This is a genomic window from Caballeronia sp. LZ029, from assembly GCF_031451275.1.
Lineage (GTDB): Bacteria > Pseudomonadota > Gammaproteobacteria > Burkholderiales > Burkholderiaceae > Caballeronia > Caballeronia jiangsuensis.
In genome coordinates this window covers 1-56874 of sequence record NZ_JARUXO010000004.1, presented here as the reverse complement: position 1 = coordinate 56874, position 56874 = coordinate 1, and the positions used below count along the sequence as shown (strand labels likewise).

General features: G+C 63.8%; 54 protein-coding genes (1 of these 54 only partly in view). 27 read left to right on the top strand and 27 right to left on the bottom strand.

Annotation, left to right across the window (positions count from 1 at the left end; all coding sequences use genetic code 11):
- From tkt to QCE73_RS26220, 6 genes are all read right to left on the bottom strand, one after another.
- On the bottom strand, positions 1-1232 hold the 5' portion of the coding sequence (gene tkt / locus QCE73_RS26245; protein ID WP_309884245.1) for a transketolase. It extends 811 nt beyond the left edge of the window; the window shows 1232 of its 2043 coding nt (coding positions 1-1232); it begins with the start codon at positions 1230-1232; the stop codon falls past the left edge of the window.
- A gap of 35 nt (positions 1233-1267) precedes the next feature.
- Positions 1268-2140 carry a phosphoribulokinase gene (locus QCE73_RS26240; protein WP_029672365.1) on the bottom strand — a complete coding sequence of 291 codons (873 nt, stop codon included), beginning with the start codon at positions 2138-2140 and terminating at the stop codon, positions 1268-1270.
- 49 nt (positions 2141-2189) lie between these two features.
- The gene (locus QCE73_RS26235) at positions 2190-3284 is read right to left on the bottom strand and encodes a class 1 fructose-bisphosphatase (RefSeq protein ID WP_238217315.1); all 1095 of its coding nucleotides are present in this window, start codon (positions 3282-3284) and stop codon (positions 2190-2192) included.
- Between the two features lie 17 nt (positions 3285-3301).
- On the bottom strand, positions 3302-4219 hold the full coding sequence (gene cbbX / locus QCE73_RS26230) for a CbbX protein (protein ID WP_238294028.1): 918 nt from the start codon (positions 4217-4219) through the stop codon (positions 3302-3304).
- A gap of 15 nt (positions 4220-4234) precedes the next feature.
- Positions 4235-4651 carry a ribulose bisphosphate carboxylase small subunit gene (locus tag QCE73_RS26225; protein WP_029672368.1) on the bottom strand — a complete coding sequence of 139 codons (417 nt, stop codon included), beginning with the start codon at positions 4649-4651 and terminating at the stop codon, positions 4235-4237.
- A gap of 647 nt (positions 4652-5298) precedes the next feature.
- Positions 5299-6789 (bottom strand): form I ribulose bisphosphate carboxylase large subunit, encoded by a 1491-nt coding sequence (locus tag QCE73_RS26220; RefSeq protein WP_309884244.1) that lies wholly within the window; start codon positions 6787-6789, stop codon positions 5299-5301.
- A gap of 391 nt (positions 6790-7180) precedes the next feature.
- Here QCE73_RS26220 and pqqA point away from each other — a divergent pair, with 391 nt between their 5' ends.
- From pqqA to QCE73_RS26205, 3 genes are all read left to right on the top strand, one after another.
- Complete coding sequence (pqqA, locus tag QCE73_RS26215) at positions 7181-7255, top strand: pyrroloquinoline quinone precursor peptide PqqA (RefSeq protein WP_008354335.1); 75 nt, start codon at positions 7181-7183, stop codon at positions 7253-7255.
- A gap of 81 nt (positions 7256-7336) precedes the next feature.
- Positions 7337-7903, top strand: a complete 567-nt coding sequence (locus QCE73_RS26210; RefSeq protein WP_035510836.1) for a DUF447 domain-containing protein — start codon at positions 7337-7339, stop codon at positions 7901-7903.
- A 36-nt stretch (positions 7904-7939) separates the two neighbouring features.
- Entirely contained in the window at positions 7940-8632 is a 693-nt protein-coding gene (locus QCE73_RS26205) for a (5-formylfuran-3-yl)methyl phosphate synthase (RefSeq protein WP_309884241.1), read from the top strand.
- Positions 8633-9273: 641 nt separating this feature from the next.
- On the opposite strand, the gene QCE73_RS26200 is transcribed toward QCE73_RS26205, so the two are convergent.
- From QCE73_RS26200 to QCE73_RS26190, 3 genes are all read right to left on the bottom strand, one after another.
- Positions 9274-9861, bottom strand: a complete 588-nt coding sequence (locus QCE73_RS26200) for an aspartate kinase (RefSeq protein ID WP_035511892.1) — start codon at positions 9859-9861, stop codon at positions 9274-9276.
- Positions 9862-9945: 84 nt separating this feature from the next.
- Positions 9946-11076 carry a hydantoinase/oxoprolinase family protein gene (locus QCE73_RS26195; RefSeq protein WP_309884240.1) on the bottom strand — a complete coding sequence of 377 codons (1131 nt, stop codon included), beginning with the start codon at positions 11074-11076 and terminating at the stop codon, positions 9946-9948.
- Positions 11073-12113, bottom strand: a complete 1041-nt coding sequence (locus tag QCE73_RS26190; protein ID WP_309884238.1) for an ATP-grasp domain-containing protein — start codon at positions 12111-12113, stop codon at positions 11073-11075. Before QCE73_RS26190 ends, QCE73_RS26195 begins: the two co-directional genes overlap by 4 nt.
- A gap of 13 nt (positions 12114-12126) precedes the next feature.
- On the opposite strand from QCE73_RS26190, the gene QCE73_RS26185 reads away from it, so the two are divergent.
- The 11 genes from QCE73_RS26185 (at position 12127) to QCE73_RS26135 (ending at position 22882) form a co-directional block, all read left to right on the top strand.
- Positions 12127-12861: a HisA/HisF-related TIM barrel protein gene (locus QCE73_RS26185; protein ID WP_309884237.1), complete on the top strand. Its 735-nt coding sequence runs from the start codon at positions 12127-12129 to the stop codon at positions 12859-12861.
- Positions 12862-13649: 788 nt separating this feature from the next.
- Positions 13650-14912 carry a formylmethanofuran dehydrogenase gene (locus QCE73_RS26180; RefSeq protein ID WP_309884236.1) on the top strand — a complete coding sequence of 421 codons (1263 nt, stop codon included), beginning with the start codon at positions 13650-13652 and terminating at the stop codon, positions 14910-14912.
- Positions 14909-16603 (top strand): formylmethanofuran dehydrogenase subunit A, encoded by a 1695-nt coding sequence (locus QCE73_RS26175; protein WP_309884235.1) that lies wholly within the window; start codon positions 14909-14911, stop codon positions 16601-16603. Before QCE73_RS26180 ends, QCE73_RS26175 begins: the two co-directional genes overlap by 4 nt.
- Before the next feature lie 3 nt (positions 16604-16606).
- Entirely contained in the window at positions 16607-17548 is a 942-nt protein-coding gene (fhcD, locus tag QCE73_RS26170; protein ID WP_309884234.1) for a formylmethanofuran--tetrahydromethanopterin N-formyltransferase, read from the top strand.
- On the top strand, positions 17545-18366 hold the full coding sequence (locus QCE73_RS26165) for a formylmethanofuran dehydrogenase subunit C (protein WP_309884233.1): 822 nt from the start codon (positions 17545-17547) through the stop codon (positions 18364-18366). The genes fhcD and QCE73_RS26165 overlap by 4 nt, the downstream gene beginning before the upstream one ends.
- A 46-nt stretch (positions 18367-18412) precedes the next feature.
- On the top strand, positions 18413-18985 hold the full coding sequence (locus QCE73_RS26160; protein ID WP_309884232.1) for a cytochrome b: 573 nt from the start codon (positions 18413-18415) through the stop codon (positions 18983-18985).
- Positions 18982-19902, top strand: a complete 921-nt coding sequence (gene pqqB, locus QCE73_RS26155; protein ID WP_309884231.1) for a pyrroloquinoline quinone biosynthesis protein PqqB — start codon at positions 18982-18984, stop codon at positions 19900-19902. Before QCE73_RS26160 ends, pqqB begins: the two co-directional genes overlap by 4 nt.
- Positions 19903-19931: 29 nt before the next feature.
- Positions 19932-20678, top strand: coding sequence for a pyrroloquinoline-quinone synthase PqqC (gene pqqC / locus QCE73_RS26150; protein ID WP_309884230.1), 747 nt, complete (start codon positions 19932-19934; stop codon positions 20676-20678).
- Positions 20675-20983: a pyrroloquinoline quinone biosynthesis peptide chaperone PqqD gene (gene pqqD, locus QCE73_RS26145; RefSeq protein WP_238293435.1), complete on the top strand. Its 309-nt coding sequence runs from the start codon at positions 20675-20677 to the stop codon at positions 20981-20983. Before pqqC ends, pqqD begins: the two co-directional genes overlap by 4 nt.
- A gap of 4 nt (positions 20984-20987) precedes the next feature.
- On the top strand, positions 20988-22184 hold the full coding sequence (gene pqqE / locus QCE73_RS26140; RefSeq protein ID WP_309884229.1) for a pyrroloquinoline quinone biosynthesis protein PqqE: 1197 nt from the start codon (positions 20988-20990) through the stop codon (positions 22182-22184).
- Positions 22181-22882 carry a response regulator transcription factor gene (locus tag QCE73_RS26135; RefSeq protein WP_035506831.1) on the top strand — a complete coding sequence of 234 codons (702 nt, stop codon included), beginning with the start codon at positions 22181-22183 and terminating at the stop codon, positions 22880-22882. Before pqqE ends, QCE73_RS26135 begins: the two co-directional genes overlap by 4 nt.
- Here the strand turns inward: QCE73_RS26135 and QCE73_RS26130 are convergent.
- Entirely contained in the window at positions 22810-23832 is a 1023-nt protein-coding gene (locus tag QCE73_RS26130; RefSeq protein WP_035506972.1) for an ATP-binding protein, read from the bottom strand. The genes QCE73_RS26135 and QCE73_RS26130 overlap by 73 nt on opposite strands.
- Before the next feature lie 175 nt (positions 23833-24007).
- Here QCE73_RS26130 and QCE73_RS26125 point away from each other — a divergent pair, with 175 nt between their 5' ends.
- On the top strand, positions 24008-26356 hold the full coding sequence (locus QCE73_RS26125; protein WP_309884228.1) for a TonB-dependent receptor: 2349 nt from the start codon (positions 24008-24010) through the stop codon (positions 26354-26356).
- 53 nt (positions 26357-26409) lie between these two features.
- Here the strand turns inward: QCE73_RS26125 and QCE73_RS26120 are convergent, their stop codons facing one another.
- The 3 genes from QCE73_RS26120 to QCE73_RS26110 form a co-directional block, all read right to left on the bottom strand.
- Positions 26410-27471 carry a beta-propeller fold lactonase family protein gene (locus QCE73_RS26120; RefSeq protein WP_035506835.1) on the bottom strand — a complete coding sequence of 354 codons (1062 nt, stop codon included), beginning with the start codon at positions 27469-27471 and terminating at the stop codon, positions 26410-26412.
- A 172-nt stretch (positions 27472-27643) separates the two neighbouring features.
- Complete coding sequence (locus tag QCE73_RS26115; protein ID WP_051627096.1) at positions 27644-28171, bottom strand: DUF3280 domain-containing protein; 528 nt, start codon at positions 28169-28171, stop codon at positions 27644-27646.
- A gap of 52 nt (positions 28172-28223) precedes the next feature.
- On the bottom strand, positions 28224-30419 hold the full coding sequence (locus QCE73_RS26110; RefSeq protein WP_309885261.1) for a SulP family inorganic anion transporter: 2196 nt from the start codon (positions 30417-30419) through the stop codon (positions 28224-28226).
- Between the two features lie 244 nt (positions 30420-30663).
- Here QCE73_RS26110 and QCE73_RS26105 point away from each other — a divergent pair, with 244 nt between their 5' ends.
- The 3 genes from QCE73_RS26105 to QCE73_RS26095 all read left to right on the top strand — a co-directional run bounded on the left by QCE73_RS26105 (position 30664) and on the right by QCE73_RS26095 (position 31962).
- Positions 30664-30987 carry a hypothetical protein gene (locus tag QCE73_RS26105; RefSeq protein WP_187605335.1) on the top strand — a complete coding sequence of 108 codons (324 nt, stop codon included), beginning with the start codon at positions 30664-30666 and terminating at the stop codon, positions 30985-30987.
- Entirely contained in the window at positions 30984-31370 is a 387-nt protein-coding gene (locus QCE73_RS26100) for a VOC family protein (protein ID WP_309884227.1), read from the top strand. Before QCE73_RS26105 ends, QCE73_RS26100 begins: the two co-directional genes overlap by 4 nt.
- Positions 31371-31713: 343 nt before the next feature.
- Positions 31714-31962, top strand: a complete 249-nt coding sequence (locus tag QCE73_RS26095; RefSeq protein ID WP_035506842.1) for a hypothetical protein — start codon at positions 31714-31716, stop codon at positions 31960-31962.
- 17 nt (positions 31963-31979) lie between these two features.
- Here the strand turns inward: QCE73_RS26095 and QCE73_RS26090 are convergent, their stop codons facing one another.
- Together QCE73_RS26090 and QCE73_RS26085 are read right to left on the bottom strand one after the other, a co-directional pair.
- On the bottom strand, positions 31980-32567 hold the full coding sequence (locus QCE73_RS26090) for a DnaJ domain-containing protein (RefSeq protein WP_309884225.1): 588 nt from the start codon (positions 32565-32567) through the stop codon (positions 31980-31982).
- Between the two features lie 88 nt (positions 32568-32655).
- The gene (locus QCE73_RS26085) at positions 32656-32964 is read right to left on the bottom strand and encodes a hypothetical protein (RefSeq protein ID WP_309884224.1); all 309 of its coding nucleotides are present in this window, start codon (positions 32962-32964) and stop codon (positions 32656-32658) included.
- Positions 32965-33064: 100 nt separating this feature from the next.
- Here QCE73_RS26085 and QCE73_RS26080 point away from each other — a divergent pair, with 100 nt between their 5' ends.
- The 3 genes from QCE73_RS26080 to QCE73_RS26070 all read left to right on the top strand — a co-directional run bounded on the left by QCE73_RS26080 (position 33065) and on the right by QCE73_RS26070 (position 35796).
- On the top strand, positions 33065-33613 hold the full coding sequence (locus QCE73_RS26080; protein WP_309885260.1) for a phosphonate degradation HD-domain oxygenase: 549 nt from the start codon (positions 33065-33067) through the stop codon (positions 33611-33613).
- A gap of 92 nt (positions 33614-33705) precedes the next feature.
- Positions 33706-35115, top strand: a complete 1410-nt coding sequence (locus QCE73_RS26075; RefSeq protein WP_238293453.1) for a DHA2 family efflux MFS transporter permease subunit — start codon at positions 33706-33708, stop codon at positions 35113-35115.
- A 105-nt stretch (positions 35116-35220) separates the two neighbouring features.
- Positions 35221-35796, top strand: a complete 576-nt coding sequence (locus QCE73_RS26070; RefSeq protein ID WP_309884223.1) for a transglycosylase SLT domain-containing protein — start codon at positions 35221-35223, stop codon at positions 35794-35796.
- A gap of 103 nt (positions 35797-35899) precedes the next feature.
- Here the strand turns inward: QCE73_RS26070 and QCE73_RS26065 are convergent, their stop codons facing one another.
- Positions 35900-36265 carry a hypothetical protein gene (locus QCE73_RS26065; RefSeq protein WP_035506860.1) on the bottom strand — a complete coding sequence of 122 codons (366 nt, stop codon included), beginning with the start codon at positions 36263-36265 and terminating at the stop codon, positions 35900-35902.
- A 95-nt stretch (positions 36266-36360) separates the two neighbouring features.
- Positions 36361-36666 (bottom strand): hypothetical protein, encoded by a 306-nt coding sequence (locus QCE73_RS26060; protein ID WP_309884222.1) that lies wholly within the window; start codon positions 36664-36666, stop codon positions 36361-36363.
- Positions 36667-37076: 410 nt separating this feature from the next.
- On the opposite strand from QCE73_RS26060, the gene QCE73_RS26055 reads away from it, so the two are divergent.
- Together QCE73_RS26055 and QCE73_RS26050 are read left to right on the top strand one after the other, a co-directional pair.
- Positions 37077-37550: a hypothetical protein gene (locus QCE73_RS26055; protein WP_035506862.1), complete on the top strand. Its 474-nt coding sequence runs from the start codon at positions 37077-37079 to the stop codon at positions 37548-37550.
- A 205-nt stretch (positions 37551-37755) separates the two neighbouring features.
- Positions 37756-38259: an Mpo1-like protein gene (locus tag QCE73_RS26050; protein WP_309884221.1), complete on the top strand. Its 504-nt coding sequence runs from the start codon at positions 37756-37758 to the stop codon at positions 38257-38259.
- Here QCE73_RS26050 and rarD read toward each other — a convergent pair whose 3' ends face one another.
- Positions 38260-39237 carry an EamA family transporter RarD gene (gene rarD, locus QCE73_RS26045; RefSeq protein ID WP_035506867.1) on the bottom strand — a complete coding sequence of 326 codons (978 nt, stop codon included), beginning with the start codon at positions 39235-39237 and terminating at the stop codon, positions 38260-38262.
- 373 nt (positions 39238-39610) lie between these two features.
- Between rarD and egtD the strand changes: the two genes are divergently transcribed.
- Positions 39611-40579 carry an L-histidine N(alpha)-methyltransferase gene (egtD, locus tag QCE73_RS26040; RefSeq protein WP_035506987.1) on the top strand — a complete coding sequence of 323 codons (969 nt, stop codon included), beginning with the start codon at positions 39611-39613 and terminating at the stop codon, positions 40577-40579.
- Position 40580: 1 nt separating this feature from the next.
- On the opposite strand, the gene QCE73_RS26035 is transcribed toward egtD, so the two are convergent.
- Genes QCE73_RS26035 through QCE73_RS26015 form a run of 5 tightly spaced genes read right to left on the bottom strand, consistent with a single transcriptional unit; the run spans position 40581 to position 46679 of the window.
- On the bottom strand, positions 40581-40877 hold the full coding sequence (locus QCE73_RS26035; protein ID WP_035506870.1) for an acylphosphatase: 297 nt from the start codon (positions 40875-40877) through the stop codon (positions 40581-40583).
- Positions 40878-40926: 49 nt separating this feature from the next.
- Positions 40927-42066, bottom strand: coding sequence for a hybrid sensor histidine kinase/response regulator (locus QCE73_RS26030; RefSeq protein ID WP_309884220.1), 1140 nt, complete (start codon positions 42064-42066; stop codon positions 40927-40929).
- A 25-nt stretch (positions 42067-42091) separates the two neighbouring features.
- A complete protein-coding gene (locus QCE73_RS26025) occupies positions 42092-42688 on the bottom strand; it encodes a chemotaxis protein CheB (RefSeq protein WP_035506876.1) in 597 nt (198 codons plus the stop codon).
- A 2-nt stretch (positions 42689-42690) separates the two neighbouring features.
- The gene (locus tag QCE73_RS26020) at positions 42691-43527 is read right to left on the bottom strand and encodes a CheR family methyltransferase (protein ID WP_309884219.1); all 837 of its coding nucleotides are present in this window, start codon (positions 43525-43527) and stop codon (positions 42691-42693) included.
- Positions 43528-43544: 17 nt separating this feature from the next.
- Complete coding sequence (locus QCE73_RS26015; protein WP_309884218.1) at positions 43545-46679, bottom strand: response regulator; 3135 nt, start codon at positions 46677-46679, stop codon at positions 43545-43547.
- Between the two features lie 173 nt (positions 46680-46852).
- Between QCE73_RS26015 and hpnA the strand changes: the two genes are divergently transcribed.
- The 3 genes from hpnA to QCE73_RS26000 all read left to right on the top strand — a co-directional run bounded on the left by hpnA (position 46853) and on the right by QCE73_RS26000 (position 51088).
- Positions 46853-47863, top strand: coding sequence for a hopanoid-associated sugar epimerase (gene hpnA / locus QCE73_RS26010; protein ID WP_309884217.1), 1011 nt, complete (start codon positions 46853-46855; stop codon positions 47861-47863).
- Between the two features lie 244 nt (positions 47864-48107).
- Positions 48108-50354, top strand: a complete 2247-nt coding sequence (locus tag QCE73_RS26005) for an NADP-dependent isocitrate dehydrogenase (protein WP_035506992.1) — start codon at positions 48108-48110, stop codon at positions 50352-50354.
- A 203-nt stretch (positions 50355-50557) separates the two neighbouring features.
- The gene (locus tag QCE73_RS26000; protein WP_309884216.1) at positions 50558-51088 is read left to right on the top strand and encodes a hypothetical protein; all 531 of its coding nucleotides are present in this window, start codon (positions 50558-50560) and stop codon (positions 51086-51088) included.
- Between the two features lie 643 nt (positions 51089-51731).
- On the opposite strand, the gene QCE73_RS25995 is transcribed toward QCE73_RS26000, so the two are convergent.
- The 4 genes from QCE73_RS25995 to otnI form a co-directional block, all read right to left on the bottom strand.
- Positions 51732-53531 (bottom strand): FAD-dependent oxidoreductase, encoded by a 1800-nt coding sequence (locus QCE73_RS25995; protein ID WP_309884215.1) that lies wholly within the window; start codon positions 53529-53531, stop codon positions 51732-51734.
- On the bottom strand, positions 53528-54622 hold the full coding sequence (locus QCE73_RS25990) for a DedA family protein/thiosulfate sulfurtransferase GlpE (protein ID WP_404989836.1): 1095 nt from the start codon (positions 54620-54622) through the stop codon (positions 53528-53530). The genes QCE73_RS25995 and QCE73_RS25990 overlap by 4 nt, the downstream gene beginning before the upstream one ends.
- A gap of 304 nt (positions 54623-54926) precedes the next feature.
- Positions 54927-55892 (bottom strand): D-erythronate dehydrogenase, encoded by a 966-nt coding sequence (denD, locus tag QCE73_RS25985; RefSeq protein ID WP_309884214.1) that lies wholly within the window; start codon positions 55890-55892, stop codon positions 54927-54929.
- Positions 55893-55906: 14 nt separating this feature from the next.
- Positions 55907-56695, bottom strand: a complete 789-nt coding sequence (otnI, locus tag QCE73_RS25980; RefSeq protein WP_309884213.1) for a 2-oxo-tetronate isomerase — start codon at positions 56693-56695, stop codon at positions 55907-55909.
- Positions 56696-56874 lie beyond the last annotated feature (179 nt).

Below are 56874 nucleotides of genomic sequence, written 5' to 3'. Positions count from 1 at the left end.
GCTGCGCTCACATCCACCGCATCCTTCCAGCGGGTGAGATTCGATCCGGTCAGATCGGCCGAGCCGCCCAGCAGTTCGGGCAACGCGCGCGCAAGGCCTTCGATTGCGAGTTGCGATGCCTTGCGCGTCGCGATTGTTTGCCGCGCGCGATCCGCATCGCGCACGAGCGCATGCGCCATATCACGCCAGTTCGCGGGCAGCGCGCCGCGCACACGACGCTCGAACTCGGCGGCCTCATCCGGAGACACACGACGATACGCGTCCATGCGGCGATTCCACGCTTCCTGCGCGGTCGCGCCCGCCTCGCGGGCGTCCCAAAGCGCGCGAACCGATGACGGAATCTCGAAGGGCGCATGCGTCAAGTCGAGCGCGCGGCGCGTCGCTTCGACTTCGTCGGCGGGAAGCGGCGCGCCGTGCACGTCGTGCGTGCCGGCCATGCTGGGCGCGCCCAGGCCGATCACCGTCTTGCAGCAGATCAAGGTCGGACGATCCGACTCGCGCGCTTCCTGCAACGCGCGCGACACGTCTTCGACATCGTGGCCATCGACCGCGCGCACGACTTGCCAGCCGTACGATTCGAAGCGCTTCGGGGTGTCGTCGGTGAACCAGCCATCGACATGGCCATCGATCGAAATGCCGTTGTCGTCATAGAGCACGGTGAGCTTGCCGAGCCGCAACGTGCCCGCGAGCGACGCCGCTTCATGCGACACGCCTTCCATCAGACAGCCATCGCCCACGAAAACATACGTGCGATGATCGACGATCTCATGCCCCGGCCGATTGAATTCGCGCGCGAGCAGAGCCTCGGCGAGCGCCATGCCGACCGCATTCGTCAGGCCCTGACCGAGCGGCCCGGTCGTCGTTTCGACGCCGGGCGTCACGCCCACTTCAGGATGCCCCGGCGTCTTGCTGCCCATCTGGCGAAAGCGCCTGATCTCGTCGATGGACAAGTCATAGCCGCTCAGATGCAGCAGCGCATAGAGCAGCATCGAGCCATGACCGTTCGACAGCACGAAGCGGTCGCGATCCGGCCAGTCCGGATCGGCGGGATTGTGCTTCAGATGACGCGCCCACAGCGCGACCGCGATCTCCGCCATGCCCATCGGCATGCCGGGATGCCCGGAGTTCGCCTGGCTCACGGCATCGACGGCGAGCATGCGCAGCGCATTCGCCATCTGTCGCGTATCGGGTGAGCGATGAAGTCTGGGCAAAGCTTCAGCGACGGCATTCATGAGATGCCTCCTTTGATACAAGATGAGAAATCTTTCTAGGCGCGCGCGCGTCGGTCGCGTAGTTGCAGAATCATCGGCGTGAAGATGAGCTGCATCGCGAGACCCATCTTGCCGCCGGGCACGACGATCACATTCGGCCGCGACATGAACGAGTCGTGCAGCATCGTCAGCAGATAGGGAAAGTCGATGCCCTTCGGCTTCGCGAAGCGGATCACGACGAAGCTCTCGTCAGGCTGCGGAATCTCGCGCGCGGTGAACGGGTTCGACGTATCCACGGTCGGCACGCGCTGAAAATTCACATGCGTGCGCGAGAACTGCGGACAGATGTAGTTCACGTAATCGGGCATGCGGCGCAGGATCGTATCGACTACGGCCTCGTGCGAATAACCGCGCATCGTCTGGTCGCGATGCAGCTTCTGAATCCATTCGAGATTGATGATCGGCACGACGCCGACGAGCAGATCCGCATGGCGCGCGATATCGACCTTGTCGGTGACGGCGCCGCCGTGCAGGCCCTCGTAGAACATCATGTCGGTGCCTGGCGTGACGTCCTCCCACGGCGTGAAGGTGCCCGCGTCCTGTTTGTACTGCGCGCCTTCGCCTTCATCGTGCACGTAGTGGCGAAACTGGCCGCCGCCCGTGCGGCCGTAGGTATCGAACAAGGATTCGAGTTCTTCGAGCAGATTCGCTTCCGGCCCGAAGTGGCTGAAATTGACGCGGCCGTCGCGCTCGCTCTGCTTCATCGCTTCGCGCATGCCGAGACGATCGTAACGATGAAACGCATCGCCTTCGACGATCTGCGCATTGATTTTTTCGCGCCTGAAGATATGCGTGAAGCTCTTCATGACGGTGGTGGTGCCGGCGCCGCTGGAGCCGGTCACCGCGACGATCGGATGCTTGACTGACATGCGCTGCCTCCCTGGTGTTTATGTAATGAGCGCTGTTTCAGATGCGTTTCTACGCTTCCGTCTCCGGCAGGAACAATGAACGTTCCTTGAACAGCGGCGACGTGAACGGCTTGTCCTCGCCGCGATCGTATTCGCCGTGATAGCGCTGAATGCGTTCGACTTCATTGCGCGAGCCGAGAATCACCGGCACGCGCTGATGCAATGCTTCGGGTTCGACATCGAGAATGCGCTCGCGTCCCGTGATCGACAGCCCGCCCGCCTGCTCGACGATGAAGCTCATCGGGCTCGCTTCGTAGAGCAGACGCAGGCGTCCTTCCATCTCGGGCGTCTTGAAGTCGCGCGGGTACATGAACACGCCGCCGCGCATGAGGATGCGATGCACTTCCGCGACCATCGACGCGATCCATCGCATGTTGAAGTCCTGCGCGCGGCAACCCGTGCGGCCATCCTTGCATTCCTGCACGTAGCGGCGCACGGGCGGTTCCCAGAAGCGCTCGTTCGAAGCGTTGATCGCGAACTCGCACGAATCCTCGGGAATGCGGATATCGGAATGCGTGAGCACGAAATTGCCGACATCGCGTTCCAGCGTGAAACCGTGCGTGCCGTTGCCGACGGAGAGCACGAGCATCGTCGATGGTCCGTAGATCGCATAGCCCGCCGCGACCTGTTCGCGTCCGGGGCGCAGAAACGATGCGTCGTCCGGCGGGCCGCTTTCATCGCCGACGCGTCTGAGCACGGAGAAGATCGAGCCGACCACGCCGTTGATATCGATGTTCGACGAGCCATCGAGCGGATCGAACGCGAGCAGATACTCGCCGCGCGGATACGGCTCGGGAATCGCATAGACGCGCTCCATCTCTTCCGACACCATGCCCGCGAGCAGACCGTCCCACTCGCAGTGTTGCAGGAAGATATCGTTGGTCACGAGGTCGAGCTTCTTCTGTTCCTCGCCATGCGTGTTGACCGATTGCGCCGAGCCGTGCTGTCCGCCCAGCGCGCCGCGCGTCAATGCGGCGGCGATCGTCTTGATCGATGCGGCCACGTCGATGAGAAGCGCGGACAGGCCGCTCGCGGCTTCCGGACCCGGCTTGCGGTCCAGCGTGTCGATCAGGAACTTCGATAAGGTCGTGCGTCCATCCTGCATCGCGCTCTCCTTTTGCGTCATGAATCGGTGAACACACGGCTCGCGCGGATATCGCTCGCGTCGAGTTGCATCAATGCATCGGCGTCGGCGATGGCGCTGCCGTTTTCGGCGGCGGCGAACAGACGATTCGCCTGACGCAGGCGGGCGCGATCCAGCGCATTGCGCACCGAGCGCGCGTTGGCGAAGTTCGGCTGTCTGATGCGATGCGCGAGATACGCTTCGAAGGCGCGGCGCGCGTCTTCGTCGAAGCGATAGTGCATGTCGGTCAGCATGTGCTCGGCGATTTGCAGGAGTTCGTCGGGCGCATAGTCCGGAAATACGAGGTGATGCGCGATGCGCGAGCGGAAGCCCGGATTGCTGTGAAAGAACGTTTCCATGCGCGACTCGTATCCCGCGAGAATCACGACGAGATCGTCGCGCTGGTTCTCCATCGTCTGCAGCAGTATTTCAATGGCTTCCTGCCCGTAATCGCGCTCGTTCTCCGGGCGATACAGGTAGTAGGCCTCGTCGATGAAGAGCACGCCGCCCATCGCACGCTTGAGCACTTCGCGGGTTTTGGGCGCGGTATGGCCGATGTACTGGCCGACCAGATCGTCGCGCGTCACCGAAACGAGATGATTGCGCCGGATATAGCCGAGCCGATGCAGCACCTGTGCCATGCGCAGCGCAACCGTGGTTTTGCCGGTGCCGGGATTGCCCGAGAAGCACATGTGCAGCGTGGGCGCACCCGATGCGATACCGAGCGTCTTGCGGGCGCGCTCGACGAGCAGATGCGCGGCGATCTCGCGGATGCGCGTCTTGACGGGCGCGAGGCCGATGAGATCGCGATCCAGTTCCGCCAGCACTTCGCCGATGCGCGATTCGCGGTAGAGCGCCATCAGGTCGGCTGTGGTTTGAAGCGGCGCTTCTTCTTCGAGCGTGGCTGCGGCGCTCATGATGTCTTCTCCTCATCAATAGCGCTCGCCGCTCGGGCGATCGGTTGCGTAGGTGCGGATTGCGTAGCGCTGGACGCGGTTTTTGTCGTCCTGGCGTTCGAGGCGGAAGCCTCGTTCTTGCTCGGGGCGGTTCACCATGAACGACAGACGCATCGTTTCGAAACCGCGCACCGAGTCGAAGGCATTCACCTTGATGTAGTGGTTCGGATACGTTTTGCGGCATTCGTTTACTTCCATCAGCACGCCGGCGGCATCGCGGAGGTCGAACATCGGTAAGCCCCACATTTCCCAATACGTGTTGCGGGGATGGGGATCGTCGGTGTATTCCACTGAGCATGACCAGCCCTGGTCTAGGGCGTAGTTGATTTGTTTGGAGATTTCCTCGTCCGTAAGCGGGGGCAGGAAGGAGAATGTTCCTTGGGTTATGTTCATTTCGGCATCCTTATCGTTTGCTTATGCGTTTGTAGAATCCTGATTTCGTGTCGGTCTATTAGCACTTCCCCTCCCCGGGGCGGGGGTCACTTTCTTTGCTGCTGCAAAGAAAGTAACCAAAGAAACAGCTATCCCCAGCCTAAGCACTTCACACCGGCCGCGGCACAGACGATTGGCTGAATGGCCCGGCAGTAGCGAGTGCCCTCGTAGGTCTCGCGGGGCTTGGACCGCGCACGGTCTGACTCATCGCGCCGCCTGCTTCACTGGTTCAGCACCAAATAGCTCCGGCCCGCTTCGCGGCCGATGGGTCAATCGGGTTTGCACATGCTCCTTCTTCGTCGGTTTCCTTCGCATACCCCACGGCAGCGCGAAGCGCTGTGCCGAAGCTATTTAGTGCTGAACCAGCGCGCTAAAACTTCTAGCGCGTCAGACCGTGCGCGATCCAAGCCCGAGCGGGCCTGTGAGGGCGACACTTAGGCGAGTGCCGCCTGCGGCTGGCAAGCATGGCCAACGTGCGTGTGACCGCGGGCTTAAACGAGCTGCTTTCTTTGGTTACTTTCTTTGCAGCAGCAAAGAAAGTGACTGCCGCCCCGCACAGGGGCAGTGCTAATAGACCGACACGAACACGGGATCCAGCGACAAAAAACCTAAGCCACCGAAGCAGTAACAGCAAAATCCGGCGTATCCGTCGAAGCATAGTTGAAGGTCACATCGCGCCAGGTATCGAGCGCCTGCTTCAACGGTGTACACCCCCGCGCCGCGGCCTCAAGAATCTCCGGCCCTTCATTAGCAATATCGCGCCCTTCATTCCGCGCCTTCACCATCGCTTCGAGCGCAACGCGATTGGCCGTCGCACCGGCCTGAATACCCTGCGGATGCCCGATCGTGCCGCCGCCGAATTGCAGAATGCAGTCATCGCCGAAGAGATCGAGCAGTTGATGCATCTGTCCAGCGTGAATACCCCCCGATGCAACCGGCATCACCTTGCGCAAACCCGCCCACGGTTGATCGAAGAAAATCCCGCGCGACAGATCCGGCTCGTTGCGCGCGTCGCGGCACACGTTGTAATAGCCCTGCACCGACAATGGATCGCCTTCCAGCTTGCCCACCGCCGTGCCCGCATGCGCATGATCCACGCCGGCCATGCGCAGCCACTTCGCGATCACGCGAAACGAAATGCCGTGATTGCGCTGCCGCGTGTACGTGCCATGCCCCGCGCGATGCAGATGCAGGATCATGTCGTTGCGACGCGCCCATTTCGACATCGACTGAATCGCGGTCCAGCCGATCACCAGATCGATCATCACGATGCACGAGCCCAGTTCCTTGGCGAATTCGGCGCGCTCGTACATGTCTTCCATCGTGCCGGCCGTCACATTCAGGTAATGGCCCTTCACCTCACCGGTTTCGGCCTGCGCGCGATTCACGGCTTCGATCGCAAAGAGATAGCGGTCGCGCCAGTGCATGAAGGCCTGCGAGTTGATGTTCTCGTCGTCCTTCAGAAAGTCGAGACCGCCTTTCAGTCCTTCATACACGACACGTCCATAGTTCTTGCCGGATAAGCCGAGCTTCGGCTTCACGGTCGCGCCGAGCAGCGGCCGCCCGTATTTATCGAGCCGCTCACGTTCGACGATGATGCCCGTCGGCGGCCCCTGGAACGTCTTCAGATACGCAACCGGAATGCGCATGTCCTCCAGACGCAGCGCCTTCAGCGGCTTGAAGCCGAACACATTGCCGATGATGGACGCCGTCAGGTTCGCAACCGATCCTTCCTCGAAGAGATCCAGCTCGTAGGCGATGTACGCGAAGTACTGCGGCTCGTCGGCGCGTGCGTTCGGCACGGGTTCGACGCGATACGCCTTCGCGCGATACATGTCGCACGCGGTGAGGCGATCGGTCCACACGACGGTCCACGTCGCCGTCGACGATTCCCCCGCGACGGCGGCGGCCGCTTCCTCCGGCTCGACGCCCGCTTGCGGCGTGATGCGAAAGAGCGCGATCACGTCCGTCTCCTTCGGCGTGTAGTCGGGCTGCCAGTAGCCCATCTCGCGATACTTCATGACGCCGGCCGCATAGCGCGAGCGCGGATCGGACGGATTGCGCGCCGCCTCGACGGCGGCCTTGCTGAAGTCGTTCATTCCGTTTCCTCGACAGTGAGATGAGAGTGACGTGCGCCCCGATGTCTGAAGCGACCGTCGCGCTTGTGTTGCCCGCTGTGATTCCAGACTACGCACTGACCGAGAGGAAAGGAAGTCACGAATAACTTGCCGGACCATAAGCGATGCCTTAGTCGGGATTAGCCCTGATGCGTTTGTGGCTGCGCGAGTGGGACACTTTGTTCTGATTTCGTCACAGTCGGCGCTCACGATGAGCGAGCCGCGTTCTTCGGCATCCGCTTCATGCCATTGGCATGACGCTTGCATCGTCGAAGTGCCGGCCCCCTCCCGGCCGCCTGGCGGATTCGTCCGCATCGGCAAATCATTGAAGCGGTAACCGAGGCATCCACTCGACTCACATGGAGGAACGCGCATGCAATGGACCACGCCAAGCTTCACCGATATGCGTTTTGGTTTTGAAATCACGATGTATATCGCCACCCGCTAAACGCGGATCAAACCCGCACGAAGCCGCGCCGAAGCGTTTCGCGGTCATTTCGTGCGGCTTCGAAGACTTTCGCCGACCATCATGATTTACGAGACCATCGTCACGACCGCGGATCGCGATGGCCGGCCCCACATCGCGCCGATGGGCGTGCGCTTCGAGGACGGTTTCGCGATCCTCGCGCCGTTCCGACCATCGACGACGCTCGACAACGTCATCGCGACGCAGAGCGCCGTCATCAACTTCACGACGGACGTGCGTGTGTTCGCGGGCTGCGTGACGGGCTATGCGCGCGACTGGCCGACGCTCGCCGCGGACACGGTGCCGAGCGTGCGGCTCGCATCCACGCTTGCGCATACCGAGCTGCGTCTCGCTGAACTTGTCGAAGATGAAACACGTCCGACGCTGCGCATGGCATGCGTGCATCGCGCGACGCACGCACCGTTTGCGGGCTTCAATCGCGCGCAGGCCGCTGTCGTCGAAGGCGCGATTCTGGTGAGCCGGCTCTTCATGCTGCCATCGGAGAAAGTGGACAGCGAGATTGCATATCTGAAGATCGCGATCGACAAGACCGCCGGCGATGTCGAGCGTGAAGCATGGCAATGGCTCTTGCGGGCAATCGAGGCGCATCGCGCCAAAGCGCTGACCTGAAGCGTCTTCCGTGGCATTTCCCTTGGAGTTTTGACGATGACCGCATTGCTCGCGAGCGTCCGCTCGGCCGACGAAGCATTCGATGCCGCCGACGCCGGCGCGGAACTGATCGACCTGAAGGAACCGGACGCGGGCGCGCTGGGCGGCGTGGTGATCGACGATATTGCGCATATCGTGCGGGCGTTGCGCGCGCGCTATGCGGTGCGGCCGATCAGCGCGACGATCGGCGACTTGCCCAACGATGCGCTCGACGAGATGACCGCCCGCGTGCTCGATGTCGCGGCGGCGGGTGTCGATTATGTGAAGGTCGGGGTGACGCCCGGTGCTGGGGCTTCCGCCTGCTTGCGGCATCTGGCGAGCCTGCCGGCGGCGGTGGTGCCGGTGTTGCTGTCCGATGACGGCGTGGATCGTGAGCTGGCCGCGCTGGCGGTTCAATTGGGCTTCGTCGGTATCGTGTTCGATACGGCGAGCAAGAACGGACGCACGTTGTTCGATTGCGTCGATGTGGGCGTGCTGGCTTCATGCATCGTCGATGCGCGCGCTCGCGGGACGATGATTGCGGTCGCTGGTTCTCTTGGCTGGGGCGATCTCGACAGGATTCGTAGGCTTGCGCCGGATATCGCCGGGTTTCGCGGGGCGCTGTGTGATGAGCGTCATGGGAGGGGGGGGCGGCTTGATCCCAGCCGCGTGGGGATGTGGGTTCGGGCTTTGCATGGTTTTGGGGGTTAGTTTTGGGGCGGGTTGTTTGGTTTGTCGCCGGATCCCGTTTTCTTTTTGGTCTATTAGCGTTGCCCCTGTGCGGGGCGGCAGTCACTTTCTTTGCTGCTGCAAAGAAAGTAACCAAAGAAACAGCTCGTTTAGGCCCGCGGTCACACGCACGTTGGCCACGCTTGCCAGCCGCAGGCGGCACTCGCCTAAGTGTCGCCCTCGAAGGACATACCGGGCTTGGATCGCGCACGGTCTGACGCGTCGCGCCACTTGCGTTACTGGTTCAGCACCAAATAGCTCCAGCCCGCTTCGCGGCCGAGGGGTCAATCGGGTGCGCGTGCGCTTCTTCCTCGACGGTTTCCCTCGCATACCCAACGGCAGCGCGCAGCGCTGTGCCGAAGCTATTTGGTGCTGAACCAGCGCGCTCAAACATTTGGGGCGGCAGACCGTGCGCGATCCAAGCCCGATTGGGCCTTCGAGGGCGACACTTAGGCGAGTGCCGCCTGCGCCTGGCAAGCATGGCCAAACTGCGTGTGACCGCGGGCGATGAGAAGCTGCTTTCTTTGGTTACTTTCTTTGCAGCAGCAAAGAAAGTGACCCCCGCCCCGGGGAGGGGCAGTGCTAATAGACCGACGTGATAACGGGATCCGGCGAAGAAAACCTCAAACCGCCACATTCAACAACCGATCCCTCATAACCGCCGCATCAGCCTTACTAAAAATCTCGACAATATAATTCGCATCCCGCACATAAGCAGGAAACCGCCGATCCACGATGCCCTTCGCGGCGAGCGACTCCAGCGGCGCATCCGCATCGACATCACACGACTTCACGATCATCAGCCGCTCGGCATTGAGCAACGTCGAAAGCCACGCGGCAAGACTATCCGAAGTGGTATCCCAGTTGGTCATCGAATCGGGCGTCGCGCGCATCAGATCGGTCGGTACCCACACCGCGACGCGCCCATCGCGCAATGCCCGCCGGATGCGATCCTCGTTCGACGCCAGTACCAGCTCCGGCACCACGCCCTGCATCAGAATCGCGTACTGCGCCATCGCGAGCAGGCACATGTTGTGGGCGGCGAGATCGTCGAACTGCCATTCGTGCTGATACTGCCGCACCGCGTCCGCAAAATCGCCGCCGCCCGGCACGATCACGACGCGCCCTCCGCCCACTTCCCAGAGCCGCGTCAGCCACTCGCGCAGCGCCGGGTCGTGGCTGAGGCTACCCCCGATCTTCACCACCCACATGTTCCTGTCCTCGTTCGATGATGCCGCCGGGCCACGCACCCGGTTTCGATACGCCGTCTTCGCTACGCTATATTTCGCACGCTATCACGCCGCGCGCGGCGATGCATCGTCGCGGGGACGGGCTTCGTTGCCTGCCGCGCCCTTCGCCGCCATCGACGCCAGCAGCGCGACCGCCACGCTCGGCGCGCACGTCGATACCCACTCGGCGCGCGTCGCGTCGTCATCCGCGACGCCCGCGAGCCGCGCGAAATCGATATAGCCGCGCGCCTCCTGCCGCGCCAGCGACGCCGCCAGAAAGCGCCCGCAGCCCGCACCGACAATCGGCGCAGCGGCCAGCGCCGCATCCCGCGCGATCACGCGCGCGAGATTCGTCTCCAGCGCGCGCAACTGCTCGTGCCGCCAGTTCTGCGCAAAGCGCCGCCATTCGGCATCGCTCGCATCGGCGGCGTCGCGGCCGATCATCCGCGCGATACGCGCACGGCTCGCGGCCTCCGTCTTCGGCCCATTGTCGGCGCTCGGATGCTGGTCGTGCTCGGGCCACAATTCGCCCGTCAGTCGATACACATCGGCCGTCGTCGCGAACCACTCGTTCATCACGCCGCTCGTCTCGCCGCGAAACGCAATGCGATGCGCGACCCCGCACAGCGGCGTGCGCACGATGCCCTGATAGACCAGTTCGCCGCTGATGAGCCGCTCGGCGTCGTTCGCGCCGCGCGCCACGACACGGCCGCCGACGATCGGGATGATGTCCGTCGTCGTGCTGCCGATATCGATGAGCACCGCGTCCGGCACGCACGTCGCGACCCATTGCGCGGTCGCGAGCCAGTTCGCCGACGCGACCTTGCGCCAGCCGTCCGCGCATGCCGAGCGCGCGAGCCAGCCGCCGTCGCCGGCGAAGAACATCGTGCGCGGGCCGAGCCGCTGCGCGAGCGTGCGCGTCAACGTGCGCACGCCCTCGGCGCGATCGGCGAAGAGATCGACCATTTCGCCCGTCATCGTGACGGCGTGACGCGCGGACGCATCGGCGGCGGCGGGCCAGCGCTCGAACATCGCGTCGATCACGCGTTCCAGATGCGGGATGCCCTGCCACAGCGGACACGCCCATTGCGCGACATCGGCGAGCACGCCCGCGCGAGTCGCCATCGACACCTTGACGTGCGCGCCGCCCACGTCCCAGCCGAACACCGGCGCATCCGCTGAAGTCGATGCCGTCATGACGCCGCTCCGCCGCACGCGCGCAGCAAACCGGCATCGCCGTCGAAACCGGGCACGCGATGCGCCGCGAGCAGTTCCGCCGCGAGATTCCGGCCGCCGCGCCGGCTCAACTCGGCATACGCGACCGTCAGACGCGGATTCACCTCGATCACGACCGGCCCGCGCTCCGGATGCCACACGACATCGATGCCCACGAAGCCGCGCAAACCCGGAAACGCTTCTGCGACGCGCAACGCGAGCCGTTCGAGCGCGCGCCCTTGCGGACCATGCCGGTCGATGCGATCGACATCGACGCCATCGAACTGCACGATGCGCGCGCGCCGTTCCGATCCCGCCGCATCCGACATACCGATGCGCTGACGATTGATGCTCACGAGCCGCGACAGCCGTTCGCGGCAAATCAGCGAAAGACTCAGCGGCTCGCCGTCGATCCATTCCTGCAGCACGGGATTGCGGCCCGCTTCCGCGCGTGCCGCGTATTCGTTGCGCGCGGCGGCGAGGTCGTCGTAGACGTAGGTGTCGAGGCCGCCCGCGCCGTCGTCGGGCTTGACGACCCAGCGCCGCCCGATTCCGGCGGACGCGTTCTCCGGTTCGAGCGCGGGCGTCGCCGGAATGCTGCGCGCGGCTAGACACGCGGCCGTCGCGCTCTTGCTCGATGCCGCTCGGATCGCTTCCTTCGCGCAGCCGAGCCAGCGCGCCTGGCCGACGGCGTCGTAAAGCTTGAGCAGCAAGCCGTCGCACTCCGGCGCGACGATGCAGGCATAGTCGTGCTCGCGCGCCACGCGGGCGACGAAGCGTATGACCGGCTCGCCGGGCTGCGCGCGCACGTAGCCTTGCGCGTCGTCGAACTGCTCGAAGCGCGAACTGGCGACGGTCACTTCGATGTCCGGCAGCGCGCGCAGATCGGCGGCGATGGCGTCGCGCATCACGCGGCCCTCGACGATCAGCGCGGAGAGATCGGCGAGGCTGCCTGCGCCCGCCGCGTCCGGATCGATGCCGCCGCCGGTGAGATACTCGAATACAAAGATCTTGGTCAAAGGAAAGCCATCCATGCAGGTGATACCCGTTCTCGATCTGCTCGACGGCCACGCGGTGCGCGCAGTGCGCGGCGAGCGTTCGCGTTATCGGCCGATCCAGTCCTCGTTGTGCGCCACGAGCGATCCGGTTGCGATCGCCCGTGCGCTCGTCGCCGCGACCGGCGCACGCACGTTGTACGTCGCCGATCTGGGCGCGATCCTGCAGCGCGGCTCGCACGACCATGCGCTCGCCGCGATTTGCGATGCCCTCGGCGAGGGCTTTCGCATCTGGCTCGACGCGGGCTTCACCGCGTTCGCGCCGATGCGTGCGCTCGTCGAACGTATCGCGCGGCTTGCGCGGTCCGCGTCGTCCGCCGCGATCGTGCCCGTGTTCGGCACTGAGACGCTCGTCGACATCGGCGCGGTCGCGGAGGCATCGGCTTGCGGTTTCGAGCCTATCCTTTCGCTCGACTATCGCGGCGGGCTCGCGCTCGGTTCGCTCCATGCCGAGAGTTCGTGGTGGCCGCCGCGTGTGATCGTGATGACGCTCGATCACGTCGGTGCTTATGCCGGGCCCGATCTCGATACCTTCGCCTCAGTGCGGGCGCTCTCCGGTGCGCGTGAACTGATCGGCGCAGGCGGTATCCGCAATGACGATGATCTCGCTCGGGCCGATGACAGCGGCGCACATGCGTGGCTCGTGGCCTCCGCGATTCACGATGGCACCGTGGGTCGGCGCGATGTGCATCGCGGAGCTTTCGGGCTATGAACTCAATATCTATGCCAAGGGGGTTGGGCTTTGATTGCGCTTGTAATCCTTTGGCAAGCACGTGTTGCATTCAGTGATGCATAGGTGACAGTGTGTTGCATTGCGGAGCAGTTTTTTTTGGGGCTTTTTTTTGGCTTCTCGCCGGATCCCGGTTTCGTGTCGGTCTATTAGCACTGCCCCTATGCGGGGCGGCAGTCACTTTCTTTGCTGCTGCAAAGAAAGTAACCAAAGAAACAGCTTTCCCCAGCCTAAGCACTTCACACCGGCCGCGGCACAGACGATTGGCTGAATGGCCCGGCACTAGCGAGTGCCCCCGCAAGCAGACAAGGGCTTGGACCGCGCACGGTCTGACTCATCGCACCACACAACAAACTGGTTCAGCACCAAATAGCTCCAGCCCGCTTCGCGGCCGAGGGGTCAATCGGGTGCGCGTGCGCTTCTTCCTCGATGGTTTCCCTCGCATACCCAACGGCAGCGCGTAGCGCTGTGCCGAAACTATTTGGTGCTGAACCAGCGCCCTAAAACAACTAGCGCGTCAGACCGTGCGCGAGCCAAGCCCGGTTGGTCCTTTGGGGGCGACACTTAGGCGAGGGCCACGGCGGGCTGGCAAGCATGGCCAAACTGCGTGTGACCGCGGGCGGTGAGAAGCTGCTTTCTTTGGTTACTTTCTTTGCAGCAGCAAAGAAAGTGACCCCCGCCCCGGGGAGGGGCAGTGCTAATAGACCGACACGAAACCGGGACCCAGCGAAAACCCAAAAACGGCATAGACCTTGCTTAGAAGCACGACCATGCCCGAGTCCTCAACAACACCGAACCCACAGGCCACAGCAAGAAACCCCTGGACCTGTCCGTTCTGCCCCATGCTATGCGACGACATAACGCTCGCACCAACCGCCGATCGACGGCTCGAAGCACCGTCCACCGCCTGCCCGCGGCTAAAAGCATCCCTTGCCAGCTACGGTCCGCAAGATGCAAACCGCAAACCCGCGCTCAACGGGCAAGACACCGACCTCGCGTCGGCGCTCGCTCATGCCACAGCGATCCTGTCGAACGCACATCGGCCGCTCTTCGGCGGCCTCACAACCGACGTGGCCGGCGCCCGCGCGCTCTATGAACTCGCCGCGCACTGCGGCGCGATCCTCGATCACCTCCACGGCGACACGCTCGCCGACAGCAACCGCGCGCTGCAAGATCGCGGTTCCTTCTTCACGACGCTCTCCGAAGTGCGCTCGCGCGCCGATCTCGTCATCGTGTTCGCGTGCGAGCCCTCGCGGCGCTATCCGCGCTTCTACGAACGCGCCATCCGCGAAGGCCGCGACGTAAGCGTCGTATTCGTCGGATGTGACATCGATAAAGCAGCAAACGCGCGCGCCGAATCGATCACGCCGAACACCGATCCCTTCGATACGCTCGCGCTCTGGTCCGCGCATGTCGAAGGCGCCCGCCCGATTCCAGTCGCGGAACTCGTCGCACTGACAGAGCGCATCGCAAAAGCGCAATACACCGCGTTCATCTACGAGCCTGCGACCCTGCCGACCAAACACGCCGCACTCGCGATCGAGGCGCTGCAACGCATCGTGAAGGCGATCAACCGCACCGCGCGCGCAGGCGCACTCGCGCTGACCGGCGACGACGGCGCCACATCCGTCAATCAGACGATCGCATGGCTCTCGGGCTTCCCGCCGCGCACGCGCGTCGCATACGGCCTGCCGCTCGATCACGACGCGCATCGCTATCGCACCGAAACGCTGCTGAACCGCGGCGAAATCGATGCGCTGCTCTGGGTATCGAGCTTCGCGCCCGAGCCGCTGCCCGCATCGCTCGACGACGACGTGCCCGCCATCATCCTCGGCCATCCCTCGACGCAACTGCCCGCGCGCAAAGGCCCGACCGTGTTCATTCCGGTCGCGACGCCCGGCATCGACAGCGGAGGTCATCTGTTTCGCGTCGATACATCCGTGGTCGTGCAGCTCTCCGCCGCACGCGATATCGCCTTGCCGACCGTCGCCGCGATCGCCTCGCAACTCACGCAGGCCCGGAGGCCGTCATGAGCCTCGCGCGTCTCAAGGGCGGCACGCTCTACGATCCGGCGAACGGCGTGAACGGCGAGAAGCGCGACATCTATATCCGCGATGGTCGCATCGTCGATCATGCGCAAGAAGAAAGCATCGAACACGATTTCGATGCGAGCGGCATGATCGTGATGGCGGGCGGCATCGACCTGCATTCGCATATCGGTGGCGGCAAGACGAATCTGTCGCGTCTGCTGCTGCCCGAAGATCATCGCGACGATCCGCGCGCCGTGCCCGATCGTCCGAACGAAGGCCGCTATATCCGCCTGCCTTCGTGCGGCGTGTGCGCGCCAGGCACACTCGCCGCAGGCTATCGATATGCGGAAATGGGCTACACGGCCGCGTTCGAACCGGCGATGATCGCGTCGAACGCGCGCCACGCGCATCTGGAAATGGGCGACACGCCGATCATCGATCACGGCGCCTACGTGATGATGGGCAACGACGAGCTATTTCTCCAGATGCTCGCCGCGAACGAAGACTTCGAGCGTTTGCGCGATTACGTCGGCTGGACGATCGATTCGAGCAAGGCGCTCGGCGTGAAGGTCGTGAATCCGGGCGGCATTTCAGCGTTCAAGTTCAATCAGCGCTCGCTCGATGTCGATGAAAAGCACGTGCACTATGGCATCACGCCGCGCGATGTATTGAAGACGCTCACGCGCGCGCTCACCGATCTGCGCGTGCCGCATCCGCTGCATGTCCACGCAAGCAATCTCGGCGTGCCGGGCAATATCGAATCGACGATCCGGACGATGGACGCAGCCGATGGCCTGCCCATTCATCTGACGCATATCCAGTTTCATAGCTACGGGACCGAAGGCCCGCGCAAGTTCTCGTCGGGCGCGCGGGCGATTGCCGAAGCGGTGAACGCGCGGCCCAATGTGACGATCGATGTCGGCCAGATCATCTTCGGTCAGACTGTCACGGCTTCCGGCGACACGATGATGCAGTTCAAGAACGCGCCGATGGCGCGCCCGCGCAAATGGGTGCTCGGCGATATCGAATGCGATGCGGGCTGCGGCGTCGTGCCGTTCAAGTATCGCGAACAGAGCTTCGTGAACGCGCTGCAATGGATCATCGGGCTGGAGATCTTTCTGCTCGTCGACGATCCGTGGCGCGTGTCGATGACCACCGATCATCCGAACGGCGCGCCCTTCACGAGTTATCCGCACCTGATCCGCCTGCTGATGGACAAGTCCTTTCGCGACGAGCAACTCGACAAGCTCCACGCCGAAGCGAAGACCGCGAGCGCGCTCGGTGAAATCACGCGCGAATTCTCGCTCTACGACATCGCGATCATCACGCGCGCCGGTCCCGCGAAACTGCTCGGTTTGAAGGATCGCGGTCATCTCGGCGCGGGCGCGGCGGCGGATATCGCCGTGTATCGCGACGATGCGGACCGCGAGCGCATGTTCACATCGCCCGCATACGTGTTCAAGGACGGCGAGCTGATCGCGCGCGACGGCACGCTGCTCGCCACGCCCACCGGCGGCATCCACTACGTGAGCCCGGAATACGACCGCGCGATCGAAAAGCGCGTGCGCGAATATGCACAGGCGAATCTGGCGACGCGCTTCGAAAACATCGCGATCGGTGACGACGAAATCTGCGCGTGCTGCAACGGCGGGCGGCTCTTGCCCGTCGCGTGCTTCGCGGCGAGCGGGAGTTGACGCATGCGCATCAACGACACGCTGATCGACGACACCTTCGCCGAAGCCTTCCCGATGAAGGCGACGCGCCTCGTCATCACCGCGCATACCTCGACGTGGGCGCGCCATGCGGCCAATTCGCTGACAGGCTTCGCCACGTCCGTCATCGATTGCGGCTGCGAGGCGGGCATCGAACGCGATCTGATGGGCGATGAAACGCCCGATGGCAGGCCGGGCGTCGCGGTGCTGATCTTCGCGATATCGTCGAAGGAATTGGCCAAGCAGATCGCGCGGCGCGTCGGGCAATGCGTGCTGACGTGCCCGACGACGGCGGTCTATGGCGGCATCGATCCCGCGACCACGCGCGCGCCGCTCTCCGACAACGCGCCGCTCGGCGCGGGGCTGCGTTTTTTCGGCGACGGCTATCAGATATCGAAAGTGCTCGACGGCACGCGTTACTGGCGCGTGCCCGTGATGGACGGCGAGTTCGTCTGCGAGGAATTCACCGCGACCGTGAAAGCGGTCGGCGGCGGCAATCTGCTCTTTCTCGCGCGCGATATCGACAGCGCATTGCATGCCGCCGAATCCGCCGTCGCCGCTATGCATCGTTTGCCGAACGTCATCACGCCGTTTCCGGGCGGCGTCGTGCGTTCGGGTTCGAAGATCGGCTCGAAGTACGCGGGCGCGACCGCATCGACGAACGATGCGTTCTGTCCGACGCTCGTCGGTTTGTCGAAGAAAAGCGAGCTGACGCCCGATGTCGCGTGCGTGCTCGAAATCGTGATCGACGGCTTGACCGACGCCGATGTCGGCGCCGCGATGACGGCCGGCATCGCCGCGGCCACGAAGATCGGCCGCGCGGGCGGCGTGCTGCGCGTTTCCGCGGGCAATTATGGCGGCAAGCTCGGGCCGTATCACTTCAAGCTGCATGAACTGTCGAAGGACATCGACGGGAGCCGCGCATGAACGCGATCACGTTGCGCGTAAAAAATGCGCCGGGCTTTCGCGTCGATGGGTCGAAATTGCTGCCTGTCGAACTTGCGGTTGCTTCGCGGACCGAATTGCCGCGCATCGTGCTGCAAGGCGCGGGCGAAACGTGCGCGCTCGGCGATCTCTTCGATATCGCGCTGATCGAGAACGAAGCGCCGTCGCTGACGATCGAAGGTGATGCGCACTGGCTCGATCGCATCGGCGCGAACATGACCGAAGGCACGCTCATGGTGCACGGCAACGCAGGCGATTACGCGGGCATAAAGATGTCCGGCGGCGAGTTGCACATACAAGGCGACGCAGGCGCTTTCGCCGCGTGCGAGATGCAGGGCGGCCGTCTCTCGATTCACGGCGACGCGGGCGATTTCGCGGCAGGCGCGTTGCCCGGCGACATGGAAGGCATGACGGGCGGCACGCTCACGATTCACGGCAACGCGGGCGCGCGTCTCGCGGACCGCATGCGGCGCGGTACGGTGCTCGTCGCGGGCGATGCGGGCGATTTCGCGGCGTCGCGGCTGATCGCGGGTTCGGTCTGCATCGGAGGAAAAGTGGGCGCACACTTGGGATACGGCATGCGGCGCGGCACGGTGTTGCTGACAAGCGCGCCATCTCGCATTCCGCCGACCTTCACCGAAGGCGGCCGCGGCTTCGACGTGTTCTGGTTGCTGTTCACCCGCATGCTCGCGCGTGAGATCGCGCCCTTTTCGACATTCGCCGGTCATGTGTTGCCGCGACGCTACGCCGGTGACCTCGCGGTGGATGGACGGGGGGAATTGCTGATCGCCAATTCATAGCCTGGAGATGAACAATGGATTGTTGGCCATTCATAGGAGAGATGCGATGAGCACCGCGCGGACATCCGCGACCTCGCGAGACGGCGGCATCGGCGCCGCGAGCGAGCGTTACGCACGCCCGATAATCGCGCTGCACTGGCTCATCGCGATCGCGATCATCGCGATGCTGTGCATCGGCTTCTATATGGTCGGCCTGCCGCGCGGGCTGCCGTTCAAATCGGACCTCGTCAACTTCCACAAGTCGCTTGGAATCACGGTTTTCCTGCTGGTGCTGATCCGCATCCTGGTACGCCTGGCTTATGGCCGGCCGCCTCTGCCGCCGATGCGAACGTGGCAACGCGCCGCCGCGAGCATTACGCAGGCTCTTTTATATGCAGGCATGGTGGCGATGCCGCTCACCGGTTATCTCGGCTCGTCGTTCAACAAGTTCGGCACCAAGCTCTGGGGCATCGCACTGCCGCAATGGGGCTGGGACGACAAGCAATTGCGGCAGATCTTTTTCGGCATTCACGAATATCTCGCGTGGATCATGGCCGCGCTGATCATCCTGCATTTTCTCGGCGCGATGAAGCATCAACTGATCGACCGCGACGGTCTCCTGCGGAGGATGCTGCCTTGAAAATACGCGTGCTCGGTTCATCGGCGGGCGGGGGCTTTCCGCAATGGAACTGCAACTGCCGCAATTGCGACGGCGTGCGGCGCGGCACCATTGCGGCGCGTGCGCGCACGCAGTCGTCCATTGCCGTTACCGATAACGGCGAGGACTGGCTGCTCGTCAACGCATCGCCGGACATTCTGGCGCAGATCGCGGCGAATCCCGAACTACAGCCCGCGCGCCGCGTACGCGACACGGGCATCGCGGCCGTCGTCACGATGGATGCGCAGATCGATCACGTGACGGGCCTCCTGATGCTGCGCGAGCGCGGCACGCCCTTGCCGCTCTACACGACCGACGCCGTGTGGCAGGACCTCTCGACAGGCTTTCCGCTCACGTCGATTCTTTCGCATTACTGCGGCGTGGAGCACAGGCGCATCGCGCTCGACGGCGCATCGTTCTCCGTGCCCGAGCTGCCGCGCGTGAGCATCGACGCATTGCCTCTGTCGAGCAAGGCGCCGCCTTATTCGCCGCATCGCGATGCACCGGAAACGGGCGACAACATCGGCCTGATGTTCACGAATACCGCGACCAGCAAGCGCGCATTCTATGCACCGGGTCTCGGCGCACTGGAACCGCACGTGCTCGATGCGATGCGCGAGGCGGACCTGCTGCTCGTCGATGGCACCGTGTGGACCGACGACGAAATGATCGCGCTGAAGCTCACGAAGAAGACCGGCAAGGACATGGGCCACCTCGCGCAAAGCGGCGCGGGCGGCATGATCGAAGTGCTGGATTCGATCGATCGCGCGGACGTGCGCAAGGTGCTGATCCATATCAACAACACGAATCCGATCCTCATCGAGGATGGACCCGAACGACGCGTTCTGTCGGAGCACGGCATCGAAGTCGCGCACGACGGCATGACCTTCGAGCTATGACATTCGCACCGGATACTGGAGACCGCCCGATGTTCGACCCGATGCTCAACCCGACCACAGGCCCGATCTTCACGAACGTGAAGGACGATGGACCCGCGTGGACGCGCGAGGAATTCGAAGCGCAGTTGCGCGCGAAGGGCACGGCGTATCACATCCATCATCCGTTCAACGTGACGATGAACAGCGGCGGCTGCTCGAAGGAACAGATACGCGGCTGGGTCGCGAACCGTTTCTACTATCAGATCAACATTCCGCTCAAGGATGCGGCGGTGATGTCGAATTGTCCCGATCGCGAAACGCGCCGCCGCTGGGTGCTGCGCATTCTCGATCAGGACGGCTACGGCGATCAGCCGGGCGGCATCGAAGCATGGGCGCGTCTTGGCGATGCAGTGGGTCTTTCCCGCGACGATCTGTGGTCGCTGAAGCTCGTGACGCCGGGCGTGCGCTTCGCCGTCGATGCCTACGTGAACTTCGCGCGGCGCGCGCCGTGGCAGGAATCGGTGTGCTCGTCGCTTACCGAAATGTTCGCGCCGCAGATTCACAAGGATCGGCTCGCGACATGGCCCGAGCATTACACATGGATCGAGCCGGAAGGGCTTTCGTATTTCCGCTCGCGCGTGTCGCTCGCCCAGCGCGATGTCGAGCACGGGCTCGAAGTGACGCTCGCGCATTTCACGACGCGCGAGGCGCAGCAACGCGCGCTCGACATCCTGCAATTCAAGCTCGATATTCTCTGGACCATGCTCGATTCGATCGAAAAGGCGTTCCCGCAATGAGCGACACGAATCCGACTCAACGCAAGCAGGAAGCGGTCGAAGCGCCCGACGACTCCCTGCATCCGAAACTGAAACGCCTGTTCCGGCTGCAATGGGAGCCGGCGCAGGATGCGCACGTGCTGCTGTATCCCGAAGGCATGGTGAAGCTCAATCAAAGCGCCGCGCAGATTCTTCTGCGTTGCGACGGCACGCGCGATATTCCCGCGCTCGTCGCGGATCTGGAGCAGGCGTTCAATGCGAACGGCCTCGGCGACGACGTGCGCGCGTTCATCGCCGGTGCGCGTGCGCGCGGCTGGCTGGAGTAGCGTCATGACCGACTTGTCCGAACCGATCGCGAAGCCCGAGCACGAAGGCGCGCCGATAGCGCCGCCGCTGTGGCTGCTCGCGGAGCTGACGTATCGCTGTCCGCTGCATTGCGTGTTCTGCTACAACCCGGTGAACTACGCGGACCACACGCGCGAGCTCGATACCGATCAATGGATCGACGTATTGCGTCAGGCGCGTGCGCTGGGCGCGGCGCAACTCGGATTCTCGGGCGGCGAGCCGCTCTTGCGCGACGATCTCGAAACGCTCGTCGGGGAAGCGCGCAAGCTCGGCTTCTATACGAACCTCATCACGTCGGGCATCGGTCTGACGGAGAAGCGCATCGCCGCATTGCAGGAGGCCGGGCTCGATCACATCCAGCTTTCGTTTCAGGATTCATCGCAGGAACTGAACGACTTTCTGTCCAGCACCAAGACCTTCGACTACAAGAAGCGCGTCGCGAGTCTCATCAAGGCGTACGGCTTTCCGATGGTGCTGAACTGCGTGCTGCATCGCTATAACCTGCCGCATATCGGACGCATCATCGATATGGCGCTCGCGATGGGCGCCGAATATCTCGAACTCGCGAACACGCAATACTACGGCTGGGCCCATGCGAACCGCGCGCAGCTCATGCCGACGAAAGCGCAACTCGACGAAGCCGAGGCGGTCGTCGAGCGCTATCGCAATGAGATCGGCGACAAGTGCAAGATCTTTTTCGTCGTGCCCGATTACTACGAGCGCCGGCCCAAGCGCTGCATGAACGGCTGGGGCTCGGTGTTTCTCGGCATCGCGCCCGATGGCGCCGCGCTGCCCTGCCACACCGCGCGCTCGCTGCCGGGCCTCACGTTTCCGAACGTCACCGAGATGCCGCTCAAGGACATCTGGTACGAGAGCGATGCGTTCAATCGCTTTCGCGGTTTCGGCTGGATGAAGGAGCCGTGCCGCAGTTGCGACGAGAAAGCCATCGACATGGGCGGCTGCCGCTGTCAGGCGTATCTGCTGACGCAAGACCCCGCGAATGCGGACCCGGTGTGCGACAAGTCCCCGCATCACGAGCGCGTGATCGAAGTGGTCCGCGCGGCAACGGCAAGGCAGGAACCGCAGGAGCAACCCATCATGTTCCGCAACGATGCGAACTCGAAGCGCATCGCGGCCCTCGCTCGCGATAATGGTTCAGAAGAAGGAGAAGACAAGCCATGATTGCCGATATCTCCGTGCTGCTCGTGGACGATCACGCCGTCGTGCGTGAAGGCTACAAGCGTCTGCTCGAACTGAGTCCGGACGTGAACGTCGCGGGCGAAGCGGCGGATGCCGCCGAGGCGTATCAGAAGTTTTGCGCGTTGCAGCCGGATGTCGTCGTGATGGATCTCGCGCTGCCCGGTGCGAGCGGCATCGAGGCGATGCGGCGCATGCTGGCGCGCGAGCCGCATGCGCATGTGCTCATCTTCAGCGTGCACGAGGAAGCGATCTTCGTGCGGCGCGCGCTCGATGCCGGCGCGCGCGGCTATGTCACGAAGGCGAGCGCGCCCGATGTGCTCGTGGAAGCGGTGCGATCCGTCGCGCGCCGCGCGTGCTATCTGAGTCCGGATATATCGCAGGCGCTCGCATTACGCGCGACGATTCAGGAAGGGCCCCCGGGACGGCAACTATCCGCACGCGAGTTCGAAGTGCTGCGTCTGCTGGTGCAGGGTTACACGCTGCCGAGCATCGCGGAGAAGCTGGGCCTGAGTCAGAAGACGGTCGCGAATCATCAATCGGTGATCCGGCAGAAATTCGGCGCGGACAACGGCGTGCAGCTTGCTCAGATCGCGAATCGCCTGGGCCTTCATTTCGCCGATTTCGCGTCGTCGGCTGCTGCTTCGTTCGGGCCCGAAGTCGGCAACGGCAGCCCCGCCTGAGCCGGCACGCGCGCGCAAAAAAGGAAGCCGCCGCCCGGCTCGCTGGCGATATGAAACTCTCCGCCGAGCGCTTCGACGCGCTCGCGCATGCCGATCAGTCCGAGCCCTTCGCGCGGTTTCGCGAGATCGACGCCCGGCCCGTCGTCGGCCATCGTCACGACGATTTCCTGCGGCGCGCGCGCCAGATAGATCTCCACGCGTGAGCGCCGCGCGAACTTCGACACGTTCGTGAGTCCTTCCTGCACGAGCCGATAAAGCGTGATGTTGAGCGCATCGCTCAGATTGTCGAAGTCGCCTTCGACTGCGAGCGTGAACGTCGCATCGGGCAAACGCTCGCGCCAGCCATCGACGCAATGTTCGAGCGCGGTCGGCAAGCCGAATTCATCGAGCCCGATGGGACGCAGCCTGCGAATCATCCCGCCGATCTCGCGATACACATGCGCCGCGCTTTGCATCAGCGACAGCGACAGCCGATGAACCTCCGCCTCGCGTCCCGCCGACAGATCGCGGATGCGCCCCGCATCGAGCGACATCGCGTTGAGATACTGGCCGAGCTCGTCGTGCAGTTCGCGCGCGAGATGGCGGCGCTCGGTTTCCTGCGCGGCGAGCGCCTGACTCGCGAGCCGCCGGTTTTCCGCAAGCAGATGCTCGGCCTCTTCCTCCAGCACGCGTCGCCGGCGCACTTCCGACTGCGCCTCGCGATAGCGCCGCCATGCGAACCACGCGAAGCCGATCGCGAGCACGACGAGCGTCGGCGGCAGTTCGTCGAGCTGAAAGCGCTCGGCGCTGCGCGTCAGGCGAAACGCGTACTCGCTGAAATCGAACCGTGCGAAGAGCGCGCCGGCGACGAGCGTGACCGCGATCACGCAGGCCAGATCGCGCCATGCCGGCGAGCGCGGCGCGCGACGGTCTGCGTCTTTCGCGAGAGAGGGCAGGGATTCGGATGGCATCACGGAATGCATTCTACGCACGGGGTCATCGTGCTGCGGGGTAGCCGGAGCGCGATTGGGAGCGCTTCCCTGCAAGATCGGGAAAAGCTCCCGGTCCACGCGTTCATTCTTATGCGACGCTTTCATTGAAAGAAACAAAATCGAAGCGTGGATCGAAATATAAGAGGAGACGACGATGAAGAGCATGCCGCGCTTGCCCGCGCCCGCGCATCCGTTCAAACCCCGAGCAGGGATGCGGCTCGTATTCGGCGGCGCGTTCGCGAGCATCACGGTGGCCGCGTGGGCGCAAACGCCGCCTTCCACCGATGCGGCCGAAGCGCCGCCGGCAGCCTCGGCAACGCAGGCGCAAACGCCGCCGAACACGGAGCTGCCATCGATCATCGTTGTCGGGACTACCCCGCTCGTCGGCGTCGGCACGCCGCTCGAAAAAGTGCCGGCGAACGTGCAGACCATCAAGGGCTCGGAGATCGAGGCGCAGCATTCGCCCACGATCGGCAATTACCTGGAGAAGAACGTCGTCAGCGTCGATACGAATGACGCTCAGGGCAATCCGTGGCAGACCGACATCAACTATCGCGGCTTCACCGCTTCGCCGCTGCTCGGCACGCCGCAGGGTTTGTCGGTGTTCATGGACGGCGTGCGCATCAACGAGCCTTTCGGCGATGTCGTGAACTGGGATCTGATTCCGCAGGCCGCGATCCAGACCATGCAGATCATCCCCGGCTCGAACCCGACCTTCGGCCTGAACACGCTCGGCGGCGCGGTCGCCGTGACGACCAAGAACGGTCGCAGCAATCCGGGCGGGAATGTGGACGTAGGCTTCGGCTCGTTCGGGCGCAAGTACGCGCAGATCGAGCAAGGCGGCGTGATCGGCGATCATCTGGATTACTACTTCACCGCGAACATCACGAACGACAACGGCTGGGCCGATCACAATTCGAGCCGCATCCGCCAGGCGTTCGGCAAGATCCGCTACACCGATGCCGACACGACCATCTCCGTTTCGATGGGCGGCGCGGACAACACGCTGAACGGCTCGCAGACGATCCCGCGCTCGTTCATGGACAACTTCCGCCAGGCCTATACGTTCCCCGACACGAACGAAGACCAGGTCGGCTATCTGACGATCAACGCCGAGCATTACTTCTCGCCGAACGTGCAGTTGAGCGGCAACGTGTACTACCGGCACTATCGCAACAAGAACGTGAGTTCGAACGTCAACGACGATTTCGATCCGGACGGCGACGATGCCGACGACCTCTCGCCGGCCTGCAACGATCAGTCGGGCATCGAGACGGACACCTACCGCGCGAGCCAGCACCTCACGCTGCTCAACAATCTCTTCGGCCATGACAATCAACTGGTCATCGGCGCGGCGGGCGACTTCGCGAATTCGCACTTCAGCCAGGCCGAGCAGCCGGCCACGTTCGAAGACAACCGCGCGACCATCGGCACCGGCCCCTTCGTGCCGACCACGGACGCGAAGACGCACAACTCGAATCTGGGCATCTACTTCGAGAACACGTTCTCCTTCAACGAGCAATGGTCGATGACGCTCGCCGGCCGCTACAACTGGGCGAAGGCGACCATCGGCGATGAAAGCGGCGTGCAGCCGCTGCTCGATGGTAACCACACGTTCTCGCGCTTCAACCCGGCTGTCGGCTTTAACTGGAATCCGACGCCCTACTTCACCGCCTACGCGACGTATAACGAAGGCATGCGCTCGCCGACCGCCATTGAACTGGCGTGCGCGGACCCGGCCGCGCCCTGCTCGCTGCCCAACGATTTCATCGCGGACCCGGACCTGAAGCCCGTGATCTCGAAGACCTTCGAGATTGGCGCGCGCGGGCGTATCGGCAGCCATACGCAGTGGAGCGCCGCGGCCTACAGCACGACGCTGACCGACGATATCCAGTTCGTCAGCAGCCAGGGCGCGGCGAGCACGCTCGGATATTTTCAGAATGTGGGCAAGACGCGTCGGCAAGGCTTCGAACTCGCGGGCCGCACGCAATGGGGACCGGTGGGCGTCGCGGCGAGCTATAGCTATGTGAACGCGACCTATCGTTCGACGTGGACCGAGAGCAGCGCGAGCAATTCGAGCGCGGACGACGACGGCAACATCACCGTGCATTCGGGCGACCGCATCCCGGGCATTCCGGCGAACACGGTGAAGATGCGCGTGGACTACAACCCGTTCGCGCGCTGGAACATCGGCGCGAATCTCACGTATCGCAGCAACATCTTCGCGCGCGGCGACGAGAACAATCAGGACGTGAACGGCAGCGTCGCGGGCTATTTCCTGATCGACCTCGACACGACCTACAACGTGACCAAGCAGCTACAGGTCTATGCGACGGTGAAGAACCTGTTGAACAAGCGCTATGCGAACTTCGCGATTCTCGGCGAGAACTTCTTCGACGGACCCAATCACACGTTCAACAACGGAGCGACGGTGAACGAGCAGTTTCTCGGCGTGGGCGCGCCGCGCGGCATCTGGGTGGGGATGCGTTACGCGTGGAAGTGAAAGCGAAATGGCCGCACGCGCGGCCATTTCGCCGATCTGAACCACGCTTCCGCTCAACGCCCGACGATCGACCCCGCGCTCGGCGGATACGTGACGATGCCCCACGCGAGCGGCAGATCGCCGATCTGCTTGACCTCCTTGTAGTCCGAGCCGTCGAGCACGTAGACCGCGTTCGAGCGCCCGCACGCGAGCAGCAGCTTCGAGCCGTCCGGCGTGAAGCTGAAGTGCCAGCAGCGCTGACCGACGGGCACATCCTGCACGTGCTCGTAGGTCGAGCCGTCGAACACCTGCAAGGTCTTGTCGCGCGACGCCGCAACCAGGAGCCGCTTGCCCGACGGATCGAACGAGACGCCGTACGGGCCCGTTTTCGTATCGACGGTCTTCACGGTCTTAAGGCTCTTGCCGTCGAGCACGACGAACTTGTTCGCGTTTTCGAGCGTGACGACATATTGCTTGCCGTCGGGCGACGCCTTGATGCCGCGCGGACGCGAGCCCTTGTCGAGCTTCACCGTGCGCACCGGCTTGCCCGTGCCGACGCGATACACCGACACCGTGTCGTCGCCCTCGTTGGTCACGAGCATCAGCTTGCCGTCGGGCGAGAACTCGACGCCCTCCGTCTCGTGGCCGCTCTTGACCGAATGCGTGACCTTCATCGTCTTCAGATCGACGATGGCGATTTCGGCGGGCGGCGAGTTGGCGTCGTCATCCTTTTCGGGTTCGCCCGGCTTCGGCGGGCCGCCGCTTTCACCCGGCTCGTAGGTCACATACGCGTAGCTGCCGAACACGCGCACGAACTCCGGGTTCTTGCCGATCTTCACGCGCTGCACGACCTTGCCCGTCGATGTATCGATCTCGGACAGGTCGCTCGTCGCCTTGTTCGCCACGTACAGACGCGTGCCATCCTTGTTCAGCGAAAGGCCGCGCGGGCCGTCCTTGCCGACATCCCAGGTTTTCGAGAGCGAGAGGCTGTCGAGATCGATCACGCCGACTCCGGCGTTCTCGGTCGTCACGTAGGCGGTCGGCGCGGCGGCGTGCGCGAGGCTCGCGGCGAGTGCGAGCGATGGCGCGAGCACCGACGCGCAGGCGATGCGCGCCGCCTTGAATCTGACTTGCATGGTCGTCTCCAGCGGTTTCGTTTGGCTTGTTCGAGTTCACGGGCGCACGCGCGCGGCGCATCGCACGACGCGCGTGACTGCAAATCCAACTTAGCTTAATCGGCGCCGCCGTGGCAACGGCATCGGCCGGGAGAAATTCCCGAATTCGGCGGGGAAAGCCGCATTGCGGGATTCAGCGCGTCGCGGACGGATCGCTTGCAAGGAGATCGACGAGCGCTTTCGCCCCGCGCTTCCAGGAGAGATCGGTGTTGCCGCGTATGTCGACCGAGCGCTGAAAGAGCATCGCGCCGCTGTCCGCATCTTCGACACGCAGGTTCATGTTGAGAATCAGGTTGCTGATCTTCTGCACCCAGCACACGCCGACGCGCGACGCGCCCAGCTCTTTCGCCACACGCCGTTCGCAGCCGTTGCACGCGTTCATGTCCTGCGTGCTTTTCAGCGACGCGATCAGATCGCTCGCCCGCGCATTGTCGGCGACGCGAAAAAGCGCGCGCTCGCGCAGGTCGTCGCGCAACGCGCCGCTCACGACCGCAAGGCGCTCGGTCTGAATGCGATCGATCTCGGCGTCGTTGTAGGCGGCGTTGTCGTCGATGAGCGTGCAATCGAGCATCGCGATCGATTGCGGCGCCTGCTGCGCGAACGCACCGCTCATGAAGAAGGCAAGCGTGATCGCGAGCATCGCGCGAAACGTGGGGATCATGATCGTGGCCTCGTCGATGTGCCCTTCAACATACCGGTCGATGAAGCAACGATCAAGAGGCCGCGCGCAGCGCTTCATCCGCGACGGCGAGCCGCGAAGCCATCATCTTCACGACGAAGCGATGCCATTCCTGCGCGGTCAGGGGATCGTCGAGTTCGAGCTTGCGCAAGGCGGCGAGCGTGAGACGCCGCAGACGCGCGGGCTCGTCGGCGAAGACATCCGCGCTGCGCGGCGCGTTCGTGTACACCGCCATTTCGCCGATGATCGTCCCCGGTCCGAACGAGCGCAGCCTCACCGAGCGGCCGTCCGCGAGCGGCAGCGACACCGTCACGCGCCCTTCCTCGACGATATAGAGCGCATCGCCCGCATCGCCGCGGCGAAAGAGCGCCTCGCCCGCGCCGATATCCCACACGTCGAGCAGATCGGCCAGCCCTTGCAGCGCGCGCGCCGTGAAGTGCGGCGCGAGCATCGCCCGAAAATCGCCCGCCGGCACGCGCGGTTCGAGCGCGTGCGTCAGCTTGGCGAGCTGCTGCGCTTCGATCCATTCGAGGCCCGCATCGAGCGTGTCGAACTCGCGGATGCCGAGCGAGAGCGCGCCGGTACGCTTGAGCAGCGCGCGCGAGTTGCGCGGCAGCGCGGTCAGCACGAGATCGGCGCCGATCGCCGCGCACGCCTGACGCAGCTTCACGAACGCGAGCGACACGGAGGCGTCCATGCCGTTGGTCCAGCCGAAATCGAGCACGACATGCCTGACCGGACGCGGCCCATGCGAGCGAATGCGTTCGCGCACGCGTTGCAGCATCGAGTTCGCCGAACCGAAGAAGAGAAAACCTTGCAGGCAGACGCCGCAGATTTCATCGCCGCGATCGATCAGAAAGCGCGTCTCCTCGATGCTGCGCTCGACATTCGACGTGCGCGTGCGGCCGTCGAACTCCATGCGCACGCAACCGGCGCGTCCGTAGAGCAGCGCGAACGTCACGCACGCCGCGACCACGCCCGCGACGACGCCCGCGATCACGCCATAGAACGCGATCACCGCGAGAATCAGCGGCACGAGCAGATATTCGTGCCACGTGAGCTTGCGATACGCGCCGACGAGCCAGTCCATCATGAGCCGCAGGCCCATGTAAATCTGCATGCCGACGAGCACCGGCACCGGAAACAGCGAGACGAGATCGGGCGACGCGATCAGCACGAAGAGGCACGCGAGCGCGGCGAACACGCCCGCCGCGCGGCTCGTTGCGCCGGCGCGCGCGTTGAGCATCGAGCGGTTGTACGACTGATAGCCGACCATCCCGCCGAGCAGACCGCTCGCGATATTCGCGAGGCCCGCGGCGCGCATCTCGCGGTTCAGGTCGATGTCCTGTCCGGTGGCCGCGCCCATCGCGGTCGAGTTCATGATGATCGTGACCGCCGACACCGACGTGACGATGAGCGTCTCGGGCAGATGCGCGACGATCGCATGCCAGTCGATCTCGCCGCGCGCAAGCGACGACGGCAAATGCAGCTCGGGAATATGCAGCGCGTGCGTCGGCACATGCTGGAGCAGAAGGCCCATGTCGCGCGCATCGTCGGGCGAGATGCCGGCGACGCTTAGCAGCACATAGAAGAGCGCGATGCCGATGGCGAGCGTGATCGGCAATGCCGCTGCGTGCCGCCAGGTGCGGGCGAGGATCGTGGCGAGCGCGCCGACGAAGAGCGCGGGCGCCCACGCGAGCCAGTGCAGTTGCAGGAGCCGCGGCAGCGCGTGCCAGTCGAGCGCGACACCCGTCAGCACGCGAAACGCGCCCGCGATCAGCAGATAGCCGGTGCCCGCGAGAAAGCCGCCCATCACGGGATAAGGCAGGAATTGCAGCGAGCGGCTGCGCCTGGATGAACCGATCGCGAAGAGAATGAGCCCCGTCACGAGCGAGCACAGCGCGATGGCGACGAGCACCGTCAGCAGGATTTGCGTCGGCGACCCGCCGTTCGCGCGCACGCTGCTCGCGACGCCCGCCGCGACACCGACCAGAAACGCGGTCGCATTGCTGTCCGGCCCGCCGATGTTCATGCGCATCGAGCTCGTCAGCGCGATGACGAACGCGGTGACGATGCAGCTTACGAGCGCGGTCGGGACGCCGAGTTCGGCATAGCGCGCGAGATCGGCGCTGAAGATGAGCGTGCCGAGGCTCATCGCGTAGCACAGCATCATGAGCGTGGACACGGTGCCGGCGGTGACGTCGCCGACGAGCGCGGCTGCGCGCGGCATGGCGCGCGCGAGAACCGTGCGATGTGTCGTAGCTGGCTTCACGGCGCCTCCCGGAGCGGGAAAACGGCAGACGTATACGCGCGAACGCAAAGCGCGCCGAAAAGTATCCGCTGCGCGCGAAGACGATGTCAAATCTATGTGAGCACGCTTTTCATCTGACGTGAACGCCCTTCGCGGTAGATTCATCGCGCCAACTGGAGTAACGTTAATCGACGCGAGCGAACACTACACCAAGGAGGCGATCATGCCTGACGATCCCGCTCAGTGGCACGTTTTCGACTACGAAGGTTTCGAGATTCACGTGCAGCCGCAATTGAAGCCGACGCCCGAACACGCGGCGGCGGGCAAGGCGGATCGCTACGTGTATATCGGACATGTGTGCCGGCCCGGCGCGAATGCGGACATACCCGGCGAAGCGGTGCATTTTCACGCCGACGGCGAAGACGCCTACAAGAGCGCGCAGGATGCCGTCGATGATGCGCGGCATATCGGCAAGAGCATCGTCGATGGCACGCATCCCGATCTTTCGGTGCTGCCGCTCGTGTCGCATCAACATCATCCGGGATGACGAACGAAAGCATCGCATCGCCCGATGACGACGCGCACGTCGCAGGCCTGAGCGCGATCACGCTCGCGACGCACGACATGGCGCGCGCGGTGCGCTTCTATGAAGCGCTCGGCTTGCGCATCCTGCATGGCGGCGCGAACGACGCCTTCACTTCGTTCGCGCTCGGCAGTTCGTTTCTCAATCTCACCAGCGAAACACACGGCCCGATTCAGTTCTGGGGCCGCGTGATCATCTACGTGTCCGACGTGGACGCGTTCTACCGGAAAGCGCTGGCGCACGGCATAAAGCCGCAATTCGCGCCGCGCGATGCGCCCTGGAACGAGCGCTATTTCCATCTCACCGATCCCGACGGCCACGAACTGAGCTTCGCGCGTCCGCTCTGATAAACACGCACACGCACAGGCACGACATTCGCTTTACAGCGAGTGACGGGTAGCGTACGCATCGGCCATTTCATATGACCGATCGCGCACATACCCCGGCATCGCGTTGCACGACGATGAGTTCACGGCGTTACGCGTTTTTCATGAACGGGGCATGGCGGAAGGCGCGTGAAAGTTCGCTGTTGCTATTTCGCAAAAACGGGCACTGCTCTGAATTCAAGGCGTAGAGTTCAAGTGCTTTATGAAGAACGTGATGCGTTGCGGCAGGGTTTTCATGGATTAGGGCTTTAAACATCGGCAGGTTCGGCCGTTAACCCTTCTATGAATGCCGCAGGAGACTGAAATGAAAAACGCGAATGAGCGGTCCCTTCGTTACCAGGTCGAAAAATGGCTCGCGCCGGGCAGCATGCCGGTGCATGTGAGACAGTTCAGCCGCACGCGTGCCGACAGGCGTCGTTATGTGTGCGTCGAAGCGTTGCACGGCGCGGCGGCGAGAGCGCTGTTCTTCTTCCGTCACGATGACGGTCACTGGTGCGTCTACCCGCCCGCACCGAAGCAAAGCAACATGCGTAGTGAAAGGCTCGCGGCCTGATCTTCCGCGTCGCGCGATCAGAAACGAAGGTTGTTGAGGAACTGAAACCACATCGCGCCGAGCGGATTCGCTGCATCGGCGCTGACAGGCTCCTTCTCTTCCTTCCTGTTCGTTGCAGATTCTTCCTCTCGTTCCTTATTCTCTTCTCTGGCTTGTCGCGATTCATGCAGCGCAATTGCGCTGTCCGCGATCTGGCGCGCCACGGGTTCCTCGCACTGCGCACCGAGCAGCACGCCGAACACGACATCGCGGTTATGGCCTTGCGATGCAAAACGCATCGCGAGCGATACGCGCTCCGCATAGAGCGCCTCGCGTGCCTCTCGCTCCTTCGCCTCACGTGCCTCGCGCTCGGCTTCTTCCTGGCGCACGCGTTCTTCCCAGCGACGCATCTCGTCGGCATAGATGCGGTCGTAGACCTCGCGCTGCGCGGGGTCGGACAGAATTGCGTAGGCTTCCTTGATCTCCAGGAATTTCGCGCGGGCGGTGTCTTCGTTGCCCACGTTGCGATCGGGGTGGCAGCGCATCGCGGCCTTGCGATACGCGCGCTTGATTTCTTCTTCGGTGGCGTGCTCGTCCACGCCGAGCGTCTGATATAGCGTTGCCATCTTGCCTTCGGTGGATACGGATCGCCGATCATCGTAACACGCTAAAAACGGGGCCCTTTCGCTGGATGCGGCATTGCAACACGAGCGGCTAACGGCCTGTGATCCTGCCGCCGAGCACGTCGTACATGGCGCGTGCAGGCTTCAGATAGCGGGAGATGTGAAGGCGGATATTGACTACCGCCAGCACGAAGATCGCGAGCGTGATCAGCAGATAATCGCGCCGCTCGGGCACGACGTGATAGCGCGTATGCAGCAGCACGAAGACGATCCACACGAACGCCGGCGCATGCAGCGTCCAGTGGCGCTGAGCGAATTGCCACGCGAGGCGACGCACGTCGCGGCGTGCGGCGCGATCGAGTCCGGCGAGTTCGGGGCGTCGGCTGAAGTAGAAAGGCATGGTCGAATCGATTCTGCGCGTGGCCATCGTCGCGTCACACAATCCTGCGATGATGGCGCGTTGTCCCGCTTCAGCATACCCGCTCGACCCTTTCCTTACGATGGTGCTTACACTCGACGATATCCGGCATCTCTTCGACAAGCACGGCTCGATAGCCTATAGCGGCGAGCCGGTCACGCAGTTGCAGCACGCATTGCAGAGCGCCGCGCTGGCCGAAGCGGCGGGCGCGAGCCACGAGCTGATCGTCGCGGCGTTGCTGCACGACCTCGGGCACCTGCTGAATCTGCAGGGCGAGACGCCGAGCGAGCGCGGCATCGACGATCTGCACCAGTACTACGCGCTGCCCTTCCTGCGCCCGCTCTTTTCCGACGCCGTGCTCGAACCGATTCGTCTGCACGTCGATGCGAAGCGCTGCCTGTGCGCGATCGATGCGTCGTATCACGCGCGGCTGTCGGCGGATTCGGTGCGCAGCCTGCAACTGCAAGGCGGCGTGTTCGACGATGAAACCGCGCAAGCGTTTCTGGCAAAGCCCTACGCACAAGACGCCATCGCGTTGCGCCGCTGGGACGATGAGGCGAAGGACGCGCATCGCGTGACGCCTGCGCTGCCGCATTTCATGGAGATGGCCGCGAGCATCGCGCTCAGTTAGCCGCCGAGCCAGCGGGCACGCCCGTTTGCGGATCGCGCTAGACTGTGCGCCATGCAAATCCTCCCATTCGGCGCGCGAGCGAGCCACGCATCGTGAAAGGCGGCAACTTTCGCATCACCGCCGCCGTCGTCGCGAGCGCGCTCTTCATGCAGAACATGGACGGCACGATCGTCGCGACCGCCATCCCGACGATGGCCCGCGATCTCCAGGTCGACCCCGTCCATCTTTCCAGCGCGATCACCGCGTATCTCGTCGCGCTGACCGTGTTCATCCCCGCGAGCGGCTGGATCGCCGACCGCTTCGGCGCGCGCCGCGTGTTCATGTGGGCGATCGCAACTTTCACGCTGGCGTCCGTCGCGTGCGCCGCCGCGATGAATCTGCCGCAACTGCTGGCCGCGCGCGTCGTCCAGGGTCTCGGCGGCGCGATGATGGTGCCCGTCGGGCGCCTGATCCTGTTTCGCGGCGTCAAGCGCGAAGAGCTTCTGCTGGCGACGACGTGGCTCACGATGCCCGCGCTCGTCGGTCCCTTGCTCGGGCCGCCGCTAGGCGGCTTTCTCACCGACGCGCTCTCGTGGCGCAGCATCTTCTGGGTCAACGTACCGGTTGGCATCGTCGGCCTGTGGCTTACCTGGAAGCTGCTGCCGCCGTCGCCGCCCGAGGATCGGACGTCGCCCGATCTGCGCGGCATGCTGCTGTCGGGCGCATCGCTCAGTCTCTTCATGATCGGCATCGAGAGTGCGGGGCGCGGCGTGCTGCCCGTCGGCGTGCCGTGGATCTGCGTCGCGGTCGGGCTGCTTCTGTTTCGCGTGACGGTGCTGCATTGCCGCCGCGTACCGAATCCCGCCATCGACTTCTCGCTGCTGTCGATTCCGACCTTCCATGCGGCGACGGTCGCGGGCAGCCTGTTTCGCGCCGGCGCGGGCGCGCTGCCCTTTCTCGTGCCGCTCACGTTGCAGACCGGCTTCGGCTACAGCGCGACCGCGAGCGGTCTCGTCACGTTCGCGAGCGCGCTCGGCTCCTTCTGCATGCGTCCGATGACGGCGCTCGCGCTGCGGCGCTTTTCGGTCCGCACGGTTCTGTGCACGGGCAGCGTCGTGTTCGCGGCCGTGTTGCTCGTCTGCTCGACGATGTCGCAAGCCTGGCCCGCCGTCGCGATCTTCCTGCTGCTTCTGCTCGGCGGACTCGGCCGTTCGCTCAGTTTCGCGACGATGGGCGCGCTCGCCTTCGCCGATGTGCCCAAGGCGCGCCTCGCCGCCGCGACCTCGTTCCAGGGCACGGCGCAGCAGTTGATGAAGGCGATCGGCGTGACGGTCGCGGCCGGCACGATCCAGGCGACGATGCTCGTTTCCGGCAGCGCGCACACCGAGCGCTGGCAACTCGCGTGCGGATTCATCGTGACGGCGCTCGTCGTGCTGGCCTCGTTGCCGATGTTCGCGCGGCTCTCGAATGATGCGGGCGAAGGCATTTCAGCGCCCTCGGCGAAGCGCGCGGAACGCACGTAATTCATTCCGATGCGCGAAGCGAAACATCATATTTAAGACAAGTGCATGATCCACAAGGATTTTTTATGCGGCTATAATGCGATTCCGCTTTGATCCGTGAGTCCGATGCGCCGTTTCCTTCCTATCTTTGCCGCCCTGACCGTAACGCTGAGTGCAGCGCAGCCCGCGCTCGCGCAGGAAAACCCGGTCGCCGCAAGCGACGCGGCCGCAGAGTCCGCCGCTCAGGCGGACCCGAAGACCGAGCAGGCGAGTCACAAGATTTCGGAAATGCTCACGCGGAAATTCGGCGTGGCGCGGGAAAAGGCGCAGACCATCGCGGCGGCGGTGATGTCGTCGGCGTCGAAATATTCGCTCCCGCCGGCGCTCCTGCTCGCCATCATTTCGATCGAATCGCGCTTCAAGGAAACGGCCAAAGGGCCGAACAATGCGACAGGTCTGATGCAAGTGGTGCCGTCGGCACACAAGAAGCTCGTGCGTAACGTCGATCTCACCGACCCGGAAGACAACATCGAAACCGGCTCGGCAATCCTGCACGGCTACGTGAAGTCCGCGCAAGGCGATGTCGATGCCGCGCTGAAGAGCTACGGCGGATCACGCGCCTACGCCGAAAAGGTCAGCTTGCGCGTCAAGACGTTCGAGCCGGCTGCATCCGTGGATGCGGCATCGGCGAGCGGACGATAACGCCTCGTCAAGCTACGCGCGCCGCCGCCAAGCGGATGCCGGTTCCGCCTCTCGATGACGCCACGGCGATCGCACCCGCAAGCGCGCTGACATCGTTTTATATTTAATAGGCCTTCTGGTTGCCGCTGCCGTCCGACTTCATGCCGCCGGAATTCATGTTGCCGTTATTCGGCGCGCTGCGCTTCACGGTGCCCTGATCCTGGCTCATGCCGTTGGTCGCGTCGTTGCCCATGCCGCTCTTCACGCCGGTGCCGGTCGAGCCATCCGCCGCACCGCCCACGCCAGCGCCGCCCATACCGACTCCGCCGCCCTTGCCGCCCGCCGCCGAGCCTGCACCCGCCGAACCATTGCCGCCTGCGCCCGCCGAGCCGCCTGCCGCGCCGCCACCACCGCCCGCTTGCGCATAGACACCGCCGGACAGGCCCAACACCAGCGCGGAAACAACCAACTTCTTCATAGTCGCGTTCATTGCAAGTCTCCCTGATTTGCGTATCGGTCGTTGCGCATTGAATGCAACGACCGTGTTCGCATTAGCGCAAGGGACGTGCCGCGCCCGACACTGGATCAATAGCCGCACGGCACGTACGCGCCACGGTAGTTGTCGTAGCAGTAGCCGGGCGGTTGCGCAGGTTGTGCATAGACCGGTTGCGCATACGCGGGTTGCTGATAGACGGGCTGCGCATACGTGGGCTGCGCACTCGCCACCGACGTCACCAGCGCGCCGAGCACCGCGCCGCCGATCAGCGCACCGACGATCGCACCGCCATCCCCGCCGCCGCCACGATGACCGCCGCCGTGTCCGTGCGCCGACGCCTGGCCTGCCACAGTCACACTACCGATCATCAACAAGACAAGTGCTGCGCGTTTCATGAGCTTCTCCATTTCCCGTTTGGCCGGGTTTATGGAGATCATCTTAAGCAGACAGCTAAGAAATAACTGCAGCAGTTGGTAACCGTGCATTTCAACGATTACAAATTGCGCGTTGGGAAGTCGCCTTGGGAAGAATTCGATTCGGATACCGAACTTCCCTAAGCACCGTTACAAATGGAATTGAATTCGCGAAACGGTAACAGCTTTTCCGACGCAGTCGGTAACGCGCTTCGACTTCGATGAAACGATGCAGCCGCTTTTACCGCACGCAGTTTCATTTGCTCGCCACTGGTTACCGTTTGTCACCAGAACGACGTCAACTGGATCGATGGGCGCGGCGTTTTCATCGTCAACGCGGCGCACTGCGTGCCACGTGTCCTCAAAGAAAAGATCAAAGGGAGTTTCAAACCATGAAGAAGATCGTCGCTGCTCTCGCATCCGCCATGCTCGTCACCACCGTATTCGCGCAGACCGCCGCAACCGATGCCGGCAAAGCGCAATTGAAGGCAAACAACGAAAAAGCCGAGGCTCAGGCAACCGCCAACAAGAAGAAGGCCGATGCGCAGCACGATGCCGCGAAAGCGCAGGCATCGGCGAACGAGGACAAGGCATCGGCGCAAGCCGACGCCAACAAGGAAGCCGCGAAGGTAGCGCAGGCGACCACGCCGGAACAGGCTTCCGACGCCCGCGGTGATGCCACCAAGGCACAGGCGAAAGCCAACAAGAAGAAGCACGCTGCACAAACCAAGGCAGACAAGAAGAAGCAGGACGCAGCGAAGGATGCCAACGTGGCGCAAGCGAAGGCCGATAAGGAAAAAGTCGAGGCGCAAAGCGACGCTAACAAGACGGCCGCCGATGCGAAGGTGGACGCGGCGAAGAAGTAAGGGAGGCCAGCGTCATCGCATCGCGCACTGGGCATTGCACATAAACAATCCGGTGCGTTCGATTCAGGCGAGCCTTCGGGCTCGCCTTTTTGCATTTCCTTTGGTCCAACGTTTTCCATGCGACTAAAGGAAATGCTCTACTTGCCGATATCGACGAGCGGCTTATCATTCGTGAATTAAAAGAACACGAACGGAGACGCCCGACATGCGCACGCTGACCGATCAGTTGTCGCAGTACGCCGAATATCACCGTGACCGGCGCAACATCGCCACGCACTTCATCGGCATTCCGCTCATCGTGCTCGCGATCGCCGCGTTGCTGAGCCGTCCCGCATGGCCGGTATTGTCGGGCGCGTTTCTGCTCACACCCGCGTGGGTGCTGTTCGCGCTCGCCACGCTCTACTATCTCTGGCTCGATGTGCCGCTCGGCATCGGCATGGGGATCGTGTCCGCGTTGAGCGCGGCGTTCGGGCAGTGGGCCGCATCGCAAACCACGTGGAGCTGGCTCGCAATCGGCACCGGCATGTTCGTGATCGGCTGGGCGTTTCAGTTCGTCGGGCATGTGCGCTATGAGCATCGCAAGCCGGCTTTCGTCGACGATATCATCGGCTTGTTGATCGGGCCGCTCTTCATTCTCGTCGAGCTGATGTTCGGCCTCGGCCTCATGCGCGATCTGCACGATGCCATCGAAACGCGCGCCGCGCGCTGATCAGTCCACGCGCTCGATTTCCTCCGCGACGGTTTCATGCTCGACGCTCGCGTGATGCTCGCTCATCGGCAATGCCTGCTTGAGCGACCGCTCGCGCATCAGCAGACGCGCGCTATGCACGCCAGTCAACACGACGGCGATCCAGATCGGCACATAGGTGCCGAGTTGCCGCGCTGAAAACGGCTCGCCAAGTAACAGGACAGCAACGCCGACGAGCAGCACCGGTTCCACGTAGCCGAGAATGCCGAAGAGCGCGATCGGCAGATGACGGCTCGCGCGCAAGTACGACGCGAGCGCGATCGTGCTCAACGCCCCGAGTCCGGGCAAAAGCAGCAGCCCGAGACGCGGCTCGCCCGCGACATCCGCGAACGAGCCGCGCACGACCAGCATGATCGCGGCGACGGGCGCAATCAGCATGATTTCGACGGCGAACGACACGAGCGGATCGGCATTGAGCCGGCGGCGCAACACGAAGTAAGGCGGATAGCCGAGCATCACGACGAGCGTCGGCCACGCGAACGCATGGGTGATCACCAGCTCATGCGCGACGCCCACGGCCGCCGCGGCGACGCCCGCCCACTGGAAGCCGTCGAGACGCTCGCCGTAGTGGAAGCGGCCGAGCAGCACCATCGCGAGAGGCAGAAGGAAATAACCGAGCGATACTTCGAGCGCGCGGCCGTGCAGCGGCGCCCAGAGAAAGATCCACAACTGCACGCCGAGCAGCGCGGCGGCAATAGCGAACGCCAGCAACAGTTGCGGCGTTTTGGCGAGCCTCGCGACGAGCGCGCATAATTGCGGCCAGCGCTTGCGCAGCGCAACGAGCGCGAGCGCGCCCGGCAATGTCCACACGATTCGCCACGCGAAGATGTCGAGCCCGTCGAGGGGCGCGAGCCATTTCGTATAGCCGGACATGAGCGCGAAGAGCGCGGAAGCGGCTACGGACAGCGCGATGCCGCGCCCCAGGTCATGCTGATTCATCGAAAGAGGCGCTACGCGCTGAAGGTGACTGCAAGCCGAACGAAACTTGAACGCGCATTCTAACGGTGCACGCGCGCAATTTTCAAAACCCGCTTCAATCGAAATTCCCGGACGTGCCCGCTTTTTGCTTCCTTCATGCTTCGCATTTCCGCATGAACTCCGCTGCCTGATCGCTGTCACTTGCGGTTGTCTTTAGCCGGTCACGATGATCGGCGACCCTTGTCGGTCCGGCATTTGCCGGTCCGGTCCCGAAGTCCGGGCGGCGCCGCGTACGAACATCCGCCGCTCACGTCATTGCATCCGCAGCAACACGCGCCGTGCCGTCATGTTCGACGATGGCACGCGAAGAAAACGCCGCATCGATGGAGACGTCATGACTCAACCTGCCTTGTCGCCCCGCTTTTCCAACGCCTTCGCAGAGGCCGTGTACGTAGGACTCAGCAAGCGTCCGCAGAAAGAACTGCCTTCGATGTATCTGTATGACGAAGTCGGCTCGGCCCTCTTCGAAGTGATCACCGCGTTGCCCGAATACGGCGTGACGCGCGCCGAAGAACGCGTGCTGAAGGCTCATGCGGCGGACATCGTCGCGGCCATGCCGGGCGATATCCAGGTCGCCGAACTCGGCAGCGGCAGCGGCCGCAAGACGCGCCTCATTCTGGAGGCGCTGTGTAAAAAGCAGCCCACCGCTTACCATCCGATTGAAATTTCTCGCACCGCCTTGCAGTTGTGCCGACGCGAATTGAGCGATATCGAGCGCGTGTCGATCGTCGGGCACGAGCGCGACTACCTCGCGGGATTGTCCGAAGTCAGCGCGAAGCGCAAGGACGGCGAAAGGCTGCTCGTGCTGTTTCTCGGCAGCACCATCGGCAACTTCGCGCGGCTCGCGGCGACAAAGTTCCTGCGCTCGATCCGCGGCATGCTCCAGCCCGGCGACGCGCTCTTGCTCGGCACCGATCTCATCAAGCCGCTGCCGGTGCTCGTCGCCGCGTACGACGATCCGATCGGCGTCACGGCCGCGTTCAATCTGAACATGCTCGCGCGCATCAATCGCGAACTCTCCGGCGACTTCCCGCTCGACGCCTTCGAGCACGTCGCGCGCTTCAATCCGGATGCGCGCAGCATCGAAATGCACTTACGCGCGAAGCGTGCGCTGTCCGTGCGCGTGCGCGGCGCGGACCTGCGCGTCGAGTTCCGCGAAGGCGAGACGATCTGGACGGAAAGCAGCCACAAATATGCGGCCGATGAAGTCGCGCCGATCGCCGCCGATGCGGGCTTCGAATGCACGCATCAGTGGCGCGACGAGGAATGGCAGTTCGCGGAGAGCCTGCTGGTCGCGAAATGATTCAGTGCTGCTCGAAGCGCTCGTAGCGCTTTTCGATGTGGCGCTCTTCGCTGTGGAAATCGGTGACGCGGGCATGCGGCGGCCCGCGTCGCAGCCATTCGAGCATCAGATCGACCTGATTGGCCGCGCCCTGCACGATCGCTTCGACGGAGCCGTCGTCGAGATTGGCGACCCAGCCGCGCACGCCGAGCGCATGCGCCTTTCTGACCGTGTAATGCCTGAAGCCGACGCCCTGCACGACGCCGCGCACCCGCACGTAATAGGTTTCGATTCTCGTATCCAGATCCGGGCCTGGCATCGTGCTCACTCCTTTCAGATGTCGATACGCCGCATTGTAGCCACGCTCTTCAACTTAGTCGGAAAGGCTGCGCCATGTCCGCGCGCTCGCCCGAACGCGGATGCGGCACGCGCGGCAGCGTCACTTCGAACACCGTGCCGGCTTCGGCGGTGGAGTGCGCCTTGACATCGCCGCCGTGCATCTGCGCGATCTCGCGCGTGATGTAGAGCCCGAGACCGAGACCGCTCGATTCATGCTGGCGCCGGCCCGAGCGATACGGCGCGAAGATCGTCGGCAGAACGTCGGCGGGAATTTCGCCCGCGTTCTGCACGGTGATGATCACGTCGTCGGCGTTGCCGTCGAGGCGCACCTGAATCGCGGAGCCTTCGAGACCGTGTTGCAGCGCGTTGCCGATGAGATTCGAAAACACCTGCGAAAGCAGATCGCCGTCGCCCTGCAAGAGCGTATCGCCCTGACGCAGCACGAAGATGCGCCCTTCGCCGACGCGCGCCTCGTATTCGTCGACGATATTCTTCGCGAGCGTCATCAACTCCACCGCGCGCGGCTGCAAGGTCACGCGTCCGCCGCGCAGACGCGCGAGGTTCAGCAACTGATCGACCATGCGCACCATGCGCATGCCGCTCGACTTGATGCGCGTGCCGATATTCGCGACGTTCTCGTCCGGCACGAAGCGCGCGAGATATTCCGCCGACGCGATCACCGCCGAGAGCGGCGTGCGCAGATCGTGGCCGAGCACGGCCATCAGCATCTCGTTCGCATCGAGCAGTTGCTGCACGGTCGCGAGTTGCGTCGCGAGCTGTTGCTTCTGACGCTCCATCTGGATGAACACATCGACCTTCGAATTGAGGATGCGCGAATCGAAGGGCTTGTAGAGAAAGTCCACCGCGCCCGCTTCATAGCCGCGGAAGGTGCGGCTCGCGTCCTGCGCCGTCGCCGTGAGAAAGATGATCGGCACGTGCGCGGTGCGCGGGCTGCCGCGCATCAGCTCGGCGAGTTCGAAGCCGTCCATGCCGGGCATGTTGACGTCGAGAATGGCGAGCGCGACCTCGTGCTTGAGCAGAAGCTCGAGCGCGGCCGGTCCCGATTCGGCTTTCAGCACCGACAGATCCGGCCGCGCGAGCGACGCTTCGAGCGCGGTGATGTTATTGCGGATGTCGTCGACGATCAGCACGTGGATGGGTTGCGTCATCTGGTGACTCCTTGCCTTGCTTCCTTCATTGCCTGTAGCCGATGCACTGCGTGAGCCGCATCGCCATGTGATCCAGCGTGAGCACTTCGTTCGCTGCGCCTTGCGCGATGGCCGCGAGCGGCATCGCCGGCGCGCTCGCCGTCGCGGGGTCCTGCGCCCAGCATGCGCCGCCCGCATCGCGGATCGCGCGTGCGCCGCGCGCGCCGTCGTCGTTCGCGCCGGACAGCACGATGCCGAGCAGCCGCTCGCCGTACGCATGTGCCGCCGATTCGAACAGCACATCCACCGATGGCCGCGAAAAGCGCACGGGCGGATCGACGGACAGCGCGATCGCGGGCGCCGCGCCGCCCTCCGCCTCGACGAGCATGTGATAGCCCGGCGGCGCGAAATACACGGTGCCCGGCGCGATTTCGTCCTTGTCGAAAGGCTCGACGATGGTCAGCTCGCAGCGCGTCGCGAACAATCCAGGCAGGAGGCTCGGCTGCCCCTGACGCACATGCACCACGACGAGCACCGGCGGCGCGAATGCCTTCGGCAACGCGGGCAGCAACTGATTGAGCGCCTCGACGCCGCCCGCCGATGCGCCGATCACGACTGCCCCGATGCGGTTCGCGTCGATCATGGTCACACCTTCTGATAAAGCCGCTCGCGCGGATTGAAGTCCGCGAAACGGTCTGCGTACGTGGAAAAGCGCAGGCTCTCCTTGCTGCCGAGACCGAGAAACCCGCGCCGCACGAGCGAATCGCTAAAGAGGCCGAGGGCGCGATCCTGCAGCGCGCGATCGAAATAGATCAGCACATTGCGGCACGACACCAGATGCGCTTCGAGAAACACGCTGTCCGTCGCGAGACTATGATCCGCGAACACGACGCGCGACTTGAGCGTCTGCGAGAACTTCGCCGCGCCATAGGCCGCGTGATAGTAGTCCGAGAGCGAGCGCTTGCCGCCCGCCGCCAGATAGTTCTGGCTGAAGCCCGCCATGCGCTCCAGCGGATAAATGCCGCTTTCCGCCTGGCGCAATGCTTCGGCGTTGATGTCGGTCGCGTAGAACACGGTGCGGTCCGCTATCTTCTCCTCCGCGAACAGCACCGCGAGCGACCACAGCTCCTCGCCGCTGCTGCATCCCGCGACCCATACCTTGATCGACGGATAAGTCTGCAGAATCGGCACGACCTGCTCGCGGATCGCGCGAAAATACTGCGGGTCGCGGAACATCTCGCTCACCTGCACGGTGAGGTACTGAAAGAGCCGCGCGAACAGAGCCGGGTCGCGCAGAATGCGCTCCTGAAGATGCGACAGCGTCGGCAGGCCGAAATCGTGCACCGCCTGCGCGAGGCGGCGCCTCAGCGAACTCACGGAGTAATGCCGGAAGTCGTGCTGATAGCGCAGGTAGATCGCTTCCAGAATCAGCCTCAGTTCGATGTCGAACGTCGCTTCTTCGTCCTGTCGGCCGTCATTCATCTGAGAGATGGGTCCGTTCATCGCTGGCGCAGCCATACGCGGCACAGCGACACGAGCTTATCCACGTCGATGGGCTTGGATATGTAGTCGTCCGCACCCGCTTCGAGACATTTCTGGCGATCGCTCGGCATCGCCTTCGCCGTCAGCGCGATGATCGGCAGACGCGCATGTTCCGCGCGCTTGCGGATTTCGATCATCGCGGTGAGGCCGTCCATCTCGGGCATCATGACATCCATGAGAACGAGGTCGATATCGCCGCGGCGCGCGAGCGCTTCGAGCGCCTCGCGTCCGTTGCGCGCGATTTCGAGCGTCGCGCCGAGCGGCTCGATCACGCGCGAGAGCGCGAAGATATTGCGCACGTCGTCTTCGGCGAGCAGGATCGTGCGGCCCTCGAACACGTCGTCGCGCTGACGCGCCGCGCGCAGCATGCGCTGCTGCTCGGGCGGCAACGCGCTTTCCACGCTATGCAGAAACAACGTGACTTCATCGAGCAGACGCTCCGGCGATTTCGCTCCCTTGATGATGATCGATTTCGAGTAGCGGCGCAGGCGCTGCTCTTCGTCCTGCGACAACAACCGTCCCGTATAGACGATCACCGGCGGGGATGCCTGCCCGCCGCCCGCCGACACGCGTTCGAGCAATTCGTAGCCGGAGCCGTCGGGCAGCGCGAGATCCATCACGACGCAATCGAACGGCGCGCGCTGCATTTCCTCGATGGCCTCCGCGATCGATCCCGCTTCCACGATACCCACGGTCTCGCTCGCGAGCAGCGCGTGAATGCTCTGGCGCAGCGCCGGATCGTCCTCGACGACGAGCACGCGGCGCATGCCCTGCGACGAGCGAGCTTCGAGCTTGCGGATCGCGTGGGCGAGATCGTCGCGTGCGCTCGGCTTGAGCGTATAGCCGATCGCGCCGAGATGGAGCGCGACATCGGCGTGATCGGTCGCGGAGACGACGTGAATCGGAATGTGGCGCGTGAGCGGATCGTGCTTCAGCCATTCGAGCACCGTGAGACCCGACTGATCCGGCAAACCGATGTCGAGCAGGATGCCGTTCGGCTGGAGCGAGCGCGCGAGCTCGACGCCTTGCGTCGCCGTGGCGGCGTGCACGCAGTCGAAGTCGAGTTCGTGAGCGAGATCGTAGAGAATCCGGGCGAACGGCTGATCGTCCTCGATGACGAGAATCACGCGGCCCGGACGCTTGCGGTCGGCGCGATCGTCGGCGATGGCCATCGGCTCGGGCATCGCGACCGGCGGCTGAACGGGCTGCGGCCGCACCGGCGCGGGCGCGGACGCCGGAGCGGCGGCCGACGCCGGCTCGCTCGCTTGGGCAATCGTCTCGAGTTTCGCGGTGACGGTGCCTTCACGCACGGCGATGGGCAGCGTCACCGAAAACACGCTGCCGTGCCCGAGTTCGCTCGACACCGACACCGAACCGCCGAGCAGACGCGAGAACTCGCGCGAAATCGACAGCCCGAGGCCGCTGCCGCCGTATTTGCGGCTCGTGGTGCCGTCGGCCTGCTGGAACGCCTGGAAGATCATGTCCTGCTTCTCGCGTGCGATGCCGATGCCCGTGTCGCGCACGTCGAAGCGCAGCGCGTTGTCGCCCGCGCGCTCGACCGCGACCGTCACGCTGCCGCGCTCGGTGAACTTGAACGCGTTCGACAGCAGATTGCGCAGCACCTGCAGGAGCCGCTGGCTGTCGGTGACGAAGTACTGCGGCACGTTCTCGCCGTGCTGCGTAATGAATTCGACGCCCTTGCTGCCGGCAACGGGCGCAAAGGACTGCCGCAGCGTCTGCAGGATCGAATCGACGGACGTGGGCGCGAACTGCACGTCCATCTGTCCCGCCTCGACCTTCGACAAATCGAGAATGTCGTTGATGAGCGAAAGCAGATCGCTGTTCGACGAATGGATCGTCGCCGCATAGCGCACCTGTTCATCGGTCAGGTTGCCCTGCTTGTTGTCCTGCAGGAGCTTCGCGAGGATGAGCGAGCTGTTGAGCGGCGTGCGCAGTTCGTGCGACATGTTCGCGAGGAACTCCGACTTGTACTGGCTCGCGCGCTCCATTTCCAGCGCGTTCGCGGTCAGTTCCTGCTGCGCCTGCAGAAGCTCGGCTTTCTGCCGCTCCAGATGCTGCGTGTGTTCTTCGAGCTGGACGTTGGTCTGTTCGAGCTCCGCCTGCTGCTGTTCGAGACGCCCCTGCGAATCCTGCAGCGCGCGGCCGCGCTCTTCGAGTTCCTCGTTCGACACGCGCAGCTCTTCCTGCTGCACCTGCAATTCCTCGCTCTGGCGCTGCGTTTCTTCGAGCAGTTCGACGAGACGCGCGCGATAACGCGCCGAACGCAGCGCCATGCCGATCGGTTCCGACGCCATGTCGAGCAGCGCGCGGGCATCGTCGAAACGTCCTTCGTTGCCGACGAAGCCGAGCTCGATCGCGCCCGCGACATCGCCATCGGCGAAGAGCGGCGCGATCAGCACGCGCGACGCCGTCGCCGATCCGAGCGCGGAACCGGCTTTCAGATAATGCGACGATGCGTCGCGCAGTTCGAGCACGCGCGCTTCCTCGATCGCCTGACCGACGAGCCCTTCGCCGCGCGCGATCCTCGCCGGCGCGCCGCCTTCGTCCGGCAGCGCCCACGCGCCGACGCGCACGAGCGCATCGCCGTCGAGCGCATAGACGACGCCGACTTTCGCTTCCACGTACGGAATGATCGAACGCAGGATGCTCACGCCGATCGAAGCCGGTGACTGCTCGCCGCGCAACTTGACGCCGAGCTGCACGATGCCCTGCTGCAGCCAGGTCGTGCGTTGTACGGCCAGCCGCGATTTGATATATAGATGCGCCACCGCCGCGAGCGCGAGCAGCACGACGATGCCCATCGCGCGGTTGATCTGGAGCACGTCGCGGCTCGTGTTCGGGTCGGCGGCCGCGAGTGCGTATCCTGCGATCATCAGCACGGCCGATGCGCCCGCGGTGACGATCGGCACCGACGGCCGGTCGGCCCAGACGCACAGCACGACCGGCAGCACGTAGAAGATCCAGATCGCAACGCGCATCGGCGTGAGCACATCGATGCTGAACACGACCGCGAGCGAGAGCGCGATGGCGAGGTAAATCCAGGAGCGTAGGTTTCGAGTGTCTAGAGGCATCGTCCACCGGTTCTGTTCATGTTTTGCGCGGGCCTCGCGCCGGCAGCAGGCACGGACCTTAGCATGACGCGCAAGCCCTTGTCACATCGGGCTTTGCAGCCGATCGGCGCGTGCTTTCCCGCGCGGCAGTTGTTACGAAAGACGGCCGCGCCAGTATTTTCAACGAGGTAAGAATGACTGATTTTTCCGGCTCTCGCGTGCTCGTCACGGGCGCTTCGGGGTTCGTCGGGTCCGCGGTCGCGCGGCTCGCCATCGAACGCGGTTTCGACGTGCGCGTGCTCGTGCGCAAGACCAGCCCGCGCAAGAACGTCGAATCGCTGAATGCGGAGATCGTCGTCGGCGATATGCGCGACGAAGCGTCGATGCGCGCCGCGCTCAAGGGCGTGCGTTTCCTTTTCCACGTCGCCGCCGATTACCGCATCTGGGCGCCGGACCCGAGCGAGATCGAGCGCGCGAATCTCGAAGGCACCGAGGCGACGATGCGCGCGGCGTTAGCGGAAGGCGTAGAACGCATCGTTTATACCAGCAGCGTCGCGACGTTGAAGGTGACGAGCTCAGGCGCGATCGCCGACGAGACGAAGCCATCGGACCCGGCGAGCACCATCGGCGCGTACAAGCGCAGCAAGGTGCTCGCCGAGCGCGCCGTCGAGCGCATGGTCGCGCAGAACGCGCTGCCCGCGGTCATCGTGAATCCGTCGACGCCGATCGGCCCGCGCGACGTGCGTCCGACACCAACCGGGCGCATCATCGTCGAAGCGGCGACGGGCAAGATCCCCGCGTTCGTCGATACGGGCCTGAATCTGGTGCATGTCGACGATGTCGCGAACGGGCACTTTCTGGCGCTGGAGCGCGGCAAGATCGGCGAGCGGTACATCCTCGGCGGCGAGAATCTGCCCTTGCAGCAGATGCTCGCGGACATCGCCGGATTCGTCGGACGCAAACCGCCGACCATCAAGCTGCCGCGCGGGCCGCTCTATCCGGTGGCGCTGGGCGCTGAGCTGATCGCCAAGCTGACCGGCAAGGAGCCGATGGTCACGCGCGACGCGCTGCGCATGTCGAAGAACAAGATGTACTTCACGTCGGCGAAGGCCGAACACGAGCTGGGCTACAGCGCGCGGCCGTACCGGCAGGGATTGAAGGATGCGCTCGACTGGTTCCGGACGAATGGGTATCTCGCAGGATGAAGCACGGAATCATTTCATGAAACGTTCCGGCCGGAGCAACGCGGCGCAGTAGCGCAACTCTTGTATAAGACTCGAAAAAAGTTAAGTCCTTGATATAGCAAGAAAAACTTCCGTTTTGACCCGTTTCGCACGGCGAGATTCACACGCGCGCCCCACAAAAATCAGGCAGAATAGCGGTTTGTTGCCGGAGGGGTGCCGAGGCCGGCGGTTTTTTCCAACCTGTTTTCGGATGTCGAGACAAGCGATGAGTAATCAGCAACCCACCATCATCTACACCCTGACCGACGAAGCTCCGCTGCTCGCGACCAGCGCCTTTCTGCCGATCATCCGTGCCTTCACCGCGCCGGCGGGCGTCAATGTCGCGACGAGCGACATCTCCGTCGCCGCGCGTATCCTCGGCGAATTCCCCGAATTCCTGACCGACGAGCAGAAGGTCCCCGACAACCTCGCCGAGCTCGGCCGCCTCACGCAGCTCGACGACACCAACATCATCAAGCTGCCGAACATCAGCGCGTCCCTGCACCAGTTGACGAGCGCGATCAAGGAGCTTCAGTCGAAGGGCTACAAGCTGCCCGACTACCCCGAAGAGCCGAAGAACGACGAAGAGAAAGCCATCCGCGCGCGCTACGGAAAGTGCCTCGGCTCGGCCGTGAACCCGGTTCTGCGCGAAGGCAACTCGGACCGCCGCGCGCCGCTCGCCGTGAAGAACTACGCGAAGAAGCATCCGCACAGCATGGGCGAGTGGAGCATGGCGTCGCGCACGCACGTCGCGCACATGAAGCATGGCGACTTCTATCACGGCGAAAAATCGGTCACGAACGACAAGGCGCGCGAAGTGCGCATGGAACTCGTCACGAAGCGCGGCGAGACCATCGTGCTCAAGCCGAAGGTCAAGCTGCAGGACGGCGAGATCGTCGACAGCATGTTCATGAGCAAGAAGGCGCTGGTCGAATTCTACGAAGAGCAGATGGAAGACGCGCGCAAGACCGGCGTCATGCTGTCGCTGCACGTGAAGGCGACCATGATGAAGGTCTCGCACCCGATCGTCTTCGGCCACGCCGTGAAGGTGTTCTACAAGGATGCGTTCGAGAAGCACGCGAAGCTCTTCGAAGAACTCGGCATCAACGTGAACAACGGCCTCGTCGACCTGTACACGAAGATCGAGACGCTGCCGGAATCGCAGCGCGATGAAGTCATCCGCGACATGCACGCGTGCCACGAGCACCGCCCGGCGCTCGCGATGGTCGATTCGGCCAAGGGCATCTCGAACCTGCATGCGCCGAACGACGTGATCGTCGATGCCTCCATGCCCGCGATGATCCGCGCCGGCGGCAAGATGTGGGGCGCCGATGGCCGTCCGCAAGACACGAAGTGCCTGATTCCGGAAAGCACGTTCGCGCGCATCTATCAGGAAATCATCAACTTCTGCAAGACCAACGGCGCGTTCGATCCCAAGACCATGGGCACGGTGCCGAATGTCGGCCTGATGGCGCAGAAGGCCGAAGAGTACGGCTCGCACGACAAGACGTTCGAGATCGCGGAAGACGGCACGGCGCGCATCGTCGATAACGCGACGAACGAAGTCATCGAAGGACTCACGCAGGAAGTCGAGAAGGGCGACATCTGGCGCATGTGTCTCGTGAAGGACGCGCCGATCCGCGACTGGGTGAAGCTCGCCGTCACGCGCGTGAAGAACTCGGGCACGCCGGCGGTGTTCTGGCTCGACCCGTATCGTCCGCACGAAGCCGAGCTCATCAAGAAGGTCGAGACGTACCTGAAGGACTACGACACCGAGGGCCTCGAAATCCACATCATGTCGCAAGTGCGCGCGATGCGTTACACGCTCGAGCGCGTGATCCGCGGCATGGACACGATTTCGGTCACCGGCAACATCCTGCGCGACTACCTCACCGACCTGTTCCCGATCATGGAACTCGGCACGAGCGCGAAGATGCTGTCGATCGTTCCGCTGATGGCGGGCGGCGGCCTGTACGAGACGGGCGCGGGCGGTTCGGCGCCGAAGCACGTGCAGCAGCTCGTGCAGGAAAACCATCTGCGCTGGGACTCGCTCGGCGAATTCCTCGCGCTGGCGGTGTCGCTCGAAGAGCTCGGCATCAAGAACGACAACGCGCGTGCGAAGCTCGTGGCGAAGGCGCTCGATGCCGCCACCGGCAAGCTGCTCGACAACAACAAGAGCCCGTCGCCGAAGACCGGCCTGCTCGACAATCGCGGCAGCCAGTTCTATCTCGCGATGTACTGGGCGCAAGAACTCGCGTCGCAGACGGACGACAAGGAACTCGCGCAACTGTTCGCGCCGCTCGCGAAGACGCTGGCTGAAAACGAGCAGAAGATCGTCGACGAACTCGCCGCTGTGCAGGGCAATGCGGCGGACATCGGCGGCTACTACAAGCCGGACGAGAAGAAGCTCGAAGCGGTGATGCGTCCGAGCAAGACGCTCAACGCCGCGCTCGCGGAAGTGAGCGCGAAGTAAGGTGGCACGGGCGCGTCATGCGCCCCGATGAACCGGCATCTCTTCGGAGATGCCGGTTTTGTTTTGCGCCATCGGCGTCGAAGAAATCTGTCGTGTAATCCGCAGTTTCGGTGCAATTGGTTACAACCTGTGCCGACCTCGCCAAATTCGAGCGGGTAGAATCGTTGCCTCGCCGCCCGCTTGCCAGACACAGACACACTCGCATGAATCTACAAGACCAGCTCGGCGCGCTTGAGTCGAGCCTCGACACGCTCCTCCGGACCGCCGCCGCATCTGTCCGATCATCCGTTGAATCGACCGAAACCGCATCGACGTCCGTTGCGGCTTCGCCGGACGAACCGCCCGCGTTGGGCGACGTGAGCGAACCGGCGGATTCCGCCGCGCCCGCCGAACCGCCCGGTTTGAACGAGCCGCCCACGCTTGTCGTGTCGCGTCCGGAGCGCGATGCCGTTGAAATGACGATTGCGGGCAAGACGGTGAAGTTGAGCCCGGAAGGGGTGTCGGAGCTGATCGAGGAATTGTCGAACGTGCGGGCTTCGATGTCGCCGGAGCAGCCTGGGGGTATCGCGCCTGGGTGGCGGTTTGCGGCTACCAAGAATCCCGTCATGGCGACGCAGAAATATGCCAACGGCGATCGGCTGCTGGTCATGCGTCATGCCGGGCATGGTTGGGTGCCGTTTACGTTTTCGCCCAACATGGTCATTGAGTTGTATGCCATGTTGACTAAGAAGTAGGCGTCGGTTTTTTCTTCGCTGGGTCCCGTTATCGTGTCGGTCTATTGGCGTTGCCCCTGTGCGGGGCGGCAGTCACTTTCTTTGCTGCTGCAAAGAAAGTAACCAAAGAAACAGCTATCCCCAGCCTAAGCACTTCATACCGGCCGCGGCACAGGCGATTGGCCTAATGGCCCGGCAGTAGCGAGTGCCCCCACAAGCAGACAAGGGCTTGGACCGCGCATGGTCTGAAACATCGCACCACACAACAAACTGGTTCAGCACCAAATAGCTCCGGCACAGCGCTACGCGCTGCCGCGGGGTATGCGAGGGTAACCCATCGAAGAAGCGCACGCGCACCCGATTGACCCATCGGCCGCGAAGCGGGCCGGAGCCATTTGGTGCTGAACCAGTGACGCAAGCGATGCGCCGCGACAGACCGTGCGCGAGCCAAGCCCGATTGGGCCTTCGAGGGCGACACTTAGGCGAGTGCCAACCGCCGGCTGGCAAGCATGGCCAAACTGCGTGTGACCGCGGGCGGTGAGAAGCTGCTTTCTTTGGTTACTTTCTTTGCAGCAGCAAAGAAAGTGACTGCCGCCCCGCACAGGGGCAGTGCTAATAGACCGACACGATCACGGGATCCGGCGAAATAAAAAACAAAAACCCCTCACAACACCGGCACACCCAACGCCTCCCGCCTCGCCAGCAGCCCGTGAATCTGCGACACAACCGCCGCCCCCTCCCCCACCGCAGCCGCCACACGCTTCGTCGAACTCGACCGCACATCGCCGATAGCGAAAACCCCCGGCACGCTGGTTTCCAGCGCCATCACGCCTTCCGTGCGTCCCTCATGCGCCTCGGGTCCGGTCAGCACAAAACCCTTGCCATCGACATTCACATTGCAGTTGCGCAGCCAGTCGGTATTCGGATCCGCGCCGGTGAAGAGAAACAGATGCCGCGAGTCGATCGTGAGCGGTCCATCCGGCGTCTTGCAATTGACGGCGGTCAGCGCGCGGCCATCGCCATCGAGCGAAGTGATCTGCGTATGCGTGCGCACCGTGACGTTCGGCAACGAGCCAATACGCTCAACCAGATAATGCGACATGCTCGCCGAAAGCCCCGCGCCGCGGATCAGCACATGCACGTGCTTCGCGTGCGTCGCGAGATAAACCACCGCCTGTCCCGCCGAATTGCCGCCGCCGACGAGCACGACTTCCGAGTTCTTGCACAGCTTCGCCTCGACCGGCGATGCCCAGTAATACGTGCCGTGCCCTTCGTAACGCTCTAGCCCGGCGATGTCCGGCCGCCGATACGCCGCGCCCGACGCGATGACCACTGTCTGCGTCGTCACGCGCTTGCCGTTCTCCAGTTCGATCTGGATCGGATTGCAATCGCAATGCAGCGCCTTGATCTTGGTCGGAATCGCGATATGCGCGCCGAACTTCTGCGCTTGCACGAACGCGCGCCCGGCGAGCGCCTGCCCGGAAATGCCGGTCGGAAAACCGAGATAGTTTTCGATGCGCGAACTCGCGCCCGCCTGCCCGCCCGGCGCGCGGCAATCGAACACCGCCACCGACAACCCCTCGGACGCCGCATACACCGCCGTCGCGAGACCCGCCGGCCCCGCGCCCACGATCGCGACATCGTAGACATGCGCCGGATCGAACTCGGGCAGCCAGCCGAGCTGCGTCGCGATCTGATTCTCGGTAGGCGCGCGCAGCACCGTGCCGTCCGGGCAGATGACGAGCGGAAAATCGGACGTCGATGCCGAGATGCGTTCGAGCAGCGAGATCGCATCGGGATCGGTGCAGGCGTCGATCACCGTGTGCGGATAACCGTTGCGCCGCAGAAAGCCTTGCAGCGAAACCAGACGGCCATCGTCCGACTGGCCGAGCAGCACCGGCCCGCTACCTTTTTCGATCAGCCCGACGCGCCGCAGGATCAGCGCGCGCATGATGCGCTCGCCCAGCTCCGCTTCCGCGACGAGCAGCGCACGCAGGCGCTCCGGCGGAATCACGATGCCGTCGACATCCTCGGCGGCGACGCCATCGACGAGACAGGGCTTGCCCGAAAGCTGCGCCACTTCCGCCAGAAAATGTCCCGGCCCGTGCTCGACGACGAGATGCTCCTGCCCGAGCGCGTTACGGCGCGTCACGCGCACGAGTCCCTTCAGGACGATCACCATGCCGCGCCCGGTCTCGCCCATGCGGAACATCCACTCGCCCTGACGCCAGTGCGAGGCGGTGCCGAAGCGGCTCATGCGCTCGATCTCGTTGTCCGTCAGGCGCGGGAACATCTGATGTGCACGCGTTTCGAGCGGCGAGAAAGGCGCGCTGTCGTCGGACGCGGCGGCTGCGGCCGGCGACGGCACGACGTTCGGATTGGAACTCTCCAGCGGCTCGCGCGCGCTCCACGCGACGACATTCGGCATGCCTTGACCAGGCTCGTTGAACGGCGTTGTGCTCATGCGCGATCTCCGTGTGGATAACCAGCTTCATGCAGGGATGCCGAACCCGCGGACGATGCCGCCGCCGATTTCACCGGCCAGGGGCACATCGCCGCCATTTCCGCGACCTCCTCGGGCGTGGTCGCCGCGAGTTCGCCGAACTCGGTCAGCGTCGCGACATCGAAACCGGCGAGCCGCCAGGCGTCGAGTCCGCCCGTGAGCGGCACGACGTCCCGGAAGCCCGCGTTGCGCATCGTCTTCGCCATCCACGCCGCCGATACTTCGTTCGGACACGAGCAGTAGATGACGACCTTGCGCGACTTGTCGTAGTTCTCGATGATCCTCGCGAGATCGCGCTCGTCGGCGAAAAGTGAACCGGGAATCGCGGCCGGATCGAGCATGCGCTTTTCCGGCGAGCGGATATCGAAGATCACGGGAAGCGGCTGGTCGTTCATCAGCGCATAGAGCTCGTCCACGCTGATGCGCGCCTTTTCCAGCGTCGCCATGAGCGCGCGGCGCCGCCACCAGCGATACGTGACATAGATCGCGAGCAACACCGCCAGCACGACCACCGCCTGCCGCCCGAGCTGCGAGATCATCGCGAACACCATTTCGAGCTGCGCCGCGAAGATGACGCCGACGGTCAGCCCGACCGCGCCCCACAGCGCGACACCGCCGCCATCGTGCGCGATGAAGCTGCGCAGCTTCACGCCCATCGCGCCCGCGAGCGGCACGGACACGAGCGAGAGACCGGGGATGAACTTCGCGACGAGCAGAATGCGCACGCCCCAGCGGCCGAAGAAGCGCTCGGTCTTCTTCACGCAGGTATCGCGCGAAAGAGACAGTTTGCAGATGGTCTTGAGCGTCTTGTCGCCGTACTTGCGCCCGCCCTGGAACCAGACGAGATCGCCGAGCACGCCGCCCGCCACCGCGATGCACAGCACGCCCAGGAGCGGCGTCCAGAATGCGCCGCCGTTCACCGCCATCAGCGCGATGGACGCGCCGACGATGATCATCGTCGGCATCGCGGGCACGGGCAGCCCGAGTGCCGAGCCCATCACGTTGATGAAAACGATCGCCGGGCCGAATCGATCGACTAGCTGATGCAACAGCATGGGAATCTCCCGCGCGGGAAGGGTGTGTTCACAGGACGACGGGACGCGCGCCGGGAAACCGGCGCTGCGAAGGCGCGAAAAGCACGAAAGCGAAAGAGATACGAGCTTGCGACCGCTCGTGGTTCAACGCGGTGCACGCGGCGCCCGGCCGACGTTCGTCACATTTAAGGGATAAGTGTAGCCCGGAAATGCGTATGTAAGCATGACCGGCGCGCGAGCCGCGGGCATCGCGCGCGCGAGCCGCGGGCATCGCGCGCGCGATGCCCGGTGCGGAAGGGATCGACCGCGCAAAGTGTGGGATTCAGCCGCGCTCGTCGGCGATATAGGCGCGGATCACATCGGCGAAATTCTTGTCGCCCGCAAGGCCCAGTTGCTCCGCGCGCGCCGTGTTCCACGCGCCCGGCCAGCTGCCGACGATCGTCTCGATGCGTTCGTCGCGCTGCCAGTCGATGCGCTGCACGGCTTCCTCGCCCGCCACTTCGCGCAACGCCGCGACCATCTCGTTCACGCTCACCGACAGGCCCGGCAGATTGATGACCGGCCGCAACCCGAGCTTCGCGCGATCGATCTCGCAGCCCGCGATCAGCGCCTCGATCGCGCTCGTCGGCGAAAGCAGCCAGACGCGCGTGTCGCCATCGACGGGGCATGTCGAGCGCTCGCCGTTCAGCGGCTCGCGAATGATGCCGCTCGCGAACGACGAAGCCGCCGCGTTCGGCTTGCCGGGCCGCACGCTGATGGTCGGCAGGCGCAGCACGCGGCCATCGACGAAGCCGCGCCGCGCGTAGTCGGAGAGCAGCAACTCGGCGATCGCTTTCTGCGTTCCGTACGACGATTGCGGATTGAGCGCGGTGTCGTCCTGCACGATATCGGGCAGCACGCCGCCGTACACCGCGACCGAGCTCGTGAACACGACGCGCGGCTTGTGGCCCGCCGCGCGGCACGCTTCGAGCAGCGCGCGCGATGCGTCGAGATTGATCTTCATGCCGAGATCGAAGTCCGCTTCGGCCTGGCCGCTCACGATCGCGGCGAGATGGAAGATGGCTTCGGTCTGCGTGTCGATATGGCGTTGCAGCACGGCCGGATCGGAGATGTCGCCGGTTTCGGCGCGCACGCGTTTGTCGGCGAGCAGGCGTTCGTCGTTCGGGCGCGCGACATCGAGCAGCACCAGTTCGGTGACCGGCTTGCCGTTGAGTTCGTCGCGCTCGAGAAGGCGTTTCGCGAGACGCTGGCCGAGAAAGCCGGCGCCGCCGGTGATGAGAATCTTCATTGGGTCGCTTCCTCTCACAGATAAGGTTTGAGCCAGCCGAGTCCTTCGGACGTGCCCGCCTTCGGCTTGTATTCGCAGCCGATCCAGCCTTCGTAGCCGAGCGAATCGATCAGCTCGAACAGATACGGATAGTTGAGTTCGCCGATGCTCGGCTCGTGGCGCTCCGGCACGCCCGCGATCTGGATATGGCCGATGCCCGCGTTCGGGCGCTTCATGTCGCGCTTCAGCTTCATCGCGATATCGCCTTCGACGATCTGGCAGTGGTAGATGTCGAACTGTACTTGCAGGTTCGGCGCGCCGATTTCGTCGCAGATGGCTTGTGCGTCGTCCTGACGGTTCAGGAAGAAGCCGGGGATGTCGCGGGTGTTGATCGGCTCGATCACAATGCCGATGCCCGCCTTCTGCGCTTCCTTCGCCGCGTATTCGAGGTTCTTTTTGTATACCGCGCGATGTTGCTCTCGCGGCTGATCCGGGGCGATCAGGCCCGCCATCACGTGCAGTTTCTTGTTGCCCAGCACGGCGGCGTATTCGAGGCCCTTGGCGACGCTCTGTCTGAACTCCTCCTCTCGTCCCGGCAATGACGCGATGCCGCGCTCGCCCTTCGACCAGTCGCCCGGCGGGGCGTTGAAGAGCGCCTGGGTCAGGTTGTTGTCCTTTAGGCGCTGCTCGATGTCTTTCGCTGCGAAGTCATACGGAAACAGGAATTCAACCGCCCTGAAGCCGTCTTTCGATGCTGCTGCAAAGCGGTCCAGGAACGCGTGTTCCGTGTACATCATCGTCAGGTTTGCGGCGAATTTTGGCATTTGCTTTTGCTCCTTTTGTTCCTTTTGTTCGGTTCGATTCGGCTTCGGGTGAATCCTGTTTTCGTGTCGGTCTATTGGCTCTGCCCCTGTGCGGGGCGGCAGTCACTTTCTTTGCTGCTGTGTATGGACCGGAGACATGGGTAACAGGTGTGTCAGGACATGGGTAACACATTTAGCTC

Bases quoted from the DNA above. Each gene is read 5' to 3' on its own strand.
- QCE73_RS26240 (WP_029672365.1), bottom strand. From the start codon at position 2,140: ATGTCAGTCAAGCATCCGATCGTCGCGGTGACCGGCTCCAGCGGCGCC.
- QCE73_RS26235 (WP_238217315.1), bottom strand. From the start codon at position 3,284: ATGCAGGATGGACGCACGACCTTATCGAAGTTCCTGATCGACACGCTG.
- cbbX (WP_238294028.1), bottom strand. From the start codon at position 4,219: ATGAGCGCCGCAGCCACGCTCGAAGAAGAAGCGCCGCTTCAAACCACA.
- QCE73_RS26225 (WP_029672368.1), bottom strand. From the start codon at position 4,651: ATGAACATAACCCAAGGAACATTCTCCTTCCTGCCCCCGCTTACGGAC.
- QCE73_RS26220 (WP_309884244.1), bottom strand. From the start codon at position 6,789: ATGAACGACTTCAGCAAGGCCGCCGTCGAGGCGGCGCGCAATCCGTCC.
- QCE73_RS26210 (WP_035510836.1), top strand. From the start codon at position 7,337: ATGATTTACGAGACCATCGTCACGACCGCGGATCGCGATGGCCGGCCC.
- QCE73_RS26205 (WP_309884241.1), top strand. From the start codon at position 7,940: ATGACCGCATTGCTCGCGAGCGTCCGCTCGGCCGACGAAGCATTCGAT.
- QCE73_RS26200 (WP_035511892.1), bottom strand. From the start codon at position 9,861: ATGTGGGTGGTGAAGATCGGGGGTAGCCTCAGCCACGACCCGGCGCTG.
- QCE73_RS26195 (WP_309884240.1), bottom strand. From the start codon at position 11,076: ATGACGGCATCGACTTCAGCGGATGCGCCGGTGTTCGGCTGGGACGTG.
- QCE73_RS26185 (WP_309884237.1), top strand. From the start codon at position 12,127: ATGCAGGTGATACCCGTTCTCGATCTGCTCGACGGCCACGCGGTGCGC.
- QCE73_RS26180 (WP_309884236.1), top strand. From the start codon at position 13,650: ATGCCCGAGTCCTCAACAACACCGAACCCACAGGCCACAGCAAGAAAC.
- QCE73_RS26175 (WP_309884235.1), top strand. From the start codon at position 14,909: ATGAGCCTCGCGCGTCTCAAGGGCGGCACGCTCTACGATCCGGCGAAC.
- fhcD (WP_309884234.1), top strand. From the start codon at position 16,607: ATGCGCATCAACGACACGCTGATCGACGACACCTTCGCCGAAGCCTTC.
- QCE73_RS26165 (WP_309884233.1), top strand. From the start codon at position 17,545: ATGAACGCGATCACGTTGCGCGTAAAAAATGCGCCGGGCTTTCGCGTC.
- QCE73_RS26160 (WP_309884232.1), top strand. From the start codon at position 18,413: ATGAGCACCGCGCGGACATCCGCGACCTCGCGAGACGGCGGCATCGGC.
- pqqC (WP_309884230.1), top strand. From the start codon at position 19,932: ATGTTCGACCCGATGCTCAACCCGACCACAGGCCCGATCTTCACGAAC.
- pqqD (WP_238293435.1), top strand. From the start codon at position 20,675: ATGAGCGACACGAATCCGACTCAACGCAAGCAGGAAGCGGTCGAAGCG.
- pqqE (WP_309884229.1), top strand. From the start codon at position 20,988: ATGACCGACTTGTCCGAACCGATCGCGAAGCCCGAGCACGAAGGCGCG.
- QCE73_RS26135 (WP_035506831.1), top strand. From the start codon at position 22,181: ATGATTGCCGATATCTCCGTGCTGCTCGTGGACGATCACGCCGTCGTG.
- QCE73_RS26130 (WP_035506972.1), bottom strand. From the start codon at position 23,832: ATGCCATCCGAATCCCTGCCCTCTCTCGCGAAAGACGCAGACCGTCGC.
- QCE73_RS26125 (WP_309884228.1), top strand. From the start codon at position 24,008: ATGAAGAGCATGCCGCGCTTGCCCGCGCCCGCGCATCCGTTCAAACCC.
- QCE73_RS26120 (WP_035506835.1), bottom strand. From the start codon at position 27,471: ATGCAAGTCAGATTCAAGGCGGCGCGCATCGCCTGCGCGTCGGTGCTC.
- QCE73_RS26115 (WP_051627096.1), bottom strand. From the start codon at position 28,171: ATGATCCCCACGTTTCGCGCGATGCTCGCGATCACGCTTGCCTTCTTC.
- QCE73_RS26110 (WP_309885261.1), bottom strand. From the start codon at position 30,419: ATGCCGCGCGCAGCCGCGCTCGTCGGCGACGTCACCGCCGGCACCGTG.
- QCE73_RS26105 (WP_187605335.1), top strand. From the start codon at position 30,664: ATGCCTGACGATCCCGCTCAGTGGCACGTTTTCGACTACGAAGGTTTC.
- QCE73_RS26100 (WP_309884227.1), top strand. From the start codon at position 30,984: ATGACGAACGAAAGCATCGCATCGCCCGATGACGACGCGCACGTCGCA.
- QCE73_RS26095 (WP_035506842.1), top strand. From the start codon at position 31,714: ATGAAAAACGCGAATGAGCGGTCCCTTCGTTACCAGGTCGAAAAATGG.
- QCE73_RS26090 (WP_309884225.1), bottom strand. From the start codon at position 32,567: ATGGCAACGCTATATCAGACGCTCGGCGTGGACGAGCACGCCACCGAA.
- QCE73_RS26085 (WP_309884224.1), bottom strand. From the start codon at position 32,964: ATGCCTTTCTACTTCAGCCGACGCCCCGAACTCGCCGGACTCGATCGC.
- QCE73_RS26080 (WP_309885260.1), top strand. From the start codon at position 33,065: ATGGTGCTTACACTCGACGATATCCGGCATCTCTTCGACAAGCACGGC.
- QCE73_RS26070 (WP_309884223.1), top strand. From the start codon at position 35,221: ATGCGCCGTTTCCTTCCTATCTTTGCCGCCCTGACCGTAACGCTGAGT.
- QCE73_RS26065 (WP_035506860.1), bottom strand. From the start codon at position 36,265: ATGAACGCGACTATGAAGAAGTTGGTTGTTTCCGCGCTGGTGTTGGGC.
- QCE73_RS26060 (WP_309884222.1), bottom strand. From the start codon at position 36,666: ATGAAACGCGCAGCACTTGTCTTGTTGATGATCGGTAGTGTGACTGTG.
- QCE73_RS26055 (WP_035506862.1), top strand. From the start codon at position 37,077: ATGAAGAAGATCGTCGCTGCTCTCGCATCCGCCATGCTCGTCACCACC.
- QCE73_RS26050 (WP_309884221.1), top strand. From the start codon at position 37,756: ATGCGCACGCTGACCGATCAGTTGTCGCAGTACGCCGAATATCACCGT.
- rarD (WP_035506867.1), bottom strand. From the start codon at position 39,237: ATGAATCAGCATGACCTGGGGCGCGGCATCGCGCTGTCCGTAGCCGCT.
- egtD (WP_035506987.1), top strand. From the start codon at position 39,611: ATGACTCAACCTGCCTTGTCGCCCCGCTTTTCCAACGCCTTCGCAGAG.
- QCE73_RS26035 (WP_035506870.1), bottom strand. From the start codon at position 40,877: ATGCCAGGCCCGGATCTGGATACGAGAATCGAAACCTATTACGTGCGG.
- QCE73_RS26030 (WP_309884220.1), bottom strand. From the start codon at position 42,066: ATGACGCAACCCATCCACGTGCTGATCGTCGACGACATCCGCAATAAC.
- QCE73_RS26025 (WP_035506876.1), bottom strand. From the start codon at position 42,688: ATGATCGACGCGAACCGCATCGGGGCAGTCGTGATCGGCGCATCGGCG.
- QCE73_RS26020 (WP_309884219.1), bottom strand. From the start codon at position 43,527: ATGAATGACGGCCGACAGGACGAAGAAGCGACGTTCGACATCGAACTG.
- QCE73_RS26015 (WP_309884218.1), bottom strand. From the start codon at position 46,679: ATGCCTCTAGACACTCGAAACCTACGCTCCTGGATTTACCTCGCCATC.
- hpnA (WP_309884217.1), top strand. From the start codon at position 46,853: ATGACTGATTTTTCCGGCTCTCGCGTGCTCGTCACGGGCGCTTCGGGG.
- QCE73_RS26005 (WP_035506992.1), top strand. From the start codon at position 48,108: ATGAGTAATCAGCAACCCACCATCATCTACACCCTGACCGACGAAGCT.
- QCE73_RS26000 (WP_309884216.1), top strand. From the start codon at position 50,558: ATGAATCTACAAGACCAGCTCGGCGCGCTTGAGTCGAGCCTCGACACG.
- QCE73_RS25995 (WP_309884215.1), bottom strand. From the start codon at position 53,531: ATGAGCACAACGCCGTTCAACGAGCCTGGTCAAGGCATGCCGAATGTC.
- denD (WP_309884214.1), bottom strand. From the start codon at position 55,892: ATGAAGATTCTCATCACCGGCGGCGCCGGCTTTCTCGGCCAGCGTCTC.
- otnI (WP_309884213.1), bottom strand. From the start codon at position 56,695: ATGCCAAAATTCGCCGCAAACCTGACGATGATGTACACGGAACACGCG.